Source organism: Falsiroseomonas sp., assembly GCF_051859025.1.
GTDB lineage: Bacteria > Pseudomonadota > Alphaproteobacteria > Acetobacterales > Acetobacteraceae > Falsiroseomonas.
This window is the reverse complement of record NZ_JBHYGL010000012.1, coordinates 390068-444136: the sequence shown is the minus strand read 5'-3', so window position 1 is coordinate 444136 and position 54069 is coordinate 390068. Positions and strand designations below refer to the sequence as shown.

The following is a 54069-nucleotide window of genomic DNA, read 5'->3' as shown; positions in this document are numbered from 1 at the left end:
AGAATCGGCGCCTTGCGGCCCTGGACCAGCGCCGTGCAGATGACGATGTCCTGCTTGGCGATGTGGGCGGCGACGACCTTGGCCTGCTCGGCGTAGAAATTCGCGGAAAGCTGCTTGGCGTAGCCGCCCGCGGTCTGGGCCGCCTTGCTCTCCTCATCCTCATAGCCGACGAAGCTGGCGCCGAGGGACTTGATCTCCTCCTTCGCCGCCGGGCGGACGTCGGTTGCGGAGACGCGGCCGCCGAGGCGCCGCGCGGTCGCGATGGCCTGGAGGCCCGCGACGCCGGCGCCCATGACGAAGACATTGGCGGCGCTGATCGTGCCGGCCGCCGTCATCAGCATCGGGAAGGCCTTGTCGAAGGCGCCCGCGGCTTCGACCACCGCGCGGTAGCCCGCCAGGTTCGCCTGGCTGGACAGCACGTCCATGGACTGGGCGCGGGTGATGCGGGGCGCGAGTTCCATTGAGCAGGCATCGATGCCGCCGGCCGCATAGGCCTCCGCCATCGCCTTGTCGGCCTGGAGCGTGCCGATCAGCACGGCGCCGCGCGGGATCAGGGCGAGTTCATCGACCTCACCCTCCCCAGCGCCGAGCGGGGCGCGGACCTTCAGCACCAGGCCCGCACCGGCCAGCGCGGTGGCGGCATCGGCCGCGACCTCCGCGCCCGCTTCGGCGTACTGGGCGTCCGGGATGCCGGAGGAGAGGCCGGCACCGGCCTCCACCGACACCGTGCATCCCATGGCGATGATTTTCTTAACCGTCTCCGGCGTGGCGGCCACCCGTGTCTCCGCCGCGCGCCGTTCGCGCAAAACCGCAACGCGCATCAATGCGACCCCCATGCTCGACCAAACGTGCTCAGCCAAAGCGGCGGGCCATATGAACGGCTGTTTCACCAATGGCAAGCGCGCCGGGCTTGGCGGCGCACAGGAATCCGCGCCATTCTCCGAACCTTTGCAAAAAAGGGGGCGCGGATGCTGTTCCGGGAAGCGGCGGATGGCAGCTGGCTGGCCGTGAGCCAGCCCATGCATGCCCTTGTTTCCGGCCAGATGCTGCGCGAATGGGGCGCGCCTGGCTTCGCCATGCCGGAGCCCTTCGAGGATGTGGCGACGGCCGCCGCCCATCACGATGTCGGCTGGATGGGGTGGGAGGCCGCGCCGACGCTCGACCCCTCCACCGGGCGGCCGCATGTGTTCCGGGCCGTGGGCGCGCGACTCCATGCGCCGATGTGGGCGGAGGGCGTGGCCCGCGCCACCGCAAGCTGGGGGCCCTGGGTCGGACTGCTGGTCAGCCGCCATGGCAGCCTGATCTATTCCCACTACGACGACCGCCACCAGGACCATCCGGAGGACGGCCCCGCCGCGCGCCACTACCGCGAAAGCCAGGCCGCGGTTCAGGCGGCGCTGATGGAGCAGGTCGGCGCGACCATGGCGCAGGTGGAAGCCGCTTCAGCCCTGGTGGCGGTGACGGATGCGCTGAGCCTGGCGGTCTGCGGCGGCATCGCCACCATGGGCGGCGTGGGCCGCGCGCCGATGGCGGATGGCAGCCTCGTGCCGCTGGCGCTGGAGGAAGGCGATGGCGTGCTGGCCATCGCCCCCTGGCCCTTCCGGGTGAAGGAGGTGCGGCTGTCCTGGCGCGGCCGGCGCTTCGGCCGCGGCCAGGTCTGGATGACCGAAGCCGCGATGCGCGCCAGCCTGGCCGCCGCGCCGGTCGAGGAAGTGACGGCGAGGCTGGTGCCGGGCTGAGGGTATTGGGTCGCGCGATTCAGACTTTTCGGCGATTCCGCCTCAGATCATCGCGCTCTACGCCGCCCGCAGCGCGCCCAGCGCCTGGCCGATGCCGCCGCGCAAATCCTGGCCCTGGCGCGCGACTTCCGTGCTGATGACCTGAAGGTCCCGCACGGCGCCGGAGGTCGCCTCCACGCCCTGGCGCAGATGCACCACCGCTTCGGAAACGCGGGTGGTGCCGCCGGCGCCGACGGTGGCACTGCGGGCGATCTCCTGCGTCGCGGCGCCCTGTTCCGTGACGGCGGCGGCGATGGACTGGGCGATCGAATCGACCTCCCCCACCACCGTGCCGATGCCGCGGATGGCGTCCACCGCGCCGGCGGCGGCGCCGCGGATGGCCTCGATCTGGCTGGCGATCTCCTCGGTGGCCTTGGCGGTCTGGCCGGCCAGGGTCTTCACCTCCTCCGCCACCACGGCGAAGCCCTTGCCGGCCTCACCGGCGCGGGCGGCCTCGATGGTGGCATTCAGGGCGAGGAGGTTGGTCTGGCCGGCGATCCCGCTGATCAGGCGGACGACGTCGCCGATCTTCGCCGCACTATCCGTCAGGCCGCCAACGGCGATGTCGGCGCGGCGCATCTCATCCACCGCGCGGCGGGCGACGGCGGCGGCATCGTCCACGCGGCGGGTGATCTCGTTCACCGACATGGAGAGTTCCTCGGCCGCGGCGGCCACGGTCTGGACATTGCCGCTGGCCTCGGCGGCGCCGGCGGCGACTTCCTGCACCTGGGCGGAGGCGGTTTCCGCCGTGCCGCGCAGCACGGTGGTGGCGCCGGCCAGGTCGGTGGCGGATCGGCCCAGCGCCTCCACGATGCCGCCGACCGCATGCTCGATCGAATCGGCGGCGCGGCGGGTGGTCGCGATGCGGTCGCGTTCCGCCTGTTCGCGCATGGAAGCGGCCTCGGCCTCCAGCCGCTTCGCGTCGAGCAGCTTCGCGTGCAGGACCGTGGCGGCGGCGGCGATGCGGCCGACCTCATCCACCCCGGCGGGGGGCAGCGTCACCTGGTCCAGCTTCCCCGCCGCCATGGTGTCGATGGCGGCGGTCAGGCGACGGAGCGGCTGGGCGACGGTGGCGCGGACGCGCCAGAGGATGAGAGAGAGGACGAGCACGACGGCGATGGCGGTGGTGACCAGCAGCAGCATGGCGGTACGCTGGCCGGCGGCGATGGAGGCGGCCGTTTCCCGTTCGAGCACGGCGGTCAGGGCATCGTTCAGCTGGTCCAGGCCACGGTTGAAGGCTTCCCGGGCGCTCCGGTTCTGGTCGTTGTTGCCGGCGCGGTCGGCGGCTTCCCGCCCCTGCTCCACCCCGATCGTGGCCAGTTCCGCGCGGAAGCGGATGAAGTTGCGCACCGCGGGCTCCACGCTGGCGGCCATGGGCTGCAATTCGGCCGGCAGCACGCCGCGCAGCGCCTGCCATTCGGTTTCGGTGTCGCGCAGATGGGCGCGGAGGTTGGTGGCGAAGCGTTCGGCCTGGGCGCGATTGGCGGCCATGTAGAGGCCGCGGCTTTCCATCACCACCGCGTAGATCGCGCCGCGCATGCGTTCGATCATCGGTCGCGCGCTGGCCTGGGCGCGCAGAACCTCCGCGCTTTCGCCCTGCCGGCGATCGGCCTCGAAGGCCACGAAGGCCCCGCCCAGGGCCACCAGCCCGAGGATGGAGGCAAGGATGGCGAAGCGGGCGCCAATGGTGCGGAACGCGGTCAACGACATGGAACACTCCTGGCTCCGCACAAGTATGCGCGAGGAGTGTTGGCCAAGGCTTAACGGCGCCAAAGCATCGCCTGGAAGCTATGCAACAGGCGGGATTCGTCTATCCCGCCCTCCCGCATCAGCCGGGCGGTACCCCCGCCGCCGCGACCGCCGCCGCCTGGCGTTGCGCCACGGCCTGTTCGGAGAAATCCTCGACCAGTTCCATGAACAGGCGGTGCCAGTTCGCCTGGGCGCGGAGCCGGAAGAAGACGCTGCCGAGGCCGATGGCCGCGCGGTCCATCAGCGGGAATTCGGCGGGAATCTTCACGCCGCCGGTGCGCTTCAGCCCCTCATGCACCTTCTGCGCCACGCTGCGCCCGTAGCCGGGGTCTTCCGACGGGGTGATGGAGCGGACGCGGTCCTCGACCAGCGGTTCGTAGAGGAAGCGCGCCCAGAGGTTCAGCACCTCCATCGTTTCCTTCGACAGGTTGCGGAAACCCCAGATGCCATAGGCATGGGCCGCCTTCTCGATGTCATGGTCGCGCACGGCCTCGTACAGCATGACCACGCCGGTGACGAAGCTGGCGGGGAAGATGCGGATGACGCCGAAATCGAACAGGTTCACGCCATGGCCGACTTCCGCATCCGGCCGCACCGCGTAGTTGCCGAGGTGCGGATCACCATGGATGACGCCGTAGCGGTAGAAGGGCACGTACCACGCCTTGAACAACGCGCGGGCATAGGCGTTGCGCTCCTCCTCCGGCGGGTCTTCCTCCAGCCGGCGCAGGATGGGGCGGCCCTGCAGCCAGGTCATGGTCAGCAGGCGCTTGGTCGTCAGTTCCGGGATGGCTTCCGGCACGGCGACGCCGGGCGTGTCCCGCAGCATCGCGCCGTAGAGGCGCATGTGCGAGGCCTCGCGCTCATAATCCAGCTCCTCCCGCAGCCGGGCGGCGAGTTCGCTGTAGGCATCGGCGTTGTCGAGGGTGTTGTCCATGCGGCGGAAGACGCCGAGCGCCATCTTGAGCTGGCGGAGATCGGCTTCCACCACGGAAGGCATGTCCGGGTATTGCAGCTTGCAGGCGACCTCGCGGCCATCCGGCAGGGTCGCGCGATGCACCTGGCCGAGGCTGGCGGCGGCCGCGGCTTCCTGGCCGAAGCTCTTGAAGCGGGACTGCCAGGCGGGACCGAGTTCGCCCTGCATGCGACGGCGCACGAAGGCCCAGCCCATGGCGGGCGCGTTGGATTGCAGCGTCGCCAGTTCCTGGGCGTATTCTTCCGGCAGGGCATCCGGCACCGTGGACAGGAACTGCGCAACCTTCATCAGCGGACCCTTCAGCCCGCCCAGGATCTGCTTCAGGTCTTCCGCATGCGCGGCCTTGTCGGTCTTGATGCCGAGGTAGCGTTCCCCGACCGCGCGCGCCGCGATGCCACCCACGGCGCCGGAGGTGCGGACCATGCGCCGCATCTCTCCGAACAGGGTCGAACCCTTGTCGTTATCGGCCATCGCGATCAGCCCGCCTGTTCGAGTTCGTCGATGAAGCCGGAGATCACATCGAGCCCCTTGCGCCAGAAGGCGGGGTCGGAGGCATCGAGGCCGAAGGGCGCGAGCAATTCCTTGTGCCGTTTCGTGCCGCCGGCCTTCAGCATCTCCAGGTACTTTTCCTGGAACCGCGGATGCCCTTCGCGGAACACGCCGTAGAGCGCATTCACCAGGCAATCCCCGAAGGCGTAGGCGTAGACGTAGAAGGGCGTGTGCACGAAGTGCGGGATGTAGGCCCAGTAGACGCTGTAGTCCGGCGTGAAGTCGAAGGCGGGGCCGAGGCTTTCGGTCTGCACCTGCATCCAGATCTCGCCGATCCGCTCATGCGCGACCTCGCCCTTGCGGCGTTCCTCGTGCAGCAGCGTCTCGAACCGGTAGAAGGCGATCTGGCGGACCACCGTGTTCAGCATGTCCTCCACCTTGCCGGCGAGCAGCGCGCGGCGCTTCCGCGGGTCGGTCTCCGCGTCCAGCACGGCGCGGAAGGTCAGCATCTCCCCGAACACGCTGGCCGTCTCCGCCAGCGTGAGGGGCGTGGAGGACATCAGGTAGCCCTGCTGGGCGGCGAGCACCTGGTGGACGCCATGGCCGAGTTCATGGGCCAGCGTCATCACGTCCCGCGCCTTGCCGTGGTAGTTCAGCAGCAGGTAAGGGTGCGCGCTCGGCACCGTCGGGTGTGCGAAGGCGCCAGATGCCTTGCCGGGGCGGAGTGCGGCGTCGATCCAGGGCTTCTCGAAGAACGGCGCGGCGATGCGCTCCAGCTCCGGGCTGAAGGCGCCATAGGCGGCGCGGACGCGCGCCACGGCTTCCGGCCAGGGGATGGTGGTGTCCGCATCATCCGGCAGCGGCGCGTTGCGGTCCCAATGCATCAGCTTCGGCAGGCCGAGCCACTTGGCCTTCATCCCGTAGTAGCGGTGGGACAGGCGGGGGAAGCTTTCCCGCACGGCGGCGACGAGGGCGTCCACCACCTCATCCTCCACCATGTTGGCGCGGTTGCGGGATGAGGTGGCGCGGGGATAGCGGCGCCAGCCATCGATGATCTCCTTGTCCTTGGCGAGGACATTGGTGATCAGGCTGAACAGCCGCACGCGGTCGCCGAAGGCCGCCGAGACGCCCTTGGCGGCGGCGGCGCGCACCGTGCGGTCATTGTCGGAGAGCTTGTTGAGGGCGGCGGAGACGGTCTGCTCCTCACCGCCCACCTCGACGCGCATGGAGGCGACGGTCTCATCGAACAGGCGGTTCCAGGCGGAACGGCCCGTCACCTCCTTCTCATGCAGCAGCTTCTCCAGATCGTCCGACAGCTGGTGGGCGCGGAAGACGCGGAGGTCCCGCAGCCAGGGGCGCCAGCGGGCCAGGGCCGGGGAGGAGAGCATCTTCTGCTCCAGCGCCGAATCCTCCAGCCGGTTCAGTTCGAGGGTGAGGAACAGCAGGTGGCTGCTGATCGTCGTCACCCGTTCCTGGATGGTCTGGTAGAAGCGGCCATTCTCCGCCGACTGGGCATCGCCGGAGAAGACGAGCTGGGCGAAGGACATGGCCCGGCCGAGGATCTCCTCGATCCCCTCATAGGTGGTGATGGCGGCGGCCAGGGCATCGCCGGACAGGGCGGCAAGACGGCCGGCATGGGCGGCCTCGAAGCTGCGGGACTCGGCTTCCGCCCGGTCGAGGTCGGCGGTCAGGCGCGGATCATCCGGCGCGGCGTAGAGGTCGGACAGGTCCCAGGCCGGCAAAGCCTGTGCGGCGGCCGGCGGGGATGCCATGGAGGCGGCGGAATCGGGGGCGTCGGTGCGGGTCTGGGTCACGTCCTGCATATAGCCCGCCATGGCGCGAGGCCAACGGGTGCGGGCGCGATCCTTTCAGGCCCGCGGCGCAAAAGCCGGGCAGGCCCAAGCCGGGCAGGATCAGGGCGGGGCCGGCCCAAGGCGGGACAGGCCCAAGGCGGGCCAAACACCGACGAACCGCCCATCGCCGAAGCCGCCATCAACGAAGCGGCAAACTGTTTCGGCGATGGTCGTTTCGACTCCATGGAAGATCTGCCCATGCGCATCCGGCTTCTGTTCATCATCGGCTTCTGCCTCGTCGCCATTCCGGGCCTGCTGGCCAGCCTCTGGGTGGCCGGGGAGGCGGTGCGGGACCAGCGGCGGGTCGGCAGCGCCATGGCCCAGTTGCAGGCGGTGGCGGATTCGCAGCGCGCCGTCAGCGCCATCGCGGTGGAAGTGGGCGCCTTCGGCACGGTGCTGCGCCAGGCGGCCCCGGACCGGGCACAGCTGAACGGCGATGCGGAGGCGACGCGCCGGCTGATGCAGGCCGCCGCCGGCAGCGCGACGGCGGCGGGGCTGGATGGCGGCGCCATCGCCCGCCTGGCCGCGGAGCTGGACGCGGTGCGCGGCCGCGTGAACCAGGCGCTGGACCAGCCGCTGGACAGGCGGGATGCCGGGCTGGCGGCCGCGGCCGTCGCGGCGCGCAACCGGGCGGTGGAAGGGCTGCTGGCGATCGCGACCCAGGGGGCGCAGGGCGTCGCGCGGGCGGAGCCGGAACTGGCGCTGCTGGTGGAGGTCTCCTCCGCCGTCATGGACCTGCGTGACGTGGTCGGGCGCCGCAACGCGCAGATCCTGGCCTGGCTGAGCGGCACGCCGGTGCAGATGGACGCCTTGCTGGGCGCCCAGGCCGCGACGGGCCGGGCGGAGCAGGCCTGGCTGGCGGCGCAGCGGTTGATCGAATCCGTCCCCGCCAATGCGGCGCTGTCCGACGCGCTGGCCCGGCAGCGGCAGAGCTATGCCGGGCGGGATGAGGGCGAGTGGCGCCGCTACATCGGCATCGCGCAGCGCCGCATGGCAGCGCCGGAGACGGAGTTCGGCATCACGGTGCAGACCTACCGCGACTGGTCGCGCGGGGCGCAGGCCTCCATCCTGGAATTGCGCGACGCCGCGCTGGCGGCGGCGCTGCGGGGCGGGGAGGCGGCGGGCGCCGCGGCGGCGCGGGCGCTGTGGCTGGCGCTGGGGCTGGCGGCGCTGTGCTTCGCCCTGGCGCTGGGCGGCGCGCTGCTGCTGCTGCGCCGCCTGGTGGCCCCGATCCGGGACCTGACCGTGACGGTCGGCCGGATCGCCGGCGGCGACCTGGCGGTGGCGGTACCTGGCCAGGGGCGGACCGACGAGTTGGGCGAGATGGCGGTGGCGGTGGAGACGCTGCGCGCCGGCAGCGCCGAACGGGTGGCGGAGGCCGAGGCGCGCGCGGCGGAACAGGCGCAGCGCCTGGCGCGCGCGGAACGCGTGGACGCCCTGCTGCGGCAGTTCGAGGAGAAGGCGGGATCGATGCTGGAAGGCGTCGCCGCCGCATCGACCGAGCTGAACGCGACGGCGGAAGGCATGGCCGGCATCGCCGCCGATGGCAGCCGCCACGCCGCCGCGGTGGCCTCCGCCGCCGACCAGGCGAATGGCGGGGTGCAGACGGTGGCCGCGGCGGCGGAAGAACTGGCTGCCTCCTTCGGCGAGGTGACGCGCCAGATCCGCCATGGCTCCGACCAGGCGCAGGCGGCGACCGGTGCCGCGGAACAGGCGGGCCATACCGTGCGCGGCCTGGCGGAGGCGGCGGAGCGGATCGGCGACGTGGTGCGCCTGATCAGCGACATCGCGGGGCAGACCAACCTCCTCGCCCTGAATGCGACGATCGAGGCCGCGCGGGCAGGAGAGGCCGGCAAGGGCTTCGCCGTGGTGGCCGGGGAGGTGAAGGCGCTGGCCGCCCAGACCGCCAAGGCGACGGAGGAGATCGGCAGCCAGATCGCCGCCATGCAGGCGGAGACGGGGCGCACCGTCAGCGCCATCGCCGAGATCTCCCGCATCATCGCGGTGGTGGGGGAAGCGACCAGCCAGGTCGCGGCCACGGCATCCGAACAGGCGGAAGCGACGCGGGAGATCACGCGGGCGGTGGCGGAAGCGGCGCGCGGCACGGCCGATGTCTCCGGCCATGCCAGCGGGGTGAACGCGGATGCGGACCGCACCGGCCAGGCGGCGGCGGAGGTGCGGACGGCATCCGCCGACCTGTCGCACCAGGCGGAAAAGCTGCGGGCGGAGGTCGGCCGCTTCATGGTGGAATTGCGGGCGGCCTGACGCTTCGTTGCGGCGACGATCCTTGGCCCCTTTCGCCGGGCCGGGGTCGTCGCCATCTGCCGCGCCGGGGGGGCGCATGGCCTGCCGCGCCGCCGCGGCGCATGGCATGGTGCCCCGGATAACGGGGGAGCGTCTTCAGGGCATGAGCAGCGCCAAGGCTGATGGCTGGACCAGCCTGCCGCAGATGATGCTGGACCTGTCGCGGGGCTGGCATGGGCGGCCGATGCTGCGCGCCTGGCAGGACAAGGACTGGCGGCAGGTGACATGGGGCGAATTCGCCGCCCGCACCGCTTCCCTCGCCGCCTTCCTGCGGGCCGAAGGCGTGGCGCCGGGCGACCGGGTGCTGCTGGTGAGCGAGAACCGCCCGGAATTCCCCATCGCCGATACCGCCATCATGGCGATCGGCGGCGTGACCGTGCCGACCTACACGACCAACACCATCGACGACCACGCGCATATCCTGCGGGACAGCGGCGCGACGGCGGCCATCGTCTCCACCCGCAAGCTGGCGGCGACGGTGGCGGCGGCCTCCGCCCTCGCGGGGCGGCAGCTGGACCTGCTGCTGTGCATGGAGGGCGAGGCACTGGGCGCCGCGCTGGTGAGCCATGCCTGGGCGCGGGCGGAGGCGACGCCTTCCGACCCCGCATCCCTGCTGGCGGAGGCGGAGTTGATCCCGCCCGGCCGGCTGGCCTGCATCGTCTACACCAGCGGCACGGGCGGCCTGCCCAAGGGCGTGATGCTGCCCCACCGCGCCATGCTGTCCAACCGCGAAGGCGTGGCCAGCCTGGCGCGCAAGCTGCACCTGGATGGCACGCCCTACCTGTCCTTCCTGCCGCTGTCGCACAGCTACGAACACACGGTGGGTGGCTTCCTGCTGCCGTCGCTGGGCGTGGAGGTGGTGTATTCCCGCGGCGCGGACCGGCTGGCGGCGGAGTTCCAGGAAATCCGCCCCAGCATCATCACCGCCGTCCCCCGGCTGTTCGAGGTGCTGCGCGGCCGGATCGAGGCCGGGGTGGAGAAGGAGGGCGGCTACAAGGCCGCGCTGTTCCGCCGCGCCTTGGCACTCGGCCTGCGCAAGCTGGATGGGCCGCCGCTGGGGTTGCTGGAACGCGCGCAGGATTTCGTGCTGGACCGGCTGGTGCGGGCCAAGGTGCGGGACCGCTTCGGGGGCAAGCTGCAGGCCATGGTGTCGGGCGGCGCGCGGCTGGACCCCGACCTCTCCGGCTTCTTCCTCGCCATGGGGCTGCCGGTGATCCAGGGCTATGGGCAGACGGAGGCCGGGCCGGTCATCAGCGTGAACCCGCCCTGGGCCATCCGGCGCGAAACGGTGGGCCCGCCGCTGCCGGGGGTGGAGGCGCGGATTGCCGATGACGGCGAACTCTGCGTGCGCGGCGATCTGGTGATGGATGGCTACTGGAACGACCCGGAGGCCACCGCCAAGGCCCTGCGCGATGGCTGGCTGCACACCGGCGATGTGGGGGAGATCGGCACCGGCGGCTACATCCGCATCACCGACCGCAAGCGCGACTTCATCAAGACGCTGGGCGGGGACATGGTGAGCCCCGCCAAGCTGGAATCCCTGCTGATGGCGGAACCCGAGATCGCCCAGGCCGTGGTGGCGGGCGAAGGCCGGCCCGGCATCGTCGCGCTGCTGGTCCCGGCGGAGGGGATGGAGGAGAAGGCCAAGGCGGCGGTAGAGCGGGTGAACCGCAAGCTGTCCAGCATCGAGCGCATCCGCCACACGGCGGTGGTGCCCCCCTTCTCCGTCGAAAACGGGATGCTGACGCCGACGATGAAGGTGAAGCGCCGCGTGGTGCTGGAATTGCACGCGGCGGTGACGGAGGGGCTGTTCAAGCGGTGAGTTGACACGCCGGAGCCCTATCGACCACCGCTATCCGACCAGGCGCACGTTTCCTACCCTCCTTCGGGCCCTGTCTGGGCGAAACGAACGGAGGGAAACAGAATGATAGGGAATGGCGATACGGGCGGAGAGCGGACTCTGGTCGTGCGAAGCGACGGCGGGATCGGCTTTTTCGGCTCAATGGTTCTGATGGCCATCGGCATGGTCGCCGGCGCCTGGCTCATGCCGAGCTTCGGCAGTGTGGCGGACTTCGCCCAGGAGTTACTGCGGCGGACCAGCATGGCAGCGCCGTCCTCCCGCGGCCCTGCTTGTGACCAGGCCACCTTTGCCTGCCTCCAGGTCCGGCAACGCGACCTGACTGCAGCGGAAAACCGCGTGGAAGAGGCCATCGCGCAACTGCGCCCGGCGAGCGAAGCCGTGGCGGAGTTGATCCGCACCCATGAAACGCGGCACGCGCAGAATGAAGTGTTCCTTGCTGAGGGGCGTAACATCCTTAACCGCGTCGACGACCCAGCCATACCGGTGCGTTTCGTTGGCACCAGCTATCCGAATCGGGACATGCTGTTGCGCCAGTTGCATGTGCTGTGGAGGGAGCGTGAAGCAACGGAGCAGATCCTCGTGACGGCCAAGGCGCAGCGCGAGGCGATCCAGCGCCGCTATGACGCTCTGCTCGTCGCCCGCAGCGAAGTACGTTCTGCTGCTTCGATGTTGCCCGCGCAGCTTGAACTAGCGCGAGCCAACGACGCCATGGTGCTGGTAACGGGCACGCTGGGGGCGATCGACACGGCCATGCAAGGGATCGAGGCGCCAGCGCGCGGCGTCGAATCGCTGATCCGTACCACGGATGAACTGGTGCGTGCGGGGCGGGCGCGGCAGGCACCTCAGCCGGCAGCGCAGGATCTGCCGGTCAACGGCCTTGATGCCTTCTTGCAGCGGCGAAGCTGAGACCGGGTCGCGGCCCCTGGCCAGGGGCCGCGATATCCGGGCTAGACGTGTCGGGTCAGCCCGCCATCGACGCGCAGGCTCTGGCCGGTGACGTAGGAGGCGTCGTCGGACAGCAGATAGGCCACCGCCGCCGCGATCTCCGGCGCATGGGCGTAGCGGCCCAGCGGGATGCGGACGCGGCGCGCTTCCTTCTCCGGCAGGCTGTCCACGAAGCCGGGCAGCACGGCGTTCACGCGGATGCCCTGCGGCGCCAGCGTATCGGCGGCGAGCTTGGTCCAGGCCCCCAGCGCGGCGCGCAGCGTGGTGGCGGGGAAATCACCCTCCGGCTCCAGCGCCGCGTAGGAAGACAGGTTGACCACGGCACCGCCGCCCTGGGCCTGGAAGGTCGGCAGCACGCAGCGCAGCGCGCGGATGGCGCTCAGCATCACCATGTCGAAGCCGGCATGCCATTGCGCATCCGTCAGGTCGAAGAGCGGCGCCTTGGGCGGGTGGCCGGCATTGTTCACCAGCGCGTCGATGCGGCCGAATTTTTCCAGTGTCCCGGCGACGAGGCGCTCGATGTCGGCGACCTCGGTGACGGAACCCGTGACGCCGAGTGCCTCGGGCAGCGTGGCGGCGAGCTTTTCTGCGTTGCCCGAAGGGGACATGACGGCGACGCGCCAGCCATCCTTCGCCAGGCGCTGCGCGACGGCGGCGCCGATGCCGCGTCCTGCCGCCGTGACGATCGCGACCTTGCCGGCCATCAGTGGTCGCCGCCGCCGGGGCGATAGGCACCGTTGTCGGTCGGGCGGAGTGCCGCGAACATCTCGGTGACCTGCGAATAATCGCGGTAGCCGCAGCGGGCGACGGCTTGGGCCTTCACCGTGTCGAACAGCCCGTCCGTCAGGTAGTCTTCGTTGATGTGCACGCCGACGACCTGGCCGACGATCAGCCAGCCGCCGGTGCTGGTGCCGTCCACCGTGTGCAACTCCATCGAATGCACGACCTTGCATTCGAGCGCGGCGGGCGACGCCGCGACGCGGGGCGCGCGCACCATGTGGCAGGGCCCCTTCTCCAGCCCCGCGGCCTCGAACTCATCGACGCCCTGGCCGAGTGCGGCCGAGGTCGCGTTCATCGCGTCGAACAACGGGCGGGAGACCAGGTTGAAGACGAATTCGCCGGTGGCGATGGCGTTGGCGGCGGTGTGCTTCAGGCCATCGCTGCCGAACATGCAGAGCGGCGTGCGCGTCTGCACCATGTTGAAGAAGCTGTAGGGCGCGAGGTTCGGGCGCCCCTCGGCATCCAGCGTCGAGATCCAGCCGATCGGGCGTGGCGCGATGATGGCCTTGATGGGGTCGTGCGGCAGGCCGTGGCCGCTTCTGGGCTCGTAGAACATCGTTGTCGTCACATCCCCGGCATTGGTCGATCGAAGGCCTAGGGCCTGTGGACAGTTAACCTGCGGGCGCGTTCGGCGGTGCTTTTCCGCGCCTGCGGCGTCAGGCGGCTTGCCGATACCAAAGGGTATCGGCGGCGCCACCTTCCTGGCAGGCACGAAAAATCCCCCGCCGCCCGCATCCCGGGGCTAGCTGTCCACAGGCCCTGGCTGCCTGCTGCGGCTAGATACGCTTCGCCGGAACGGGAAAACAACCCCGGGCCGGCAGGCGCCGGGCGCCGCGCGGCGCTTCAGTGCATCGTCCTGCCGGCGGGAAAGGGGATGATCCGCCCGCTGGGGCGCAGGACCAGGCCGGCTTCCGCCATGGCGGCGGCGAAGCACCAGGCGGCGTGCAGCGCCAAGGGGACCGCCTCCTCCGGCAGCCAGTCGATCAGCACGGCGATGCCCGTGGCACGGTCCGCCGCCTGCAGCGCGGCGACCAGGCGCAGCATCGCTTCCTCATCCTCCCCCACGCCACAGCAGGTGCAGCAGCGCATGTCGATGAGCCGGATGGCCTGCGAGCCGATGATGACCATCAGCGCATCGAAGGCCGCCACGCCCGGCGCGCCGACACCCGCCATGGCGAAGAGGTCGCGGCAATCCGGGTGATCCTCCCCCGGGCGGATCAGGGGGGCGACCCAGCTTCGCAGCGTGGCGACGACGAAGAGCGCCGCGGCGTCGAGGTCCAGCGCGGCGCGCGCGGACTGACCATTCGCCGGGGGCACCGGATCGGATGCCGGGTCCAGGAGGAAGGGCGAGTAGGGGAATTTCGGCATCCGGGTTCTCCGATCGGCAGGCATCGTATTGCGAATGAGAGTCGTTCGCAAGTATGCTGCGCCACCCCTGCTGGAACCGCCGATGCCCGACACCCTTCCTCCCTTCGCGCCTCCTCCCTTAACGCCGGCCCTCGCTGCCCTGCTCGCCCGTGCCTCGGTGCCATCGCGGCTGTTGCGGGACCCGGGGCCCGATGATGCGGCGATCGGCGTCGCCGTCGCGGCCGCGCTGCGTGCCCCCGATCATGGCGGGCTGCGGCCCTGGCGCTTCGTGGTGGTCCGCGGCGCGGCGCGCGCGGCGCTGGGCGATGTGCTGGCCGCGTCGCTGGCGCGCAGGGCGCCCGATTCCTCGCCGGACCGGCTGGAGCTGGAACGCATGAAGCCGCTACGGGCACCCCTCGTCATCGTGGCGGGCGCGGTGCTGCGGCCCCATCATGCCGTGCCGGTCTGGGAGCAGGAGGCCTGCGCCGCGGCGGGCACCATGAACCTGATGAACGCGCTGGACGCGCAGGGCCATGGCGCGATCTGGCTGTCCTCCCCCGCGCTGCGCGATGACGCGGTCAAGGCCGCGCTGGGCTTCGCGGCGGGCGATGCGCTGCTGGGCTGGATCCATGCCGGCACGCCGGTGGCGGACCGCCCCCGCCCCGCGCGCCCCGGCGCCGACGCCTACTGGCGGGAATGGAAGGCTGAGGAAGGCCCGGCGTGATGTATCCGGGGCGCCATGCGGCGAACGCCGCGCGGGGCGCTACGCGGCGTTCGCCGCGCGGGGCGCTACGCGGCGTTCGCCGCGCGGGGCGTGCCGGGGCAAACCCCTTCGCGGCACAAGGAACCAGGCGTGAGGGCCCGGAAGGCACGCGCCTTCCGGGCAGGGCGCTACATGCCGAGCGCGCGGCGATAGAGGTCGAGCAGCGTCTCCTGCTCCTCCACCTCGGCGGGTTCCTTCTTGCGGATGGAGATGATCTGCTTGATCACCTTCACCTCGAAGCCCGCCGATTTCGCTTCCGCGAAGATGTCCTTGATGTCCCCGGCCAGGGCCTTGCGTTCCTCCTCCAGGCGCTCGACGCGCTCGATGATGGAGCGCAGGCGATCGACGGCAATGCCGCCCACCTCGGGGTCCGGGTCCTTCTCCTGGCGGTCACGGCTGGCGGCCGCTTCCTGCAGGTCAACGTCGCTCATCAAGGGTGCTCCGGGCAGTGCGGCCGCGCGCTTGAGGGGACGCGAGGCGGGGGTAGGAAGGGGCGCGATATACCCGGGGGCGAGGGGGGGCGCAAACCAGCGCCCACCCCTTCGGCACCCGCCGTCAGTGCCCCGGGTTGGTGGCGGCGAAGGCGGCCTTCTGCTCGGCCGTCGCCTCCTTCTGGTGCTTTGCCTGCCATTCCTTGTAGGGCATGCCGTAGATGATCTCCCGCGCATCCGGGTCGGTCAGGGGGATGCCCTTTTCCTCGGCCGCGGCGCGGTACCACTTGGACAGGCAGTTGCGGCAGAAGCCGGCCATGGTCATCAGGTCGATGTTCTGCACGTCCGGCCGGTCGCGAAGATGCTGCACCAGGCGGCGGAAGGCGGCGGCTTCCAACTCGGTCTGGGTCTGCTGGTCGATAGCGGGCATGGCTGGTCCTCCTCGGGCCACCCGATTTGGGCGCGGAGGACCAGCGGCGCCAGGGGTGCTACAGGTTGGCCCCCTTGATCGCGGCGATGACGGCGTCCGTGACCTCCGCCGTGGTGGCGGTGCCGCCGACGTCGCGGGTGCGGATGCCCGCCGCGCAGACGCGCTCCACCGCCTCCATCAGCAGCCGGCCGGCGACGGGCTCGCCGAGATGTTCCAGCATCATCGTCGCGGTCCAGAAGGTGGCGACGGGGTTGGCGACGCCCTTGCCGGCGATATCGAAGGCCGATCCGTGGATGGGCTCGAACATCGAGGGGAAGCGGCGGCTGGGGTCGAGGTTGGCGGTGGGCGCCACGCCGAGCGATCCGGCGACGGCACCGGCCAGGTCGGACAGGATGTCGGCGTGCAGGTTGGTGGCGACGACGGTGTCGATGCTGCCGGGGCGCTGGATCATCCGCGCGGCCATCGCATCGACGAGTTCCTTCTCCCACGTCACCTGGGGAAAATCCTTCGCGACCTCGGCAGCGATCTCATCCCAGAAGACCATGCCGTGCTTCTGGGCGTTGGACTTCGTCACCACCGTCAGCAGGCGGCGGGGGCGGGACTTCGCGATCTCGAAGGCCGTGCGCATGATCCTTGTGACGCCGGCGCGGGTGAAGATCGCCGTCTCGGTCGCGATCTCCTCCGGGTGCCCGCGATGGGCGCGGCCGCCATGGCCGGCATATTCGCCCTCGCTGTTCTCCCGCACGATCACCCAGTCGATGTCACCGGGCTCCACGGCGCGGAGCGGGCTGGTGAGGCCGGGCAGCACGCGCGTCGGGCGGATATTGGCGTATTGATCGAAGCCCTGGCAGATCTTCAGGCGCAGGCCCCAGAGGGTGATGTCGTCCGGCAGGTCCTTGTCGCCGACCGCGCCGAAATAGATGGCGTCGAAGCGCTTCAGCGTCTCCAGCCCATCCTCCGGCATCATGCGGCCATTGGCGCGGTAGTAGTCGCTGCCCCAGTCGAAATGCTCGACATCCAGGGCGAAGTCGCCGCAGCGCTCGGCGAGTGCGCGCAGCACGGCGAGGCCAGCGGGGATGACTTCCTGGCCGATGCCATCGGCGGGGATGGCGGCGATCCGGTGGGTGCGCATGGGTGCGGGGCCTTATCGGTTGGTGGTATGGGTGGTGGGATGGAACGCGTCATGAGACAGGACCGGGTGCGTCCCGCCGAGCCCTCCCCTGCCCGGCCGAGCCTGGCGGAAGCCGCCTATGCCGCGCTGAAGGCCAGCATCCTGGAAGGGCTGCTGCCACCGGGGCATGAGGCGGTTGAACAGGCGATCGCCGACCAGCTCGGCATGAGCCGGACGCCGGTGCATGAGGCGGTTCTGCGCCTGCAGCATGAAGGCATGGTCCGCATCCTGCCGCGGCGCGGCGTGATGGTGCTGCCGATCGACCCGGAAGACCTCCGCCAGACCTACCAGGTGCTGATCGCGCTGGAGGGCGAGGCGGCTGCACTGCTGGCCGCGCGGGGCGCGGGGGCCCAGGGCACCCTGGCGGCAATGCGGGAGGCGACCGTTGCGATGGTGGCCGCGCTGGAGGCCGGCGACCGCGCCGGCTGGGCGGCGGCGGATGACCGCTTCCACCGCGCCCTGCTGGCGGGCTGCGGCAATCCCAAGCTGGCGCGGCTGGCGGAAAACGCGGCGGACCAGGCGCAACGCGCCCGCGCCGCCACGGCGGCCAGGCGGCCGGAGCCCGAGACATCCGGCATCGAGCACGACGCCATCATGGCCGCGCTGGCGGCCGGCGACCCGGAAGCCGCGCGGACGGCGCTGGCTCGGCACCGCGCCAGGGCAAGCGCGGATATCCTGCGGGCGCTGGGGCGTTAGGGCGTGCAGCCTGAACATCTTGCATGCGTTCTTCCATACCACGAAGAATTCCACAAGCGCGCCGGGCGCCGCCGCGGTTGATCGGCGCGGCCACGCCGTCATGATGCGCGCGACGCCGGGAGGGGCATGAATGGCCTGGGATGACGCCACCGCACGGGCGGCACTGGAGAAGCTTTTCGCCGCGGCGGTGGCCAGCGCCGATCCCCGCGTGGTGCTCGCCCGCCATCTGCCGGAGCCGCCCCGGGATGGGCGCGTGGTGGTGGTGGGCGCGGGCAAGTCGGCCGCCGTGATGGCGGCGGCGGTGGAGGCGGCCTGGCCGGAGGTTCCGCTCTCCGGCGTCGGCGTGACGCGCTACGCCCATGGCTCCCCGAAACAGCGGATCGAGGTGCTGGAGGCGTCGCACCCCGTGCCGGATGCCGCCGGGGCGGCGGGGGCGCGGCGGGTGCTGGATGCGGTGGCCGGGCTGACATCGCGCGATTTGGTGCTGTTCCTGGTCTCCGGCGGCGGATCGTCGCTGACGACCTTGCCGGCGGAAGGACTGACGCTGGATGATCTGATGGCGGTGAACCGGGCGCTGCTGGCCTCTGGCGCCACGATCAACGAGATGAACTGCATCCGCCGGCACCTGTCGGCTTTTTCCGGCGGTCGGCTCGCCGTCGCCGCGCATCCCGCCCGCGTCGTCACGCTGGCCATCAGCGACGTGCCGGGGGACGACCCGACCGTGATCGCGAGCGGGCCGACGGTGCCCGATCCCTCGACCTTCGAGGACGCCCGCGCCCTGGTGGCGCATTACGGCATGGTGCTGCCGCAGGCCGTGGTGGCGCATCTGGCGCTTGGCGCGGAGGAAAGCCCGAAGCCGGGCGATCCCCGGCTGGGCCAGGTCGATTACCGCTTCATCGCCACGCCGCGCATGGCGCTGGAAGCCGCGGCGGCCAAGGCCCGGGAACTGGGCCTGGCGCCGCTGATCCTGGGCGATGCGCTGGAGGGAGAGGCGCGGGAACTCGGCAAGGCGATCGCGGGCATCGCGCTCTCCGCCCACGCCCATGGCCACCCCCTGCCCGGCCCCTGCGTGCTGCTCTCGGGCGGGGAGACCACAGTGACGATCGGGAAGGAAGGCCACGGCCGCGGCGGGCGGAACGGGGAGGCGCTGCTGGGCTGCGCCGTGACCCTGGCCGGCACGCCGGGCATCTGGACGCTGATGGGCGACACCGACGGGATCGACGGGTCCGAGGGCAATGCGGGCGCGATCGCGACGCCCGACACCCTGGCCCGTGCCCGGGCGAAGGGCCTGGACCCGCGATCGATTCTCGGGCGACATGACAGCTATTCGCTGTTCAGCGCGCTCGGCGACCTGCTGGAACCCGGGCCCACGCTGACCAACGTCAATGATTTCAGGGCGGTGCTGGTGGCATGAGCTTCGAGACGCGGGCGCTGCCCGAAGCGCCGGACGTGCTGGCCCCCGATGGGGCGGAGGTGCGGCTGCTGGTCCGCGCCGCGGGCGGCACCATGGCGCATTTCAAGCTGAACCCCGGGGAGGTCTCCATGGCGGTGACGCACCGCACGGTGGAGGAGCTTTGGTATGTGGTCGCCGGGCGCGGCGAGATGTGGCGGCGGGATGCGACGCGGGAGGAGGTGACGCCCCTGGTGCCGGGCATCAGCATCAGCATCCCGCTGGGCACGGAATTCCAGTTCCGCGCGGCGGCGGACCAGGCCTTCGAGGCGGTGGCGATCACCATGCCGCCCTGGCCCGGGCCGGATGAGGCGGTGCATGTCGAAGGGCGCTGGACGGCTGTCCTGAAATAGGAACGGCCGGGGGATCGCTCCCCCGGCCGCTTTCGTTCAGCCCGGGACGCGGGAGATCAGCGCAGCACGATCTCGACGCGGCGGTTCTGCGGCTCCCGCACACCGTCGGCCGTCGCGACCAGCGGACGGCTCTCGCCGAAGGCCTGGACGCTGATGTTGCCGCGGGCGACGCCCTGGCGCTCCAGCTCGCTGGCGACCGCCGCGGCGCGGCGTTCGGACAGGCGCTGGTTGTACTGCGGCGTGCCGGCGCGGTCGGCGTGGCCGGCCACCTCGATCCGCGTGGTCTGCACCCGGCCGGAATTCTGCGCGGCGTCCGCGATGATCTGGCGGGCACGGTCCGTCAAATCGGCGCGGTCGAAGTCGAAGAACACCAGGTAGGTGCGCGCGGGCGCCGGGGCGGCGGCGACGGGCGCGGCCGGGGCCACGACCGGCGGCGGCGGCGGCGTCTGGCCGAAGGCGTAGCGGATGCCGAGCAGGATGGAGTGGTTGTAGTTCTCGCTGCGGGTATCGCCGCGGGAGACCGTGAAGGAACCACCGCCGCTGCTGGTATCGAGCTTGTGCTCCAGCGTGCCCATGAAGCGGTATTCCGCCGTGAAGGCGAGCCCCGGGGCCCAGGCGGTCAGCGGCACGGAGGCGCCGGCGATGGCCTGGTAGGCGAAGCGGCCATCGGTGCCGTCGGTGCGGACCTGGCCGCCGAGCACATTGGCGCGGACATTGTCGAATTCGCGCCAGACATAGCCGGCACCGACGCCGACATAGGGCTGGAAGGAGAAGCCGCCGAAGTTCAGGCCGAGGTCGAAATCATACAGCGCATTCGCCATCACACCGTAGCTGCGGGCCTTGCCGGTGGCGTTGGTGGTGCCGCCGAAGCCGGAGATGCTGTCGACCTCGTTCTCGCGGAAGCTGCCTTCGAGTTCCGCGCGGACACCGTTGCCGAAGCCGTAGCCCAGGCTGACGACGCCGACATAGCCCATGTCGAAGGAGATATCGCCGCGGGTGCTGCGGCCGCCGGCGGCGAGTGACTGGCCGAGCTGGCCGGTCGCCGAAAGGTCGGCATCCATCAGCCAGTTCACGCCGGCGCCGGCACCGATGTAGAGGCCGTTGACCTGCTGCGCCTGGGCCGCCGTCACGGGCAGCGCCAGCAGCGTGGTGGCGAGGAGGGTATTTCTGAGGCTCATGAGCGTGTCTCCGTGGGAAGGCCGGACGGGCTGCCCAGCGGCCGTGCTGGCCACCGTGTCCGCAGGTCCCAACGCGGTTCCCCGGAAAAGTCGCCAAGGCGAAAAATGATTCGGGGGGCCTGTGGCGGATGGGCCACACCCCCTGGTGGCCGGCGTGTAACACCCGGGCCGCGGCGCCACCGACACTTACGTAAATTAAGCTACAATCCGAAACTGGCATCCTTGGCTTATTTCACTTAAGGTAAGGCCATGCGCGACCCAGCCCTCGAAGCCCTGCTGACCCAGCGGGGCGCCGTCACCCGTATCGCAACCGCCCTCGGCATCTCCACCGCCGCCGTTTCCCAATGGAAGCGCGTGCCGGATGACCGCGTTGCCGAAGTGGCGCGTGCCCTTGGCGTGCCGCCCACCACCATCCGGTCCGACGTGCCGGAGGTGCTGCCCGATACCCCACGCCGCGAAGGATTTTCCCGAGTCATGGCCCAACGGATCCCGCTGCGACGCCGGCGCCGGACGAAGATCATCGCGACGCTGGGGCCGGCATCGTCCTCCGCCGAGGTGATCGAGCGCCTGTTCCGCGCCGGCGCCGATGTGTTCCGGCTGAACTTCTCCCACGGCTCCCACGCCGACCATGCGGAGCGGATCGCCATCATCCGGGCGCTGGAGCAGAAGGTGGACCGGCCGATCGGCATCCTGGCCGACGTCCAGGGCCCGAAGCTCCGGGTGGGCAAGTTCCAGGGCGGGCGGGTGCAGTTGCAGACGGGGCAGAAATTCCGCCTCGACCTCAGTCCCAATCCCGGCGACGTGCGCCGCGTGCAGCTGCCCCATCCCGAGATCATCGAGGCCGCCGGCATCGGCACCACGCTGCTGCTGGATGACGGCAAGCTGCGGCTGCGCGTGCTGCACAAGCGGGAGGATCACCTGGAGACGGAGGTCCTGGTCGGCGGCGCGCTGTCCGACCGCAAGGGCGTGAACGTGCCCGATGTGGTGCTGCCGATCCCCGCGCTGACGGAGAAGGACCGCGCGGACCTCGACTTCGTGCTGGAACAGGGCGTCGAATACATCGGTCTGAGTTTCGTGCAGCGGCCGGAGGATGTGATCGAGGCCAAGGAGATCGCCGCCGGGCGCGCCTGGATCATGGTCAAGATGGAGAAGCCGCAGGCGGTCGAGAACCTGGACGCCATCCTGGCGCTGGCGGATTGCGTGATGGTGGCGCGCGGCGACCTCGGCGTGGAATGCCCGCCGGAGGAAGTGCCGCTGATCCAGAAGCGCATCGTCCGCGCCGCCCGGTCGCTGGGCAAGCCGGTGGTGGTGGCGACCCAGATGCTGGAAAGCATGATCACCGCGCCGTCGCCGACCCGCGCCGAAGCCTCGGACGTGGCGACGGCGGTGTTCGATGGCGCGGACGCTGTGATGCTGTCGGCCGAGACCGCGGCCGGACAGTTCCCCTTCGAGGCCGTCAACATCATGGACCGCATCATCGCCCGCGTCGAAGGCGATCCGGGTTGGCGGACGCTGACGGATGCGGAGCGGCCGGCACCGGAGAAGACCAGCGCCGGCGCCATCGCCGCCGCCGCCCGCCAGGTGGCGCAGACGATCGAGGCGGAGGTCATCGCGACCTTCACCTCCACCGGTTCCACCACGCTCCGCGTGGCGCGGGAAAGGCCGAGCTGCCCGATCATCGGCCTGACCGCGTCCCAGCAGACATCGCGCCGCATGGCGGTGGTGTGGGGCGTGCATCCGCTGATGTCGGTGGAGCCGCATTCGATGACGGACATGGTCGCCAAGGCCATCCGCGCCGCCAGCCAGGAAGGCTTCGCGAAACACGGCGACGAGGTGGTGGTGACGGCGGGCGTGCCCTTCGGCACGCCAGGCACGACGAACGCGCTGCGCGTCGCCGTCGTTAAATAGGAGGATGGTTGACGAAGGCGGGCGGTGCGTCTTCCCTGCGCCCCGCCTGCCAGGAGCCGCGACGATGAACGCCCGACGCCTTGCCCTCGCCCTGCCGCTGCTTGCCGCGCTGTCCTCCCCGGCGCTGGCGCAGCGGGAGGGGACCTATGACGTGACGGGGGTCAACCTCGACGGCACGCCCTATACCGGCCAGGCGCAGATCCGGGCCGCGGGCCTGTCCTCCTTCCTCATCGCCTGGCGCATCGGCGGCGGGGTGGTGGAAGGCGTGGGCTTTGCCTCCGGCCGCACGATCTCCGTCGCCTATGGCCTGGCATCCCGCCCGGGGATGGGGATCTACACCTTGAACCCCGATGGCAGCATGGACGGGGAATGGACCATCATCGGTTCCCCCGCCAATGGGCGGGAAAGGCTGGTGCCGCGGGCCGCAGCACCCGCCGCACCGCCCGCACCCGCACCCGCACCGGCGGCCACGCCACCCGCACCGGCAGCCACGCCGGCGCCGAACTGAGCTACCGCCCCCGAGTTACCTTCCCCTGGCGCGCCTCTCGCCCGCCAGCAGCGCGGCCTTGCGGGGCACGCCCCAGCGATAGCCTGTCAGGTCGCCGCTGGCGCCGATGACGCGGTGGCAGGGCACGGCGAGGGCCACCGGGTTCTGCGCGCAGGCCCGCGCCACGGCGCGCGTCGCGGCGGGTTGGCCCATCGATGCCGCCAGGCCGGAATAGGTACGCGTCTCCCCCAGGGGGATGGCCACCAGCGCCTCCCACACCCGCCGCTGGAAGGCGGTCCCGCGCAGGTCGAGCGGCAAGGCGAGGGCGGCTTCCGGTTCCGCGATGAAGGCCGTGACCTGGCGTATGGTCTCCGCCAGGGCTTCCGGCGCTTCCTCGATCCGGGCCTTCGGGAAGCGCGCGCGGAGGTCGCCTTCGAGGGCGTCCGGCGTCTCGTTGAAGCCGATGAAGCAGATGCCGGCCCCGGTCGCGCCGACCAGCAGCGGGCCCATGGCGCTGTCGGCGCGGGCGATGCGGATCACCTCCCCCTGCCCGCCGCGCCGCGCGGCGCCGGGGGTCATGCCGAGGTGGCGGGCGGTATCCTCATAGACCCGCGATTCGCTGCCGAAGCCGGCGCCCGCCACGGCATCCGCCACGCGGTCCCCGGCGGCGAGGGCGGCCTGCAGGCGGCGGGCGCGGACGCCCTCGGCATAGGAACGGGGCGTGACGCCTGTGATGTCGCGGAACAGGCGGAGGAAATGGTGGCGGGCATAGCCGGCGCGGGCGGCCAGCGCCTCCAGGCTCGGGATGGTTTCGGCGGATTCGATCAGGGCGCAGGCGGCGGCGACGGCATCGGCGTGCAGGCGCGCGCGGTCGCCCCGGGGGTCGCAGCGCTTGCAGGCGCGGAAGCCGGCGGCCTCAGCCGCCGGGACATCGGCGTAGAAGCGGGCATTGCGGCGGAGCGGCGGGCGGGACGGGCAGCCTGGCTTGCAGAAGACGCCCTGCGTCGTGACGGCATAGAGGAAGGGCGCGCCGGCCAGCGCGGGGTCACGCGCCAGGACGGCCTGCCAGCGGAGCGCGTCGGGGTCCAGGGCAGCGTCGGGCATGGCGTCAGGCATGAGGAGGGGGCCTCCGGCGTTCGGTGGCGGGATGTGACGCAATCCGGCGGGCGGGGGCCATCCGGGGGTTGCGGCGGCGCGCGGTGTGGCTTTTTAGCAACTAAGCGCTTTTAGCCCTTTTAGCCCATTTAGACGCGATTCCGGGGTGCATCCGGCAAGCCCGCCCTCACCCCAACCCTCCCCCCCAAACAGGGGGAGAGGGAGCAGGGTCGGCTACAGGGAGGGGTCAGGCCATCGCGCGCGGGGGAACGGGCGATGGTGGAATGGAACATAACAGGAACTATCAGCCTGGCGCCAGCGTTTTCTACAGCGCGTCGCCTTCCGCGCGCCGGGCCAGTTCGCGGCGCCGCTCGGTGCCGCCCGGCATCCTCGGATGCAGCGCCAGCGCCGCATCCAGGCTGCGCAGCGCGCCGGGCAAATCCCCGGCTTCCTCCTGCAACTCCGACAATTGCAGCAGGGCGCCGAAATGGCGGGGCTCCAGGCGAAGCGCCTCCCGCAGGTCGCCCGCCGCGGCCACGCGGTCGCCAAGCCTGGCCTGGGCGCGGGCGCGCAGCAGCCAGGCATCGGCGGCGGCGGGGTCCAGCACCAGGGCGGCGTCGAAATCCTCCAACGCCTCCGCGGCCTCATCCCCCTGCAGGTTGCGCAGGCCGCGGCGGAGCAGCAGGCCCGTGGCCGGCGAAACCGACTGGCTCCAGAGGGCGCGGATGCGGGTTTCCACCAGCTGGCCGCCCTGGGCGTCCGGGGCGGATTTCAGGGCCTCGAACAGCCGGTCCAGTTCCGCGCGGCGCGCCTCCGCCGGGTTGGCGCGGGTGGGCGGCGCGGCGGGCTGCGCCCAAAGGGGGTGCAACGCGGCTGGCGCGGCGAGGAGGAGCAGCAGGGGAAGCGCCAGGCGATGGACCATGGGGGAAGAATTCGGCATCCCCTGCCCCAGACGCAAGCCTTGGGTTGTCGGTTCGGCCCCCGCTGCGTAAAGCGCATCGACCGGCGGAGGAAATCCCACATGACGACAAGACGCGGCATTCTCGGTGCGGCCCTGACGCTGCCCGCCAGCGGCCTCCCCACCGGCACCGCCCTGGCGCAGCCGGCCTGGCCGGAACGGCCGGTGCGCTTCGTCGTCGCCTTCGCCCCTGGCGGATTCGCGGACCTGATCGGGCGGATGCTGGGCGAATACCTGGCCGAGACCTGGCGCCACCCCGTCATCGTCGAGAATCGCGGCGGCGCCGGCGGCAATGTCGCCGCGCAGCAGATCGCGCGCGCCAATGCCGATGGCTACACGGCCCTCGTCACCACCGGCGCCTTCGCCATCAACCCGAGCCTGTCCCGCGCCCCCGGCTACCGGCCGGAGGAATTCGCCGTGGCGGCGGTGGTGGCCGGCACGCCGAACCTCTTCGTGGTGCGGGCCGACAGCCCCGTCCGCACGATGCGGGATTTGGTGGAACTCGGCCGGCGGCGGCCGATCAACTACGGCACCGCGGGCGTCGGCGTCGCCGCCCACCTCTCCGCCGAACTCCTGTTCAAGCGGGAAGGCGGCGTCGATGCGCAGCACATCCCCTTCACCGGCGCGGGCCCCGCGATGCTGGCGCTGCTGGCCGGCACGGTGGACATGGTCGCGACCTCCCTCCCCTCCGCCGTCTCCCAGGTTCAGGGGCGGCAGGCGCGCGGCCTGGCCGTGACCAGCGCCACGCGGAACTCCACGATGATGGACGTGCCGACGGTGGCGGAAGCCGGCTTCCCGCCCATCATCGATGTCGCCTGGGTCGCGGTGCTCTACCCCGCCGCCGTGCCGCCCGCCGTGCTGGCGAAGGTCAACGCCGACGTCCAGCGCGCCATGGCCCTGCCCGCCTTCCAGCAGCGCCTGGCCGCCGCGGGCTTCGACCCGATCGGCGGCAACGTCCAGCAGGCGCAAGCCTATGTGGCGGAGGAAGTGCGCAGCTGGCGGGAAGTGGTGCGCACCATCAACATCCAGATCGACTGACGCCATGCTGATCCGGACGCCGGACGGCGTGACCCTTTTCGCCGATCTGCTGGGCGCGCCAGGCGCCCGGACGGTCTGCCTGGTTCACTCGCTCGGCGCCGATGGCGGCATGTGGGCGGAACAGGTGCCCGTGCTGCTTGCCGCCGGCTATCGCGTGCTGCGGATCGACCTGCGCGGGCATGGTGGCAGCACCGCCTCGCCCGGCGCCTATTCCATGGCGATGCTCGGCAACGACCTGGCCTTCGTGCTGAAGCGCCTCGCCCTCGGCCCGGTCGACTATGTCGGGCTGTCGCTCGGCGGCATGAGCGGCCAGGCGCTGGCGCTGGACCACCCCGGGCTGCTGCGCAGCATCGTCATCTGCGACGCACTGCCGGAATCGCTGCCCAACGCCGACGCCATCTGGGGACCACGCCTGGCCGCGGTGCGGGCGGCGGGATCGGTGCAGCCGGTGGCCCAGGCCACCATCGAACGCTGGCTGACCCCCGCCTTCGCCGCCGCGAACCCCGCCCGCTGGGCGGAGATCCTCGGCACCATCGAAGCCACCACGCCCGATGGCTATTGCGGCTGCGTCGAAGCCATCATGCGGTTCAGCCACGTCGTCCGCCTGCCCAGCCTGGCCCTCCCGACCCTGGTGCTGTGCGGGGAGGACGACCACGCCGTGCCCCCCGCCGAAGGCCAGCGCATCGCCAAGCTGGTGCCGAACGGCCGCTTCACCGCCATCGCCGGCGCCCGCCACCTGCCGAATGTCGAGAAGCCCGGGGACTTCAACCGGGTGTTGCTGGAATGGCTTGGGGGGTGATGGGCTGACGTTGCGCTGGTGAGTTGCGAGGGGCGCTGCCCCTCGCGCTCCCCGCCGAGGGGCAGCGGCCCCTCGGAACCCCCTTCATGGGTGGTGGGATGAGGGGCCCGAACGCGTTCCTGACCCGCGCGCGCGCCGGCCCCTCATCCCACCACCCATCAATATGAGGTCCAGGAGCCCGCTGGCTTCTGGTGGGGGGTGCCGGGGGGCAAAGCCCCCTGGCAAGGCAACCAGCGCAACACCGCCATCACCGCCCCAACGCGATCCCCGCCACCCGGACGATGTCCCGGAACTTCGCGAGTTCGGCCGCCAGGAAGGCGCGGGCATCGGCGGGGGTGTTGGGGGCGGCGGCGTCCACGCCGGCGTTGGCCATGCGTTCGCGCACCTGGGGTTCGGCGAGGGTGGCGTTGACGGCTTCGTTGAGGCGGGTCGTCAGCGCGGCTGGCAGGTTCTTCGGGCCGAGCAGCATGTTCCAGGTGGTGACGTCGAAATCGGCGAGGCCCGATTCCGCGAGGGTGGGGAGGTCCGGCATCAGCGGGTGGCGGGTGCGGCCGGAGATGGCCAGGCCGCGGGAGGTGCCGTCGCGCAGGTGGGGCGCCGCGGAGGCGAGGACTTCGCAGGACCAGTCCACTTCCCCCGCCGCCATGGCGGCGAGGACCTGGGCGCCGCCGCGGTAGGGGATGTGTTCGGAACGCAGCGGGCCGCCAGCCCCGCCGGCTTGGACCCCATTGGCGCGTCCCGCGCGGGCCATGAAGTATTCGCCCGTGAGGTGCCCGATGCCGCCGGCGCCGGAGGTGGCGAAGGACAGGCGCCCGGGTTCGGCGCGCATGGCGGCGATCAGGTCCTGGATGGTGCGGAAGCGCGACCGGCCGGGAACCACGATCACCATCGGACCTCCGCCGAGGATGGCGATCGAGGAAAAATCCTCCAGCGCGTCGTAGGGGGTGGTCTGCGGCAGGGCGGCGGGGTTGGTGCCGTGGGAGGAGGCGGTGGCGACCAGCAGGGTGTGGCCATCGGGGTTGGCGCGCTTGACGACATCGGCGCCGAGGGAGCCGCCGGCGCCGGCGCGGTTCTCGATCACCAGGCGGGCGTTGGGGCCGAGCCGGGGGGCCAGGCGTTCGGCGATGATGCGGGCGGCGATGTCGGTGGAGCCGCCGGGGGTGAAGGGCACGACGAGGGAGATGGGGCGTTCGGGCCAGTTGCCCTGGGCGATTGCCAGGCGGGGCGCGGCCAGCAGGGTGGTGGCGGCGATCAGGGCGCGACGGCGCATGGGCTTCCTCTCGGCTGGTTTTGCGCCGCAGGAAGCCGGGGGGCGCCGGGCTGTCAAGCTTATGCCAGGGGGCGGGACTTCCGGCGGGCCCTGGTGACGGCTGGGGGTTCCGCGCCGCCGGCCATCCAGTCCAGCAGTTCCACCGTGTGCACGGTGGGCATGGTGCCGCCGCTGAGCTGGGTGAGGCAGCCGATATTGCCGGCGGCGATCAGGTCCGCGCGGGTGCGGTCGAGGTTCGACAGCTTCCGGTCGCGGAGCTGTCCGGCGATCTCGGGCTGGAGGATGTTGTAGGTGCCGGCGCTGCCGCAGCAGAGATGGCCTTCCGCCGGTTCCTTCACGGTGAAGCCGGCACGCTTCAGCAAATCCTTGGGCGCGGCCGTGATCTTCTGACCGTGCTGGAGGGAGCAGGCAGAGTGATAGGCGACCGTCAGGCCGGGGGCGGGGCGGGTGGGCGCGTAGCCGAACTTCATGAGCGCCTCGGAGATGTCCATGGCGAGGGTGCTGACGCGCTCCGCCTTGGCGGGCCAGTCGCCGGGCTCCGCGCGGAACATGAAGCCGTAATCCTTGACGGTGGTGCCGCAGCCCGAGGCGTTCACCACGATGCCGTCGAGGTCGCCGGCTTCGGTCCAGGCGGCGATGTTGGCGCGGGCCAGCGCCATGGCGGGGTCGTGGTGGCCCATATGGTGGTCGAGCGCGCCGCAGCAGCCCTGTTCGCGCGTCACCACCACCTCGATCCCCATGCGGGTCAGCAGGCGGATGGTGGCGTCGTTGATGGAGGGGGCGAGGACCTGCTGCGCGCAGCCCGTCAGCAGCGCGACGCGGCCGCGCCGATTCCCCAGTGCCTTGTGGATGCCGGGGCGCTCGAGCGCGCTGGGGGATGGCACGCTGGCAGGCGCCAGTTTCAGCATGGCGCGGAGCCGCTGCGAGGTCATCGACGCGCCCGGGACGAAGCGGGCCAGCGGGCGGGCGAGGGAGGCGCCGAGGAGGGCCAGGCGGAACCGCGCGGGATGGGGCAGCAAAAAGGAGAGCAGGCGGCGCAGCGCGCGCTCCGTCTTCGGGCGTTCGTAGGTTTCCTGGATGTGCCGGCGGGCGTGGTCGACCAGGTGCATGTAGTTCACGCCGGACGGGCAGGTGGTCATGCACGACAGGCAGGAGAGGCAGCGATCGACATGCTTGACCACTTCCGCGGTGGCGGGGCGGTCATTCTCCAGCATGTCCTTGATCAGATAGATGCGGCCGCGGGGGCTATCGAGTTCGTCGCCCAGCAGGGCGAAGGTCGGGCAGGTGGCCGTGCAGAAGCCGCAATGCACGCAGGTGCGGAGGATGCGGTTGCTCTCCGCCATGTCCGGGTCGCGCAACTGTTCGGCGGTGAAATTGGTCTGCATTCCGGCTGTCCCCTGCCCCGTCCCCCTGGGGGGTGGAAGATGGGGCCTCGGGCGCCGCCGGGGAAGCGGGTGGCATGCGGGTTGCGAAGATCACCCGCCCAGGACGGGCGACTTGCAACTTGCGACGCAGGATGCCGTTTTCATGACACTTCTCCATCGACGAAACCAACGCCGGTCCCATATCATTATCGGATCGGAGGAACGCAGAATGCGGAACGACCAAGGCCGGCACAGCCCGGTGACCGCCCAATCCCTGACGGAGTCGCGTATTGCGTGGCTCGGGCCGGTGGAGGCTGCGCGGCAGCAGGCACTGCTCCGGGTGAATGGCGGGGTGAAGGCGGACCGGCGTGATGGCGACCGCCGCCGGGGCGACCGGCGGGACCAGGCAGGACGCTAAGCCCTACGGCCAGCTTGCCCCATCATCCAGCGGGAAGACGGGGCGCGGCAGGCCGGTGAAGGCGAAGCGGGAGAGGACGGGGCTGACCAGGCCGGGGGCATCGACCTCCCAGGTGCGGTCGGGGCCTGCGTAGATATCGAAGCCCGCGCGGAAATGGCCGCGGGACTTCACGACGATGGTGCGGGCGGCGTCCACATCGACGCCCAGCAATTCCAGCATGGCGGGGTCCTGCAATTGCCGGCGGAGCGATCCGACGGCGAGCAGAAGGCCGCTGCCTTCCAGTTCCAGCAGGGCCGAGGGGCCGAGGGTGAAGGCGCGGCCGGCAAGCCCGCCGCGGTGGCCGACGCCATGGCCATCGGACAGGGCGCGGATGCGCGCGGTGGCGCGGAAGGTTTCCGCAAACGGGGACGGGGTGGCATTGGCCACGGCCTCGATCCGCGCGCCCTGCCCGGCGGCATGGGCCACCGCGGCCAGAACCGGATCCACCAGCACGCCGAAGACAACGCCCTTCGCGCCGGATGCGTGGAGCGCAGCCAGCAGCGCGGTGGTGTTGCCGCCGCCACCACCACCGGGGTTGTCCGCGACATCGGCCAGGATCAGGCGCGGGCGGGCGGGGTCGGCGCCGGTCGCGACCGCTTCGGCCACCGCGGCCTCGATGCTGGTCAGGGTGCGGGAGAGGGCGGCGCGGTTGGTCCAGATGGCGGTGGCGAGGCTCTCCGCCGCCGCGCGGGCCTTGGCCCCCTGCCCTGCCCGCGCGGTCGCCCAGACGCAGAGGCCGCATTTCGGGATGTCGGTATAGGCGAAGCCGCCGGTGACGGAGATGCCCATCAGGTCTGGGTCAGCCTGCCGCATCGCGACGCCTTCGCGGATGGCATCGGCGTAGGGGGAACGCTCCGCGGTCAGCAGCGTGACCGTGGGCGGCGTCAGCGGCAGGCGGATGAAATGCGTCTCGGTCTTCTCGCGCGTCGCCAGAAGATGGCGGATGGCGTCGGCGGCCTCCGCGGCGCGTTCGCGCATGTCCACATGCGGGTTGGTGCGGTAGCCGATGAGAAGGTCGGCCAGCGCCACCTGGCGGTCGCTGACATTGCAGTGCAGGTCGAGCGTGCCGACGATCGGTACGTCCGGGCCGAGGCGTTCGCGCAGCAGGGCGAGGATGGCGCCGTCGGTGTCCGGCTCCTCCACCGACCGGCTGGCGCCGTGGCTGCCGACATAGACCGCGTCGATGGGCCCCGCGGCGTCGAGGTGGCGCGCCAGGCGGGCCATGAAGTCGGGAAACAGGCCCGGCTCCATCATGCCGCCGGGGGGCGCGCTGATCATGATGAGGGGCACGGGCTGCCATGGCCCGGTCTCATCCATGCGGCGGTAGAAGCCGGGAACCTCGGCCGGCGTCGCGGAGACGGCGGCGCGGCCGGCCTCGGTGATTGCCGCGCCCTCCACCCAGGACAGCGCCTCGAAATCCTGGCGGGTGGTGAGGGGGGAGAAGGCGTTGACCTCCAGGTGGAGGCCGCAGATGGCGACCCGCGGGCCGGTCACGTCCCGGCCCTCATCCGGCCGGGGTTGAACAGGCCGGCCGGGTCCAGCGCGGCCTTCACGCGGGCGGCGATGGCGGCCAGGGCCGGTGCCTCCGCCGGGATGACGGCGACGGCGGCGCGCAGCGGTTCGGGGCCGCGGAACAGGGTGTGGCTGCCGCGGGCGGCCTGCGTCGCGGCCACCACCGCCTGGTGCGCAGCCTCGGTCGCGGGGCCGGCGACCCAGACCAGGCCGCCGCCCCAATCCAGCAGGGTGCGCGCGCCGAAGGCTTTCGTCAGTGCCGCGACCAGGGCGGGCGCGGCGGAGGGGCGGACGGACAGGCGCCAGATGGCGTCATCGGCCGCGGCGGCCAGCGGTTCGGCATCCCGGACCTGGCGCCAGAGGGCACGGGATTCATCGCCCTCCACCAGCGTGACATCGCCCAGCTTCTCAAGGTCGGCGCGCAGGCGGCCGGACCGGTAGGTGACGGATTCGGAAAAATCCTCGAGGCGCAGGAGGGCGCTCAGGCTGTCCGGCAGCAGGGCGGCGCCGGTGATGCCATAGGGGCTGGTGAGGCCGGCGCTCAGCGCGCGGATGCCGGCGGCCAGGTCGGGGACCGAGACCTTGAGGGTGGCGGTGGCCTCGGTCGCGGGCAGGACCTTCATCGTGATCTCGGTCAGCACGCCCAGCGTGCCGTGGCTGCCGGCCAGCAGCTTGCAGAGGTCGAGGCCCGTGACGTTCTTCAGCACGCGGCCGCCGCTGCGCACCACCTCCCCGCGCCCGTTCACGAAGCGGATGCCGAGCAGATGGTCCCGCACCGATCCCGCATTGATGCGGCGGGGGCCGGAGAGGTTGGTGGCGACGGTGCCGCCGAGGGTCGCGGGCTGCGTGCCGCCGAAGATGGCGCGCACATCGATGGGCTCCGGCGCCAGCATCTGGCCACGCTCCGCCAGCACCGCCTCGATCTCCGGCAGGGGCGTGCCGGCGCGGGCGGAGAGCACCATCTCCGTCGGCTTGTAGAGGGTGATGCCGGAGAGGTTGCGGGTGGAGAGCGTCTGCGCGGCCTGGACGGGGCGGAGCAGGCCGCGCTTCGATCCATTGCCCTCGATCGCCAGCGGCGCGCGCGCCGCCAGCACGGCGGCGACGATGCCGGCCTCGGTATCCGGCGCGTTCACTGGGGAAGGGCTTCCAGCGGGAAGACCTTGTGCGGGTTCAGCAGCCAGGCGGGGTCGAAGGCCGTCTTGATGGCGCGCTGCTGGTCCAGTTCATGCGGCTGGAACTGGACATGCATGAGGTCCCGCTTCTCCACGCCCACACCGTGCTCGCCCGTCAGGCAGCCGCCGACCTCGACGCAGAGCTTGAGGATATCGGCACCGAAATCCTCCGCGCGCCGGAAGCTGTCGGGGTTGTTGGCGTCGAACATGATGAGCGGATGGAGGTTGCCGTCGCCGGCGTGGAAGACGTTCGCGACCTGCAACCCGTATTGCACGCTCATCTCCCCGATCCGCTTGAGCACGAAGGGGAGTTCGCCGGTCGGGATGGTGCCGTCCATGCAAAGATAGTCGGGCGAGATGCGGCCGACCGCGCCGAAGGCGCCCTTGCGGCCCTTCCAGATCGCCATGGATTCCTCGGCGCTGGTGGCGACCTTCAGGCTGATCGGGTCGAAGCGGGCGCAGATCTCCTTGATTCGGTTCAGAAGGAAATCCTGTTCGGCGACGCTGCCCTCGACCTCGATGATCAGCATCGCTTCCGCGTCCAGCGGGTAGCCGGCATGGGCGAAGGCCTCGCAGGCATGGATGCAGGGCTTGTCCATGAACTCCAGCGCCACGGGGATGATGCCGCTGCCGATGATGGCGTCCACCGCGGCGCCGGCGATTTGCGTGCCCTTGAAGGCGGCGAGCATGGCCCGCGCGCCTTCCGGCCCGCGCAGGATGCGGACGGTGACTTCGGTGACGATGCCGAGCATGCCCTCGCTGCCCGTCATCAGGCCGAGCCAGTCATAGCCGGCGGTATCCAGGTGATCGCCGCCGACCTCGACGATCTCGCCCTCCGGCGTCACCAGCTTGAGGCCCAGCAGGTTGTTGGCGGTGACGCCATACTTCAGGCAATGCGCGCCGCCGGAGTTCATGTTGACGTTGCCGCCGATCATGCAGGCCAGCTGGCTCGACGGATCGGGCGCGTAGAAGAAGCCCTCATGCTCCACCGCCTTGGTGATGCCGAGGTTGGTGACGCCGGCTTCCACCACCGCCAGGCGGTCGTCGAAATCGATCTCCAGGATGCGGTTCATGCGCATCAGGCCGATGACCACCGCATCCTCCAGCGGGAGCGCACCGCCCGACAGGGACGTGCCGGCGCCGCGGGGGACCACGCGGATGCCCTGCTGGTGGCAGTAGCGCATCACGGCCGCCACCTGCTCCGTCGTCGTCGGCAGCACCACCGCCAGCGGCGGCTGGCGATAGGCGGAAAGGCCATCGGTCTCGTAGGGCTTGAGGCGGGTTTCGTCGCCGATCACACCCTCACCGGGGATGAAGGCGCGGAGTGCGGCGATGATCTCTTCGCGCCGGGCGAGGATACCGGGCTTCGGCGGCGGCAGCGCGATCATGGCGACCTCTGTTTCCCGTGGAGCAGCTTCTGGGGGGCGTTCTGGTTGCCCCGAAGATGGCGGCGCGGCGCGCTTGCGGCAAGCGGGCGGGCATGCCTCCCTTGACCGTTGCGTAACCGGGCCATGGCAGGACAGGTGCGCCAATGGAACGAGGAGGCACCATGCGACGAGTGATCTTTGCGGCCGCGGCCCTGGCGCTGCCGATGCTGGCAAGCCCCACCGCGGCGCAGCGCGCGGGCTTCTATGCGGTCGAAGGCGTGGGCGGGGATGGCACACGCTACACTGGCGCGGTGCAGTTCACACCCACGGGCCCGCAGACCTGGCGGCTGTCCTGGCGCGTGGGCGGGGAGACGATCAACGGCATCGGCGTGTCCAACGGCAAGGTGCTGGCCGTGGCCTACACGCAGGGCGGCACGCTCGGCGCCGTGCTGTACGAAATCGGGCCGGACGGGACGATGCTGGGCAGTTGGACCGCGGGGCGGGAGGGTGGCCTCGGCACCGAACGGCTGATCCCGCGCTGAGGCGGGCCAGCCCGGACGACGGAAAACCGCGCCGGGTTGCCCCGGCGCGGCTTTCAGAACCCCACGAAAGCATCCCCGGGCTTGTAGCCCGAGGCGCGCAGCCTCAGCCCTGGCGGGCCTTCAGGCGCGGGTTCTTCTTGTTCAGCACGTAGACGCGGCCCTTGCGGCGAACCAGGAAGCAGTTCTTGTCGCGGGTCTTGGCGGTCTTGAGGCTGTTGCGGATCTTCATGGTCGTGGTCCTGGTGGGGTGCGGCGGGATAGGCGGCGAGGGCGGGACTGTCAACCTTGCGGCCTCCGCCGGGCGCCCCCGCGCGGGGCACGAAGTGCCATGAAATGGTTTCGGGCATCGAAAGAGCTACGATCCCTGGCAGCGGTTCGATCGGCCGCTCGGCCGGGGGAAGAGCGAATGGGCGGAACGGGATCAACCGGGCTGGATGGCGTGTTGCCGGCCGGCTTCAACGCCTCGCTGGAGACGCCGAAGGACCCCGCCGCGCTGGCCAAGCTGAAGGAGGCCTGCGGTAAGGCCTTCAAGGATCACAACGGCTCCTGCTCCCACGCCGTCAACGCCATCGTGCGGACGATGCTGGGGCTGACCGAGGCGGCCTGGCCGCAGCGCCAGGCCAATGGCCTGGTGGCCTTCCTGGTGACGAGCACGGATTGGGCGGCGGTGACGCTGGACCGGGCCTATGAACTGGCCTTGCAGGGCGTGCCGGTGGTGGGCGGCAAGGCGGAGACGGGCAACAGGAGCGGCCACGTCAGCATCGTCTATCCCGGGATTCGCAAGGCGCGGGGCGGCTACAGCTTCACGGACAAGACGGGCGTGGTGAAAAGCGTGGCGGTGAAGGGGTCCTACCCGCTGGCGCTGTCCACCTCGCTCGGGGATTGGCCGGGGGCGAAGAGCAACGGGGACAAGACGGTGTGGGACCCCTGGGGGAATGATGACGCCTTCGCGCTGGTGACGTTCTGGGCGCCGGCGAAGGCGGCGGCCGGGAAGCCGGATATCAGCGGGATGCTGCGGAAGGGCGGGCCGCGCTACGGGTGACGGCGTGATGGGGAAGGCGCTGCCTTCCCCATACCCATACCCATCCGTCAGGAGGCAGAGCCTCCTGGACCGTCTTCAATTGCCGACGGTCCAGGGGCGGTTCGCCCCTGGCCGGGGGTGCAGGGGGGCGGCGCCCCCCCCTGCTTGAACCCACTGGTGCAGGGGGGCGGCGCCCCCTGCTTGAACCCACTGGTGCAGGGGGGCGGCTCCCCCCGGGCCACCCTCAATCCGCCGCCAGCTTCCCCGCCGATTGTTCCTGCGCAATCAGCTTCAGCCAGCCATCCCGCGTCTGCGGCAGCTTCCGCCCCAGGATCTGCTCCGCCACCTGGTTCCGCAGCACCTGCGCCGTGCCGCCGGCAATGGCGAACATGCGCGCATCCCGCAGGTAGCGCTCCATCGGGTTGTCCTTCGAATACCCGGCAGCGCCCCAGACCTGCAGCGCCGAGTTGGTGACGCGGATGGCCATCTCGCTCGCAAAAACCTTGGCCTGGGCGGCGGCGAGCCGGTCCGGGAAGCCGGCCGGGCCGGCGCTGCGGGCGGCGCGGTGGATAAGGGCGCGAGCGGCCTCCAGCTCGATCGACATGTCGGCCAGCAACCAGCCGAGTCCCTGGAATTCCGCGATGGGTCGGCCGAATTGCCGGCGGTCCCCGGCCCGGGCCAAAGCGTGGTCATGCGCGCCGGCGGCCAGGCCGAGCGCCACGGTCGCGGCGCCGACGCGCTGGCCGTTATAGGCATCGATCAGCCGGCCGAAGCCGCGCTGCCAGCCGCCAGGCGCGCGCAGCACCATGTCATCCGCCACGGGCAGGTCGTGGAATTCCAGTTCCGCCTCCGGCATCCCGCAGAGGCCCAGCGACGGGATGCGGCGCTTCACCACCAGGCCGGCGGGGTCCCCTTCCCCGTTGCGGACGACGATGAAGCCGCCGATTCCCTTGAACTCCCCATCCTCGACGACCCGCGCGAAGATGAGGTGGAGGCGGGAGACGCCGCCGCCGGTGATCCAGGTCTTGGACCCGTTGATGATCCAGCGGTCGCCGCGCTTCACGGCGGTGGTGGCCATTTCCGTCGCGGCGGAGCCGGCCTCGGGTTCCGTGATGCAGATGGCGGGCTTGTCGCCGGCCAGGACGATGCCGGCCGCGAGCTTCTTCTGCGCCTCCGTCCCATAGGCCATGATGGCGCCGACCGCGCCCATATTGGCCTCCACCGCGATGCGGCCGGAGACGGCGCAGGCCTTGGAGAATTCCTCCACCACCAGCACCGCATCCATCACGGACCCGCCCGGCCCGCCCCATTCGCGCGGGATGGTCAGACCCATGAAGCCGGCCTCGGTCATGCGGCGGACCATGGGCCAGGGGTATTGGCCGGAACGGTCGGTCTCGGCGGCCTGGGCGGCGGCTTCGCGCGCCACTTCACGGGCGCGGTCGCGCAGCGCGGCCTGTTCCTTCGTCAGACCGTCCGTCGATCCGTGGGGGGCGTTCATCCCTGCAACCTTTCCTCGATGGCCGCGGCGGCGGCGCGGTCCAGCTTCATGGCCTTGGCCAGGCGGTCGAGCCAATCGCGCTCCGGCGGCGTGATCTCCCCCATCGCGGCGACGGCGGCGGCGTAGAGGCGGGCGCGCAGCATCGGGTCCGTCGCCTGCTTTGCCAGGGCTTCCGGCGCCAGGGGCTTGTCGAAATCGGCCAGGACGAAGTCGCGTTCATCGGCCTCCAGCCCGGCGGCGTCCAGCTGTTCGGCGATGGCGCGGCGCTCCGTCGCATCCACGGCGCCATCGGCCTTGGCGGCGGCGATCATGGCGCGGATGAGGAGGAGGGATTCGGCATCCTCGGCGCCCAGCGGCTCGGGCTCCGGCGCCGCGGCCTCGGCCGGGCGGTTCCAGGGGGAGGCGCCGGTGGTGGGCATGCGGCGCGGCTCGGCTTGCTGCGACCAGGGGCCGGACTGCACGTCCCGCACCGGGCGGGGCGCGGGGCGGGCGGCCTCCCGGGGGGCGGGTTCGGGGGCGCGCTGGCTGTTGCGCATCATCGATTCGATCGCCGTCGCGGCCGCGGCGCCGAGGATGCGGCCCAGCTGGTTGGAGGTGCCGCGGCCACCCAGGATGGAAGGCGCGGCGCGGCGGCGACGCCGGGGCGGCGCGGCGGCACCGCCGAGCAGGGCACCGAGGACTCGGCCGAGGTCCATCGCGTTCGTCTCCCGTTTCAGCTTGGCTCCGATATCCCCCACCCCCACCCTCCCCCGCAAGCGCGGGGGAGGGAGTTTTCGTCAGCGGCCGAACAACCCGCGCAGCAGGTCGGCGGGCTGGGGGATGCCGGGGCGGCGTTCGGGTGCGGCCTGGGGGGCTGCCTGTGGGGCGGCTTCCGGGGCGGGGCGCGGGGCGGGGACGGCGCCTTCGCGGCCCCCGCGCGCGGCGGTCAGGGCCGGGCCGCAATCCGGCAGGGGCGCCGGGCGGGCGGCGTTGTTGCCGCGCGGGGCGAGCGCGCCGAGCACGGCGCCGAGGTCGCCGCCCACCTGCCCGGCGAGGTTGCCCAGCACCGCCGCCACATTCTCCGCCCGCACGCCGCGATAGGCGGGGTTGGCCAGCGTGCCGCCGAGCTCGGCGGAAACCCGCACCTCCGCCCCGGCGGCGCGGACATCGTGCAGCATGCGCAGCGCGAGGGCTTCGTCGGCCAGGTTTATGGTGCCGGTGCCCGCGACCTTGGCGGCGGGGCTGTCCAGCAGCAGGGTGGAAAGCCGCGCGACACCGCCTTCGGCATCGGCGCGGATGGCGATGCATTCAATGGGCAGGCGGTTGGGCAGCGGCGGCAGAACCGGCACCCTTTCGCGCAGCGCGGCCTGGATGGGCTGGACCAGCGCGGGCTCCGCATGGCCACCCAGCATGGCCATGCCGAGATGGCCGGTGAGCGTGGCGGCGACCTGGCGCAGCCCGTTGCCCTGGCCACGCAGGTCGACGTCCAGCTCCGCCCGGCCGGACAGGCGGTTGGGCTGGCCGGCCATGGCCTGGAGCGCCACGAGGTCGAGGCCCGGCGAACGGGCGGCAAGGCGGAGCGTCGGCGTGGCGGCGCGCGCATCGGCGGAGAGGTCGAGGCGAATCGGGCCGGCGGGTGTTTCCGCGCTGGCCCCGGCGATGCCGCCGCGCCCGGCATCGATCTTCAGCGGCAGCACCACCTGGCGCCAGGCCTGGCCGTTCAGCGTCAGCGCCGCGACCTCGACCCGCAGATCGGCATCCATCACGCGCAGCGCCGCCATGGGCAGCGCGATATCGGGGATGACGCGGCCCGGCGCCGCGGCGGGCGCGGGTGCGGCGCCGGGGGCGGCGCTCGCACCGCTGGCGGGCGCCGCGACGGCGCGGAGCGCGTCGAGGTCGAGGCGCGGGGAGGACAGGCGGCCGGTGATCCCCGGGCGCTCCCCCACCACCAGCGCCAGTTCGCCCGAAGCCTCGCCAGCGGAGGAGGAGAGGCGCAGCGCGCGCAGATGCGCCCCGCCCGCGAATCCCGCGGTGCGTTCGGCCAGTTGTGTCGCGACCTTCAGCTCCCGGATCGGCGGCAGCGCCGTGCCGGCCAAGGGCGACAGGCTGGCGAGGTCCGCGACCTCCGCCCCCAAGGCGAGGTCCACGCCCGCCAGCGCGCGCGGATCGGCGATGCGGCCCGCGACGGTGGCGAAGGCGCCGGTGGTTTCGACGCGCAGATCGACGGGCAGCGGGCCCGGCGCCTGGCCGGTGATCTGGGCGGGGGTGCCGAGGCGGCCCGACAGGCGCAGCGGCCGCTCGGCCAGGCGCGCTTCCGCCTGGATCGCTATCGGGGCGTCGGGACGGTCCGCCGCCAGAGTCGCGCTGGCCAGGCGAAGGCCGGGTCGCAGGGTGGAAAGGTCGGAATCGCCGATGCGCAGGCTGAGGCCGGTGAGGCTGGCGAGCGTGCCGCCCGTGCCGGTCGCGGCGCCGGCGGCCGCCACGTCGCGCAGCGGCGGCAGGGGCACATCCGGCATCAGGGGGGCGAGGCGCGTGAGGTCCGCGCTGCGGGCTTCCACCTGGGCCGTCCAGGCCTGGCCGGCGGCGATGGTGCCGCGCAGGCGGGCCTCCGCGCCCGCCGCGCCGACGGTCGCATCGATCGGCCAGGGCTCCGCCGCGCCGAAGGCGGCAAGGGCGCCGCCCTGGAAGACGAGGGTCACGGCCTGGCCGCGAACCGCCAGCTGGCCATTGGCGCGGAGCGGCCCGGCCAGGGGGGCGGCGGCCTCGATGGCCGGGATGCCGATGGTCTCCGTCCGGCCGGAAGGGCGGGCATCCCGCCAGGTGATGGTGCCGCGTTCCACCCGGAGCGAATCGACGGCGAGTTGCAGGGGCTGGCGGGGCGTGGCGGGGCTGGCGGGTGCGCCGGGGGTGGGGGTCGCGGCGCGTTCGAACTCCCAGTTGGCGCGGCCATCGGCCCGGGTTTCGAGGAGGAGGTCCGGCTCCTCCACCACCAGGCGGGCGATCTCGACCCGGCGGGACAGCAGGGGGAGGAGCGCGGCCTGCACCTCCATCCGCTTCGCCGTCAGCATGGCGGGGCGGCTGAAGCCCTCGCCATTCGCCAGCGTGATGTCGCGCAGTTCGACGGTCGGGCGGAGCGAGAGGGCGAGGCGCATCGCGCCGACCTCGAACTGCCGTCCGGTCGCCTGTTCGACGGCGGCGACCAGGCGGGGGCGAAGCGTCTCCGCGTCCAACAGCACATAGGCGGCGCCGGCGGCGGCGACGGGCAGCGCGACGACGACGGCGAGCGCCACCCAGGGCCAACGGCGCTTTTGGGGGATCGTTGGAGATGGCGTGTCGGACACTGAAGAAAGCTCCCGGTTTGCCGGCTTCAACGCCCCAGTGGGAAATCGTTCAGGCGGTGCGCCGTGCCTTCGGCGTGCGCGGCACCTCGAACCCCAGGAAGCCGAAGCTTTCCTTCATATGGGGCGGAAGCGGCGCCGCCACCTCCAGCATCCCGCCCGCGGGATGGGGCAGGCGCAGCGCGCGGGCGTGGAGGTGGAGTTGGTTGGGCAGCCCGTCCAGATGCGCGGCGGTGCCTCCATACTTGCCATCGCCCAGGATGGGGCAGCCCAGGGCCTCCGCGGCGTGGACGCGAAGCTGGTGAGTGCGGCCGGTATGGGGCTTCATCTCCAGCCAGGCGGCGCGGCGGCGCACCGCGTCCAGGATGCGGAAATCGGTGCTGGCGCGGGCGGCGTTGCGGTCCCCGGGTTCCGCCGGGACGGTGCGTTCGCCGCGCGGGCCGCCGGTGCGGGTCAGCGCCATCTCGATCAGCCCGGCGGGGGGCGTGGGTTCGCCGATGACGATGGCCCAGTAGGTCTTCTCCACGTCGCGGCCGCGGAAGGCGGCGGCCAGCTTCGCGGCGCTGCCCACGGTGCGGGCCAGGACCATCACGCCCGATGTGTCGCGGTCCAGCCGATGGACCAGGCGGGGGCGGTCCTCGGCCTCGAACTTCAGGGCATCGAGCATGCCGTCGAGGTGCTTGGTAATGTTGGGGCCGCCCTGGACGGGCAGGCCATGCGGCTTGTCGATCACCAGGACCTCATGGTCCTTGTAGATGACCATGCGCTCCAGCGCCTTGGCGTCCCGTTCATCCACCGGCTTCGGCGCGCGGGGCAGCTTGGCCAGCGGGTTTTCCGCGATGGGCGGGATGCGGACTTCCTGGCCGGCGAGGAGGCGGGTGTTGGCTTCCGCGCGCTTGCCCTCCACCCGGATCTGGCCGGTGCGCAGCATCTTCTGCAGCGCGCCCTGGGTCAGCGTCGGGACGTGGCGCTTCAGCCAGCGGTCGAGGCGGGTGTCGTTCTCGTCGGTCGAGACGGTCTTGAGCTGAACGGTCATGATGGCGGGGTGTAGCACGAAGCCAGCGCGCCGCACGCGTGGCGGCTATTCCGCCGCGCCGCCTGGTCCTGCAAAGGCCCGCGCGGCGGCCAGCAGCGCGGCGAGGCCCGCTTCCGGCAGCGCGTCGGAGGCACGGACCAGGTCCAGCAGCATCCGCGGGCGGGTCGGCAGCATCGGGCGATAGGGGCCCGCGCGCTGTTCCGTGTGCAGGCCTTCGAAGAAGAAGCCGAGATCGACGCCCAGCGTGGCGGCCAGCGCGGGCAGGCGCGTGGCGGGGATAGCGTTGCGCCCGGCCTCGTATTTCCGCGCCTGGGGGGTGGAGACACCGAGCCCGGCTGCGAGTTCGGCGAGCGACAGGCCGCGCTGGACCCGCGCCTCCCGCAGCCGGCGGCCGACATGGAGGTCCGCGCCAGCGGCCTGGGCAGGGCTGGTGGGGGGCGAGCCGCCCCTCACCCAACCCTCTCCCCCCGTCGGGGGGAGAGGGCATTGCGTACCGCGGGTCAGATCCACCATTGGCCGGTGGCTGCGTGGTTGGCGGTCACATGCGCGGCGGCGGCGGCCCAATCGACCGCGCCGTCGACCCAGAAGGCGGACCAGGGGTCGTCGAGGTCAGCCGCGGGGGCGGCGACGGCCTCCACGGGAGCGGCGACGAAGTCCACCACGGGGGCGGCGACAGGCGCCACGACCGGTGCTGCCACGACCGGTGCTGCCACTGGTGCCGGTGCGGGCGCCGCCGCCGGCGCGCTGGCGCCATCGCCTCGGCCGGGGGTGTATTCCGAGACGCGGACCCAATCGACCTCGATATTCACCTCGCTGGGTGTCGAGCCATCCGGGCCACCGCCGTACCACCATTCGCTGTCGGCCAGGACATGGCCCTGGATGCCGAAGGACATGGGCTGGTCCGGGACGTCATTCGTCATGCGGCCGGCCTGCTGGCCATCGACGAAGAGCGTGAGCTCACCCGGTGTCCAGTCCAGGCGATAGGTGTGCCATTCCGCGACATCGGTGCCGATGTACTGCGTCTCCCACGGGGTGCCGTGGTTGGTGAAGGCGAAGCCTTCGCGATCGCCGCGATGGCTTTCGACGATATCGACCTCATCCGTCCAGGTGTTGTTGCTGGGCCAGAGGAGGATGACGCCGGCCGTGCCCTGGCCTTCCTCGATCCGCGCTCGGAATTCGTAGGAGCCATAGGTCTGGCCGTCGGGGATGGTGGACAGGCCGCCGGCAACCCAGCCGCCGCCCTGGCGTTCGATGGAGACGTCAAGGACGCCGTTGTGCACGCTCACCTGGTCCGGAGTCCAGGAAAAGGCGCCGTTGCCATAGTCACCGGAATAAAGGGTGCGCCAATTGCCGCGGTCCACGGAACCGCCATTGAAGTCGTCGAAAAACACGGTGGAGAAGTCGGCCATAATGCTGGTCCCTTCCAACAAATTGGGACCCCCAGGGGTGGGATGGTTCTACTCACCGACCCGTGTGCAGGACAATGCCGCTTGTGCCCGGACGGCGGTTCAAAGAACCGGGGTGCCGGCTTCTACTTGCAGTTGATCCATTACTTCTTCAGCGCTGCGTAACAGACCGCAAACGCAGCGAGCCCGAGGCCGACCGATGCCAGTACGTAGAGCGCGCCCAGCCACCAGGCGCGTTCGAACAGCGCACCGGTTTCCAGGCTGAAGGCGGAAAAGGTGGTGAAGCCGCCGAGCAGCCCGGTGACGAGCAGCAGCCTCGCCTCCCCCTGCAGACCCAGCCCCGCCGCGATGCCGATGGCGGCGCTGCCGGCAATGTTCACGCCCAGCGTGCCCCAGGGAAACGCCGTGCCGAGATGGGTCATGGCCAAGGTCGAGAGCCAGTAGCGCAGCACGGAGCCCGTGGCGCCGCCGATGGCGACGAGCAGCACGTCCAGCAGCCTCATCCGCGGCGCTTCCGCGCGCGCAGGCGCTGCCATTCGGCCATCCGCGCGGCGACGGCCGCTTCCGCGCCGCGTTCCGTCGGCTGGTAGAAGCGCGCGGGCTTCATCCCGGGTGGCCAGTAATCGGCACCGGAGAAGCCATCCTCCGCGTCATGGTCGTATTCGTAGCCGTCGCCGTAGCCGAGTTCCTTCATCAGCTTCGTCGGCGCGTTGAGGATGTTGGGCGGCGGCATCAGGCTTCCCGTCTCCTTCGCCGCGCGCATCGCATCCTTGAAGCCGGTGTAGAGCGCGTTGGATTTCGGCGCCGTCGCCAGGTGGACCACGACCTGCGCGAGGTTGAGTTCGCCCTCCGGGCTGCCGAGCCGTTCATAGGCTTCCCACCCCGCCAACGCGATCTGGATCGCGCGCGGATCGGCCATGCCGACATCCTCGCTGGCGAAGCGCAGCAGGCGGCGGGCGATGTAGCGGGGGTCCTCGCCGCCGGTCAGCATGCGGGCGAACCAGTAGAGGGCGGCGTCGGGGTCGGAACCGCGCAGGGATTTGTGGAGCGCGGAGATGAGGTTGTAGTGCTCCTCTCGATCCTTGTCATAGAGCGCGGCACGCTTGGCCAGCAGGGCGGCGAGCGCGGCGGGGTCGAGCGGCTCTCCTCCGGGTGGCAGCGCCAGCAACTGTTCCACCATGTTGAGGAGGTAGCGGCCATCGCCATCGGCCATGCCGGCAAGGGATGCGCGGGCCTCGGGCGTGAGCGGGAGCGGCCGATCCTCCTCCGCCTCCGCGCGGTCCATCAGGAGCAGGAGCGCGGCGTCGTCCAGGCGCTTGAGGACGAGGACCTGGCAGCGCGAGAGCAGCGCGCCGTTGAGGGCGAAGGAGGGGTTTTCCGTGGTGGCGCCGACCAGGGTGACGGTGCCGTCCTCCACGACGGGCAGGAAGCCGTCCTGCTGGGCGCGGTTGAAGCGGTGGATCTCATCCACGAACAGCAAGGTGCCGCGGCCGTTGGAGCGGCGGGCGCGGGCTTCGTCGAAGGCGCGCTTGAGGTCGGCGACGCCCGAAAACACCGCGGAGAGGGCGACGAAGGACAGGCCGGCGCGCTGGGCGATCAGCCGCGCAATGGTGGTCTTCCCCACCCCGGGCGGCCCCCAGAGGATGACGGAGGAGAAGCTGCCGCGGGCGAGCATGCCGGAGAGCGTGCCCTCCGCCCCGACGAGGTGATCCTGGCCCGCCACCTCGCCGAGTTCCTTCGGGCGCAGCCGGTCGGCGAGCGGGCGCGGGCCGGGGGGCGCGCCGGGGCGCGCCGTGTCGGCGTCAGGGTCGGGAGAGCCGAAGAGGTCGGGGGGGCGGGCGGCCATGCGCGGAGCCTAGCGCCGGCGGGGCCGAGCGGCCACCGGCCGGGCGACACGGCTGCGTGGCTGGACGCGCGCGGCGGCGCGGTCGATCATCCCATCACGGGGCGGCTTCACGACCCCTGGCGGAGGAGACGGTGGCATGGGCGCGACCCTGTCGGCACTGCGCGTGACGCGGCTGCATCCCCTGTTCGCGGCGGAGGTCGAGGGGATCGATCTGCGCCAGCCCCTCTCGCCCGACGACGCGCGGGCGATCGAGGCGGCGATGGACGAGCACGCCGTGCTGGTCTTCCGCGGCCAGGACATCGATGACGACCAGCAGATCCGCTTCATCGAGGCCTTCGGCGAGATGGAGCAGAACACCGGCACCATCGACCTGCACAAGCAGCGCCTGAAGCACGCCCGGATGAACGATATCTCCAATTTGGATGAACAGGGGCGGCTGCTGGCAGCGGATGACCGGCGGCGGATGTTCAACCTCGGCAACCGGCTGTGGCACAGCGACAGCAGCTTCAAGCCGACACCGGCCAAGTATTCGGCGCTGCATGCCCGCGTGATCCCGCCGGAGGGTGGCGACACGGAATTCGCCGATATGCGCGCGGCCTGGGATGCGCTGCCCGCCGCGCAGCAGGCGGAACTGCGGGACCTGGTCGCCGATCACAGCCTGATCTTCTCCCGCGGCACGCTGGGCTTCGATGCCTTCACGGAGGCCGAGCGCCACAACTTCGCGCCGGTGCCGCAGCGGCTGGTGCGGCGGCATCCGGGATCGGGGCGGCTGTCCCTGTATTTGTCGGCCCATATCGGGCGGCTGCAGGGATGGCCGGTGCCGGAGGCGATGTGCCTGGTGCGGGACCTCGCGGAGCACGCGACGCAGCGGGAATTCGTCTATCGCCACCAGTGGCGGCGCCTTGACCTGTTGATGTGGGACAACCGCTGCACCATGCACCGCGCCCGCCCCTTCGCGGATACGCGCCATCCAAGGGACATGCGGCGGGTGACGGTGAAGGACGTTGCGCCGACGCTCGACCAGCCCCTGTGAAGGGCGATTGAGGGACGGTATCCTCCGCGCCACGTCGATGGAGGATGCCATGTCGGTTCAGCTGGGGCGCCGGGCGGCGCTGGGGATGATGGCCGCGCCGCTGCTGGCCGGAACGGCGCGCGCGCAATGGGCGCCGAGCCGCGGCATCCGGATGATCGCGCCCTATCCGCCGGGCGGCGGCGTCGATACCACGTCCCGCCTGCTGGCCCAGCCGATGGGGCAGTTCCTCGGCCAGAGCATCGTGGTGGAGAACCGGGCCGGCGCGGGCGGTTCGATCGGCGCGGCGGAAGTGGCGCGGAGCGCGCCCGATGGCCACACCATCATGATCGACGCCATGGCGCATACGGTGAACCCCGCGCTGCTGCGCGGCCTGACCTTCGACTACGCCACGGCCTTCACGCCGATCAGCCAGGTGGTGGTGCTGCCGCAGCTGCTGGTGGTGAATGCGTCGCTGCCGGTGCGGAATCTCCAGGAATTCGTGGCCTATGTGAAGGCGCGGCCGGGGCAGCTCTCCTACGGCTCCTCCGGCAACGCCACGGCGGCGCATCTGGCGGCCGCGCTGTTCGCGGCGCGGGCGGAGCTGGATATCCAGCACGTGCCCTATCGCGGCGGCACGCCGGCGCTGGCGGATTTGATGGGCGGCGCGATCGCCTTCGTCTTCGGCACCGTCTCCTCCTCCGTGCAGTTGGCAAGGGATGGGCGGATCCGGGCGATCGCGGTCAGCACGGCGGCCCGCATCTCCTCCCTGCCCGATGTCCCGACCGTCGCGGAACAGGGTTTTCCTGGGTATGAGCTGAACGAGTGGAACGGGCTTTATGCGCCGGCCGGGCTGCCGGGCGCCGTGACCGAGCGTTTGCACGCGGCCGCCCTGCATGCGCTGGCCGATGCGGGCGTGAAGCAGCGGCTGGAGGCGCTGGGCGCCTTTCCCGTGGGGTCCTCGCCCGCCGATTTCGCCCGGTATGTGGCCGCGCAGCGGGAGGCGATGGCGCGGCTGGTGCGGGAGACGCGGATCGAGATCGGCTGACGCTTGACCCGGGCCGCATGCGGGCCGATTTCCCGCGCAACGAAAGCCCGGAGAACGCCGCCATGACCCTTCCCCGCCGCGCCCTGTTGGGCACCGCCGGCCTTGCGCTGGCCTCCCCGCCCCTGCTCAACCCCGCCTGGGCGCAGGCCGCCTGGCCCAGCCGCTCCATCCGGCTGATCGTGCCCTTCGCCGCCGGTGGCGCGGCGGACAGCGCAGCGCGGGTGATCACGCCGCGGATGGGCGAACGGCTCGGCCAGGGCTTCGTGGTGGAGAACCGGACCGGGGCGAGCGGCAGCCTGGGCGGGGGGGAGGTCGCGCGGTCCTCGGACGGGCACACCTTCCTCTGGGATGCGTCGAGCCACATCGTGAACCCGTCCCTGCTGCGGGGGCTGCCCTTCGACTACGCGACGGCCTTCGCGCCCATCTCCCTGGTGGTGTCCTTCCCCTCCGCCGTCGCGGTGAAGAACGACTTCCCGGCGCGGAACCTGGCGGAGTTCGTGGCGGCGGCAAAGGCACGGCCAGGGGCGGTCACGGTCGGCACGCAGGGGAACGCGACGGCGGGGCATCTCGGCCTGGTGGCGTTTGCCCGCCGCGCGGGGATCGAGGTGGTGCATGTGCCCTATCGCGGCGGTGCGGCGGCGGCGCAGGACCTCGCCAGCGGGGCGATCGATGCGGTGTTCACGACGCTCGTCTCCGCCGGGCCGGTGGTGGATGCGGGGCGGGCGCGGTTCATGGCGGTGGGGACGCTGACGCGCGTCGAAAGCCGGCCGGATGTGCCGACGATCCATGAAAGCGGCTATGCCGGCTTCGACAGCAATGAGTGGGCGGGCTTCTTCGGCCCCGCCGCGACGCCGCCCGCCGTGGTGCGGCAGATGTCGGCGGCGCTGACGGAGGCGGTGGCGGACCCCACCATCCGGCAGCGCCTGGTGCAGATCGGCTGCGTGCCGATGGCGACCAGCCCCGAGGATTTCACACGCTTCGTCCGCGAGGGGCGCGAGGCGATGGCGACCCTGGTGCGCGAGGCGAATATCCGCGCCGAGTAATGGCCGCACGGGACAATCTGGCCGGCATCGCGCTGATGTCGGCCGCCGTGCTCGGCTTCTCGCTGAACGACGTGCTCGGCAAATGGCTGATGGCGACCTACTCGGTCAGCCAGGTGCTGGTGCTGCGCTCCATCGCGGCGCTGCTGATCCTGGCGCCGCTGCTGGTGCGGGAAGGCGCGGCGCCGCTGCTGCGGCCGAAGCGGCCAGGGCTGCAGGTGATGCGCGTGGTCTTCGGCACGGTGGAGGTCGCCTGCTTCTACTGGGCGGTCTCCATGATGCCGCTGGCGGACACGATGGCCTTCTGGATGGCGACGCCGATCTTCGTGGCCGTCGCCTCCGCCCTGTTCCTCGGCGAGCATCTGGACCGCTGGCGCTTCGGCGCGGTGGTGCTGGGCTTCGTCGGCGTGATGCTGACGCTGGGCGCGGGGCTGGATGCGGGCTGGAAGCCGATGGCGATCGCGGTGTTCGGGGTAGTGGTCTATTCCGGCTACCTGATGTCCACGCGGGCACTGCGGGGCACATCCGCCCGGGTGCTGGCGACCTACCAGATGCTGGGCGCGCTGGTCTTCGGCCTGGTCATGGCGCCCTTCACCTGGGTGCCGGTGGTCTGGGTGGATGTCGCGCTGCTGATGGTGCTCGGCGTGGTGGGGGTGGCAGCGCATCTGGCAGTGACGCGCTCGCTCGCCCTGGCACCCGCGCCGGTCGTGGTGCCGTGGCAGTATGCGATGATCCTCTGGGGCATCCTGTTCGGCTGGATCTTCTTCAATGAGGTACCGGAGCCACTGATGCTGGCCGGCGCGACCGTCATCATCGCCGCGGGATTCTGGCTGACGCGGATGGAGTTGCGCGACGCGCGGAAGGAGGCGTGATGGGCGATCGCTGGGCGCCGAAGCGCGTGCAAGGCATCCCGGACGGGACGGTGCTGTATGACGGGGTCTGCGTGATCTGCTCCGCCGCCTTCCGCTTCGTCGCGGCGCGCGATCCGGAGGCCCGCTTCAAGTTCACGGCGGTGCAGGACAGGCTGGGCCAGCGCATGGCGGGGCTGCTCGGCATCGATGCGGTGATGCCGGAGAGCAATGCGGTGGTGGTCGACGGCATCGCCTACATGAAGTCAGACGCCGCCATCCAGGTGCTGACCCGCCTGCCCCGCTACGGCTGGGCGCGCCACCTGCGGCATGTGCCGCGCGGGCTGCGGAACTGGGTCTATGACCGCGTGGCGCGCAACCGCTACCGGCTGTTCGGCAAGACGGAGACCTGCATGGTGCCGGGGCCGGAACTCCGCCGCCACGTCGCGCGGGACGAGTGAGGCCGCTCCTCGCCCGGGTGCTGGGGGAGGATGCCTTCGCGCTTCTGCCCGCCGCCGTGCGGCGGCTGCATGAGGGCGGCAGCTTCGAAGGCGAGGCGCCGGTGCAGGGGCCGGAGGGCGTCCTGGCCCGCTTCGCAGCCTGGGTGGTTGGCTTCCCAGCCGGGAGCGCGCGAGTGCCGGTGCGCGTCGTGATCACGCCCGATGGCGAAGGCGAGACCTGGGAGCGCGATTTCGGCGGCCGGCGATTCCGCAGCCGCATGGTCCCCGTGGCCGCGGGGCTGGAGGAGCGCTTCGGCCCCATCGGCTTCGTCGTCGCCGTGCCCGCCGAAGGCACCGGGCTGCGCGTTATGGTGCGGGGCTGGAAATGCCTCGGCATACCGGTCCCGCTGTTCCTGGCCCCGCTCGGCGACGCCGTCGAAAGCGAAGACGAGGCCGGGCGCTTCCGCTTCGACGTAGCGGTGCGGCTGCCCCTCGGCCTGGGGCGCGTCGTGCACTATCGGGGATGGCTGGTGCCCAACTGAGCGCGCACGAAAAAGGGCGCCTCGCGGCGCCCTTTCCGTCTTCCGACGATGCAAACCCGGCTTACGCCGCGTCCGCCTCGCTCTCCATCTTCTCCGCCACCGGGCCGCTGTCGAGGCCCTTCGCGGCGGGGTCGCGGTCGATCAGCTCGATGATCGCCATGTCGGCGGCATCGCCATAGCGCATGCCGGCCTTCAGGACGCGGGTGTAACCACCGGCGCGGCCCTTGTAGCGTTCCGCGATGGCGGTGAAGAGCTTGTCCACCACCTTCTCGTCCCGCACCTGGGCATAGGCCTGGCGGCGGGCATGCAGGTCGCCGCGCTTGCCGAGCGTGATGATGCGCTCGACATACGGGCGCAGCTCCTTCGCCTTGGGCAGCGTGGTGCTGATCTGTTCGTGCTTCAGCAGCGCCGTCGCCATGCTGCGGAGCATGGCGAGGCGGTGGCTGGTGGTAACGCCGAGCTTACGGCCGGCAACGCCGTGACGCATGGTCCTGTTTCCTTACTTCCCGGGGCGCCCTTAGAAGGGCTCCTCGAGCTTCTTCGCGAGGTCCTCGATGTTCTCGGGCGGCCAGCCCGGGACGGTGAGCCCCAGGCCGAGACCCATGGAGGCGAGGACCTCCTTGATCTCGTTCAACGACTTGCGGCCGAAATTCGGAGTCCGGAGCATTTCCTGCTCCGTCTTCTGCACCAGGTCGCCGATATAGACGATGTTGTCGTTCTTCAGGCAGTTCGCCGAACGGACCGACAGTTCGAGCTCGTCCACCTTGCGCAGCAGGTTGCGATTGAAGGGGAGATCGTCGCGGATCTCCTCCACCACGCGCTGGCGCGGCTCCTCGAAGTTGATGAAGAGCTGCAGCTGCTCCTGCAGGATGCGGGCGGCGATGCCGACCGCGTCCTCGGGGGAGACGGTGCCATCGGTTTCGACCGTCAGGACCAGCTTGTCGTAGTCGGTCTTCTGGCCGACGCGGGTGGGCTGAACCTGGTAGGCCACGCGACGCACCGGGGAATAGATGGCATCGATCGGGATGAGGCCGATCGGCGCATCCTCGGGCCGGTTCTCGCTGGCCGGAACGTAGCCCTTGCCGGTGTCCACGGTCAGTTCCATGGACAGGCGGGCGCCGTCATCGAGCGAGCAGATCACCAGGTCCGGGTTCGAGATCTCGATGTCGCCGGTCGTCTGGATCTGGCCGGCGGTGACTTCGCCGGGGCCGGTCGCGGTGAGCTGCAGGCGCTTCGGGCCGTCGCCCTGCATGCGCACCGCCAGCTGCTTCACGTTCAGGACGATGTCCGTCACGTCCTCACGCACACCCTGGAGGCTGCTGAATTCATGCAGCGCGCCGTCGATGCGGATGGCCGTCACGGCCGCGCCCTGGAGGGACGACAGCAGGATGCGGCGCAGCGCGTTGCCAAGCGTCATGCCGAAGCCGCGCTCCAGCGGCTCCGCCACGATGGTCGCCAAGCGGGTCGGATCGGACCCGAGCTCGACGTCCTTCTTGGTCTCGATCAGCGAACGCCAGTTCTTCTCGATCACGGTCTTTTCCCTTGCCCGGCCCGAAGGGGCGCGCCTGCGATCAGGCGCGCCGCGGCAACTGCTGCGTCCTCAGACGCGGCGGCGCTTCCGGGGACGGCAGCCATTGTGCGGGATGGGCGTCACGTCCCGGATCGCGGTGACGTAGAAGCCCACGGCCTGCAGCGCACGGAGCGCGGACTCACGGCCCGAACCAGGGCCGGAGACCTGGATCTCCAGGGTCTCCATGCCATGCTCGCGGGCCTTCTTGCCGGCGTCCTCGGCGGCAACCTGGGCGGCGTAGGGCGTGCTCTTGCGGCTGCCCTTGAAACCCTGGCTACCCGAGGACGACCAGGCAATCGCATTGCCCTGCGCGTCGGTGATGGTCACGACGGTGTTGTTGAAGGACGCCAGAACGTGGGCGACGCCGGAAGAGATATTCTTCCGTTCCTTCTTGCGCGGCCGCTGGCCGGCGCCGGCGCGGGGTTCGCGAGCCATCTTACTTCGTCACCTTCTTCTTGCCGGCGATCGCGACCGCCTTGCCCTTGCGGGTGCGCGCATTGGTGTGCGTGCGCTGGCCGCGGACCGGAAGCCCCTTGCGATGGCGCAGGCCGCGGTAGCAGGCCATGTCCATCAGGCGCTTCTTGTTCATCGCCTCTTCACGCCGCAGGTCGCCCTCGACGCGGTATTCCCGGTCGATCAGCTCGCGGATGCGGAGGATCTCATCATCCGTCAGCTGGTTCACCCGGCGGTCTTCCGGGATGTTCAGCTGCGTGCAGATGACCTTGGCGTTGGAAGGGCCAATGCCAAAGATATAGCGAAGCGAGATGAGCACCCGCTTGTTGGTTGGGATGTTCACGCCGGCGATGCGCGCCACGGTGCCTCTCTCCTCATCGGGCCGATGGCCCGCTTCTCAAAACGCCGGGCGCGAGGCCCGTTGGAACCAAAATCCCCACCCTGCGATGGGGGACGATCACACCGGGCCGGCGGGCCCGTAAAACTCAGCCGGGCCAATGGGCCCGAAGAACAATCAAACCGGACCGCCGGGGCGGTGGAGCGCGCCTGCCTGGGCTGGCGCGACCGTCTTGGTCCAAGTTTGCAACGGCAAAGAGCGGCCGGGGTGAACCCCGGACCGCAGGCGCGGGGGGTTACACCAGCGCCGCCGGGGGAGTCAAGCGCACCCCCTCACCCCGCCCCCAGCACCGCGGCAATCTGCCGCGTCACGTCGTCCATCTCCGCCATGCCATCGACCTGGCGGAGCTTCCCCTGCGCCGCGTAGTGCGGGAGCAGCGGCGAAGTCTGGCGGTGATAGGCATCGAGTCGCGCCGCGACCGTCTCCGCCTTGTCATCCGCCCGGCGGCTGAATTCGGTGCCCCCGCAGGCATCGCACACACCCGCCTTGGCGGGCTGCTTGAAGCTGTCGTGGTAGCCCTCCCCGCACTTGGCACAGGTGAAGCGGCCGGCGATGCGCTCGACCAGCGCGGCGTCGTCCACCTTCAGCTCGATCACATGGTCCAGCGGCATCGCCTTGTCGGCCAGCATGCGGTCCAGCGCCTGGGCCTGCGGCACAGTCCGCGGGAAGCCATCCAGGATGAAGCCCTTGGCGCTGCCGGGGGCCGAGACGCGGGCCGCCAGCATGGCCGTGATGATGGCATCGGGGACCAGGTCACCCCGCTCCATGATCGCCTTGGCCTCAAGCCCGATGGGCGATCCTGCCTTCACCTCGGCCCGCAGCATGTCGCCGGTCGAGATCTGGGATATCCCGTACCGGTCCTCAAGCCGCTTGGCCTGGGTGCCCTTCCCGGCGCCGGGAGGCCCCAGCAGGATAAGCCTCATCGTCCACGTCCCCCCGGTTGCGTGCCTCGGCCACCCAGCCGGGCCTTCTTGATCAGCCCCTCATACTGGTGCGCGAAGAGGTGCGACTGCACTTGCGCCACCGTGTCCATGGTGACGGACACGATGATCAGCAGAGAGGTTCCGCCGAAGTAGAAGGGGACGCCGTAATTCGCAATGAGAAGTTCGGGCAGCAGGCAGACGATGGAGAGGTAGACCGCGCCCACCGCCGTCAGCCTGGTCAACACGCGGTCGAAATACTGCGCAGTCGGCTGCCCGGGCCGGATGCCCGGCACGAAGCCGCCATACTTGCGCAGATTATCTGCCGTCTCCTGCGGATTGAAGACGACCGCCGTGTAGAAGAAGGCAAAGAAGACGATCAGCCCCAGATACATCGCCATATAGAGCGGCTGGCCATGCGCCAGCAGGTTGGTGATGTCCGTCAGCCAGGAGTCGCTCGACCGGTCCGTCTGGAAGGCCGCGAAGGTCGCGGGCAGCAGCAGGAGGGAGGAGGCGAAGATCGGCGGCATCACGCCGGCCGTGTTCAGCTTCAGCGGCAGGTGCGTGTTCTCACCGCCGAACATGCGGTTGCCCACCTGGCGCTTCGGGTACTGCACGGGGATGCGCCGCTGCGCACGCTCGACGAACACCACGAAGGCGATGACGCCGAGCGCCACCAGCAGAAAGAAGATGATGAAGAAGGTGGAGAGCGCGCCCGTGCGGCCGAGTTCCAGCGTGCTGGCCAGGGCGGAGGGCAGGTTCGCCACGATGCCGGCGAAGATGATCAAGCTGATGCCGTTGCCGACGCCGCGCGCCGTGATCTGCTCACCCAGCCACATCAGGAACATGGTGCCGCCGACCAGCGTGATGACGCAGGCCACGCGGAAGAACCAGCCCGGATCATGCACGGCCGCACCGAAGCTGCCACGCAGCGACTCGAGCCCCACCGCGATGCCATAGGCCTGGAAGATGGCGATCACCAGCGTGAGGTAGCGGGTGTACTGGTTGAGCTTCTTCCGCCCCGACTCGCCTTCCTTCTTCAGCGCTTCCCACGAGGGAATCGCCGCCGTCATCAGCTGAACAATGATGGAGGCCGAGATGTAGGGCATGATGTTGAGGGCGAAGATCGTCATGCGCCCCAGCGAACCGCCGGTGAAC

54 protein-coding genes (2 of these 54 only partly in view) are annotated in these 54069 nt (G+C 71.1%); 21 read left to right on the top strand and 33 right to left on the bottom strand.

Annotated features, from left to right (window positions below):
- Positions 1-821: the 5' portion of a Re/Si-specific NAD(P)(+) transhydrogenase subunit alpha gene (locus tag ACTIE5_RS14385; RefSeq protein ID WP_439550375.1), read on the bottom strand. Its footprint begins 328 nt before the window's first position; the window shows 821 of its 1149 coding nt (coding positions 1-821); the start codon lies at positions 819-821; its stop codon lies beyond the left edge, outside the window.
- Between the two features lie 147 nt (positions 822-968).
- On the opposite strand from ACTIE5_RS14385, the gene ACTIE5_RS14380 reads away from it, so the two are divergent.
- Complete coding sequence (locus ACTIE5_RS14380; RefSeq protein WP_439550374.1) at positions 969-1739, top strand: DUF3891 family protein; 771 nt, start codon at positions 969-971, stop codon at positions 1737-1739.
- Positions 1740-1796: 57 nt separating this feature from the next.
- On the opposite strand, the gene ACTIE5_RS14375 is transcribed toward ACTIE5_RS14380, so the two are convergent.
- The 3 genes from ACTIE5_RS14375 to ACTIE5_RS14365 form a co-directional block, all read right to left on the bottom strand.
- Positions 1797-3488, bottom strand: a complete 1692-nt coding sequence (locus ACTIE5_RS14375) for a methyl-accepting chemotaxis protein (RefSeq protein ID WP_439550373.1) — start codon at positions 3486-3488, stop codon at positions 1797-1799.
- 118 nt (positions 3489-3606) lie between these two features.
- A complete protein-coding gene (locus ACTIE5_RS14370) occupies positions 3607-4971 on the bottom strand; it encodes an ABC1 kinase family protein (RefSeq protein ID WP_439550372.1) in 1365 nt (454 codons plus the stop codon).
- Positions 4972-4976: 5 nt separating this feature from the next.
- On the bottom strand, positions 4977-6761 hold the full coding sequence (locus ACTIE5_RS14365) for a M3 family oligoendopeptidase (protein ID WP_439550397.1): 1785 nt from the start codon (positions 6759-6761) through the stop codon (positions 4977-4979).
- Positions 6762-7040: 279 nt separating this feature from the next.
- On the opposite strand from ACTIE5_RS14365, the gene ACTIE5_RS14360 reads away from it, so the two are divergent.
- From ACTIE5_RS14360 to ACTIE5_RS14350, 3 genes are all read left to right on the top strand, one after another.
- Positions 7041-9107, top strand: a complete 2067-nt coding sequence (locus tag ACTIE5_RS14360; protein WP_439550371.1) for a methyl-accepting chemotaxis protein — start codon at positions 7041-7043, stop codon at positions 9105-9107.
- A 142-nt stretch (positions 9108-9249) separates the two neighbouring features.
- On the top strand, positions 9250-10968 hold the full coding sequence (locus ACTIE5_RS14355; RefSeq protein ID WP_439550370.1) for an AMP-dependent synthetase/ligase: 1719 nt from the start codon (positions 9250-9252) through the stop codon (positions 10966-10968).
- Between the two features lie 144 nt (positions 10969-11112).
- Positions 11113-11913 carry a hypothetical protein gene (locus ACTIE5_RS14350; RefSeq protein WP_439550369.1) on the top strand — a complete coding sequence of 267 codons (801 nt, stop codon included), beginning with the start codon at positions 11113-11115 and terminating at the stop codon, positions 11911-11913.
- Positions 11914-11954: 41 nt separating this feature from the next.
- On the opposite strand, the gene ACTIE5_RS14345 is transcribed toward ACTIE5_RS14350, so the two are convergent.
- From ACTIE5_RS14345 to ACTIE5_RS14335, 3 genes are all read right to left on the bottom strand, one after another.
- Positions 11955-12656, bottom strand: coding sequence for an SDR family oxidoreductase (locus ACTIE5_RS14345; protein WP_439550368.1), 702 nt, complete (start codon positions 12654-12656; stop codon positions 11955-11957).
- Complete coding sequence (locus ACTIE5_RS14340; RefSeq protein WP_439550367.1) at positions 12656-13288, bottom strand: flavin reductase family protein; 633 nt, start codon at positions 13286-13288, stop codon at positions 12656-12658. The genes ACTIE5_RS14345 and ACTIE5_RS14340 overlap by 1 nt, the downstream gene beginning before the upstream one ends.
- Before the next feature lie 287 nt (positions 13289-13575).
- Positions 13576-14100 (bottom strand): hypothetical protein, encoded by a 525-nt coding sequence (locus ACTIE5_RS14335; RefSeq protein ID WP_439550366.1) that lies wholly within the window; start codon positions 14098-14100, stop codon positions 13576-13578.
- Between the two features lie 82 nt (positions 14101-14182).
- Between ACTIE5_RS14335 and ACTIE5_RS14330 the strand changes: the two genes are divergently transcribed.
- Positions 14183-14803, top strand: coding sequence for a nitroreductase family protein (locus ACTIE5_RS14330; protein ID WP_439550365.1), 621 nt, complete (start codon positions 14183-14185; stop codon positions 14801-14803).
- 167 nt (positions 14804-14970) lie between these two features.
- Here the strand turns inward: ACTIE5_RS14330 and ACTIE5_RS14325 are convergent, their stop codons facing one another.
- The 3 genes from ACTIE5_RS14325 to ACTIE5_RS14315 all read right to left on the bottom strand — a co-directional run bounded on the left by ACTIE5_RS14325 (position 14971) and on the right by ACTIE5_RS14315 (position 16835).
- Positions 14971-15273, bottom strand: coding sequence for a DUF2312 domain-containing protein (locus tag ACTIE5_RS14325; protein ID WP_235951542.1), 303 nt, complete (start codon positions 15271-15273; stop codon positions 14971-14973).
- 124 nt (positions 15274-15397) lie between these two features.
- On the bottom strand, positions 15398-15703 hold the full coding sequence (locus tag ACTIE5_RS14320) for a DUF1244 domain-containing protein (protein WP_439550364.1): 306 nt from the start codon (positions 15701-15703) through the stop codon (positions 15398-15400).
- Positions 15704-15761: 58 nt separating this feature from the next.
- Positions 15762-16835 carry a tartrate dehydrogenase gene (locus ACTIE5_RS14315; protein WP_439550363.1) on the bottom strand — a complete coding sequence of 358 codons (1074 nt, stop codon included), beginning with the start codon at positions 16833-16835 and terminating at the stop codon, positions 15762-15764.
- A 51-nt stretch (positions 16836-16886) separates the two neighbouring features.
- Here ACTIE5_RS14315 and ACTIE5_RS14310 point away from each other — a divergent pair, with 51 nt between their 5' ends.
- From ACTIE5_RS14310 to ACTIE5_RS14300, 3 genes are all read left to right on the top strand, one after another.
- A complete protein-coding gene (locus tag ACTIE5_RS14310) occupies positions 16887-17570 on the top strand; it encodes a GntR family transcriptional regulator (RefSeq protein WP_439550362.1) in 684 nt (227 codons plus the stop codon).
- Positions 17571-17700: 130 nt separating this feature from the next.
- Positions 17701-18984, top strand: coding sequence for a glycerate kinase type-2 family protein (locus ACTIE5_RS14305; RefSeq protein ID WP_439550361.1), 1284 nt, complete (start codon positions 17701-17703; stop codon positions 18982-18984).
- Positions 18981-19373 (top strand): cupin domain-containing protein, encoded by a 393-nt coding sequence (locus ACTIE5_RS14300; protein ID WP_439550360.1) that lies wholly within the window; start codon positions 18981-18983, stop codon positions 19371-19373. Before ACTIE5_RS14305 ends, ACTIE5_RS14300 begins: the two co-directional genes overlap by 4 nt.
- A gap of 56 nt (positions 19374-19429) precedes the next feature.
- On the opposite strand, the gene ACTIE5_RS14295 is transcribed toward ACTIE5_RS14300, so the two are convergent.
- On the bottom strand, positions 19430-20551 hold the full coding sequence (locus ACTIE5_RS14295; protein ID WP_439550359.1) for an OmpA family protein: 1122 nt from the start codon (positions 20549-20551) through the stop codon (positions 19430-19432).
- Between the two features lie 474 nt (positions 20552-21025).
- Here ACTIE5_RS14295 and pyk point away from each other — a divergent pair, with 474 nt between their 5' ends.
- Together pyk and ACTIE5_RS14285 are read left to right on the top strand one after the other, a co-directional pair.
- A complete protein-coding gene (gene pyk, locus ACTIE5_RS14290; protein WP_439550396.1) occupies positions 21026-22459 on the top strand; it encodes a pyruvate kinase in 1434 nt (477 codons plus the stop codon).
- Between the two features lie 64 nt (positions 22460-22523).
- The gene (locus ACTIE5_RS14285) at positions 22524-22967 is read left to right on the top strand and encodes a hypothetical protein (RefSeq protein WP_439550358.1); all 444 of its coding nucleotides are present in this window, start codon (positions 22524-22526) and stop codon (positions 22965-22967) included.
- 15 nt (positions 22968-22982) lie between these two features.
- Here the strand turns inward: ACTIE5_RS14285 and ada are convergent, their stop codons facing one another.
- Both ada and ACTIE5_RS14275 read right to left on the bottom strand, forming a co-directional pair.
- A complete protein-coding gene (ada, locus tag ACTIE5_RS14280) occupies positions 22983-24050 on the bottom strand; it encodes a bifunctional DNA-binding transcriptional regulator/O6-methylguanine-DNA methyltransferase Ada (RefSeq protein WP_439550357.1) in 1068 nt (355 codons plus the stop codon).
- Between the two features lie 316 nt (positions 24051-24366).
- Positions 24367-24963, bottom strand: a complete 597-nt coding sequence (locus tag ACTIE5_RS14275; protein ID WP_439550356.1) for a hypothetical protein — start codon at positions 24961-24963, stop codon at positions 24367-24369.
- 99 nt (positions 24964-25062) lie between these two features.
- Between ACTIE5_RS14275 and ACTIE5_RS14270 the strand changes: the two genes are divergently transcribed.
- Both ACTIE5_RS14270 and ACTIE5_RS14265 read left to right on the top strand, forming a co-directional pair.
- Positions 25063-26037, top strand: coding sequence for a Bug family tripartite tricarboxylate transporter substrate binding protein (locus ACTIE5_RS14270; protein ID WP_439550355.1), 975 nt, complete (start codon positions 25063-25065; stop codon positions 26035-26037).
- A 28-nt stretch (positions 26038-26065) separates the two neighbouring features.
- Positions 26066-26836, top strand: coding sequence for an alpha/beta fold hydrolase (locus ACTIE5_RS14265; protein ID WP_439550354.1), 771 nt, complete (start codon positions 26066-26068; stop codon positions 26834-26836).
- A 247-nt stretch (positions 26837-27083) separates the two neighbouring features.
- On the opposite strand, the gene ACTIE5_RS14260 is transcribed toward ACTIE5_RS14265, so the two are convergent.
- Positions 27084-28106: a Bug family tripartite tricarboxylate transporter substrate binding protein gene (locus ACTIE5_RS14260; RefSeq protein ID WP_439550353.1), complete on the bottom strand. Its 1023-nt coding sequence runs from the start codon at positions 28104-28106 to the stop codon at positions 27084-27086.
- Between the two features lie 59 nt (positions 28107-28165).
- Positions 28166-29491, bottom strand: coding sequence for a glycolate oxidase subunit GlcF (glcF, locus tag ACTIE5_RS14255; protein ID WP_439550352.1), 1326 nt, complete (start codon positions 29489-29491; stop codon positions 28166-28168).
- Positions 29492-29699: 208 nt separating this feature from the next.
- On the opposite strand from glcF, the gene ACTIE5_RS14250 reads away from it, so the two are divergent.
- Positions 29700-29888: a hypothetical protein gene (locus tag ACTIE5_RS14250; RefSeq protein ID WP_439550351.1), complete on the top strand. Its 189-nt coding sequence runs from the start codon at positions 29700-29702 to the stop codon at positions 29886-29888.
- Between the two features lie 3 nt (positions 29889-29891).
- On the opposite strand, the gene ACTIE5_RS14245 is transcribed toward ACTIE5_RS14250, so the two are convergent.
- Genes ACTIE5_RS14245 through ACTIE5_RS14235 form a run of 3 tightly spaced genes read right to left on the bottom strand, consistent with a single transcriptional unit; the run spans position 29892 to position 33999 of the window.
- On the bottom strand, positions 29892-31421 hold the full coding sequence (locus tag ACTIE5_RS14245; RefSeq protein ID WP_439550350.1) for a M81 family metallopeptidase: 1530 nt from the start codon (positions 31419-31421) through the stop codon (positions 29892-29894).
- Entirely contained in the window at positions 31418-32572 is a 1155-nt protein-coding gene (glcE, locus tag ACTIE5_RS14240; protein WP_439550349.1) for a glycolate oxidase subunit GlcE, read from the bottom strand. Before glcE ends, ACTIE5_RS14245 begins: the two co-directional genes overlap by 4 nt.
- Positions 32569-33999, bottom strand: a complete 1431-nt coding sequence (locus ACTIE5_RS14235; protein ID WP_439550348.1) for an FAD-linked oxidase C-terminal domain-containing protein — start codon at positions 33997-33999, stop codon at positions 32569-32571. Before ACTIE5_RS14235 ends, glcE begins: the two co-directional genes overlap by 4 nt.
- 161 nt (positions 34000-34160) lie before the next feature.
- On the opposite strand from ACTIE5_RS14235, the gene ACTIE5_RS14230 reads away from it, so the two are divergent.
- Positions 34161-34520 carry a hypothetical protein gene (locus ACTIE5_RS14230; RefSeq protein WP_439550347.1) on the top strand — a complete coding sequence of 120 codons (360 nt, stop codon included), beginning with the start codon at positions 34161-34163 and terminating at the stop codon, positions 34518-34520.
- 103 nt (positions 34521-34623) lie between these two features.
- Here the strand turns inward: ACTIE5_RS14230 and ykgO are convergent, their stop codons facing one another.
- On the bottom strand, positions 34624-34749 hold the full coding sequence (gene ykgO, locus ACTIE5_RS14225; protein ID WP_092961043.1) for a type B 50S ribosomal protein L36: 126 nt from the start codon (positions 34747-34749) through the stop codon (positions 34624-34626).
- 177 nt (positions 34750-34926) lie between these two features.
- Between ykgO and ACTIE5_RS14220 the strand changes: the two genes are divergently transcribed.
- Positions 34927-35562 (top strand): hypothetical protein, encoded by a 636-nt coding sequence (locus ACTIE5_RS14220; RefSeq protein ID WP_439550346.1) that lies wholly within the window; start codon positions 34927-34929, stop codon positions 35560-35562.
- 223 nt (positions 35563-35785) lie between these two features.
- Here ACTIE5_RS14220 and acdA read toward each other — a convergent pair whose 3' ends face one another.
- The 8 genes from acdA to ACTIE5_RS14180 form a co-directional block, all read right to left on the bottom strand.
- Complete coding sequence (acdA, locus tag ACTIE5_RS14215) at positions 35786-37039, bottom strand: 3-sulfinopropanoyl-CoA desulfinase (protein WP_439550345.1); 1254 nt, start codon at positions 37037-37039, stop codon at positions 35786-35788.
- On the bottom strand, positions 37036-37734 hold the full coding sequence (locus ACTIE5_RS14210; RefSeq protein WP_439550344.1) for a DUF533 domain-containing protein: 699 nt from the start codon (positions 37732-37734) through the stop codon (positions 37036-37038). Before ACTIE5_RS14210 ends, acdA begins: the two co-directional genes overlap by 4 nt.
- Positions 37735-37815: 81 nt before the next feature.
- Entirely contained in the window at positions 37816-40308 is a 2493-nt protein-coding gene (locus tag ACTIE5_RS14205) for an AsmA family protein (protein ID WP_439550343.1), read from the bottom strand.
- A 100-nt stretch (positions 40309-40408) separates the two neighbouring features.
- On the bottom strand, positions 40409-41392 hold the full coding sequence (locus ACTIE5_RS14200) for an RluA family pseudouridine synthase (RefSeq protein ID WP_439550395.1): 984 nt from the start codon (positions 41390-41392) through the stop codon (positions 40409-40411).
- 45 nt (positions 41393-41437) lie between these two features.
- Positions 41438-41845, bottom strand: a complete 408-nt coding sequence (locus ACTIE5_RS14195; RefSeq protein WP_439550342.1) for a helix-turn-helix domain-containing protein — start codon at positions 41843-41845, stop codon at positions 41438-41440.
- 47 nt (positions 41846-41892) lie between these two features.
- A complete protein-coding gene (locus tag ACTIE5_RS14190) occupies positions 41893-42801 on the bottom strand; it encodes a glycoside hydrolase family 16 protein (RefSeq protein ID WP_439550341.1) in 909 nt (302 codons plus the stop codon).
- Positions 42802-42941: 140 nt separating this feature from the next.
- On the bottom strand, positions 42942-43301 hold the full coding sequence (locus tag ACTIE5_RS14185) for a fluoride efflux transporter FluC (RefSeq protein ID WP_439550340.1): 360 nt from the start codon (positions 43299-43301) through the stop codon (positions 42942-42944).
- Complete coding sequence (locus ACTIE5_RS14180) at positions 43298-44644, bottom strand: replication-associated recombination protein A (protein WP_439550339.1); 1347 nt, start codon at positions 44642-44644, stop codon at positions 43298-43300. The genes ACTIE5_RS14185 and ACTIE5_RS14180 overlap by 4 nt, the downstream gene beginning before the upstream one ends.
- A 136-nt stretch (positions 44645-44780) precedes the next feature.
- Here ACTIE5_RS14180 and ACTIE5_RS14175 point away from each other — a divergent pair, with 136 nt between their 5' ends.
- The 6 genes from ACTIE5_RS14175 to ACTIE5_RS14150 all read left to right on the top strand — a co-directional run bounded on the left by ACTIE5_RS14175 (position 44781) and on the right by ACTIE5_RS14150 (position 49571).
- Positions 44781-45677, top strand: a complete 897-nt coding sequence (locus tag ACTIE5_RS14175; protein WP_439550338.1) for a TauD/TfdA dioxygenase family protein — start codon at positions 44781-44783, stop codon at positions 45675-45677.
- A gap of 7 nt (positions 45678-45684) precedes the next feature.
- A complete protein-coding gene (locus ACTIE5_RS14170) occupies positions 45685-46701 on the top strand; it encodes a Bug family tripartite tricarboxylate transporter substrate binding protein (RefSeq protein ID WP_439550337.1) in 1017 nt (338 codons plus the stop codon).
- A gap of 62 nt (positions 46702-46763) precedes the next feature.
- Positions 46764-47744 (top strand): Bug family tripartite tricarboxylate transporter substrate binding protein, encoded by a 981-nt coding sequence (locus ACTIE5_RS14165; protein WP_439550336.1) that lies wholly within the window; start codon positions 46764-46766, stop codon positions 47742-47744.
- On the top strand, positions 47744-48613 hold the full coding sequence (locus tag ACTIE5_RS14160) for a DMT family transporter (RefSeq protein WP_439550335.1): 870 nt from the start codon (positions 47744-47746) through the stop codon (positions 48611-48613). The genes ACTIE5_RS14165 and ACTIE5_RS14160 overlap by 1 nt, the downstream gene beginning before the upstream one ends.
- Positions 48613-49050 (top strand): thiol-disulfide oxidoreductase DCC family protein, encoded by a 438-nt coding sequence (locus ACTIE5_RS14155; RefSeq protein WP_439550334.1) that lies wholly within the window; start codon positions 48613-48615, stop codon positions 49048-49050. The genes ACTIE5_RS14160 and ACTIE5_RS14155 overlap by 1 nt, the downstream gene beginning before the upstream one ends.
- Entirely contained in the window at positions 49047-49571 is a 525-nt protein-coding gene (locus tag ACTIE5_RS14150; RefSeq protein WP_439550333.1) for a DUF4166 domain-containing protein, read from the top strand. The genes ACTIE5_RS14155 and ACTIE5_RS14150 overlap by 4 nt, the downstream gene beginning before the upstream one ends.
- Positions 49572-49632: 61 nt before the next feature.
- Here the strand turns inward: ACTIE5_RS14150 and rplQ are convergent, their stop codons facing one another.
- From rplQ to secY, 6 genes are all read right to left on the bottom strand, one after another.
- The gene (gene rplQ / locus ACTIE5_RS14145) at positions 49633-50058 is read right to left on the bottom strand and encodes a 50S ribosomal protein L17 (RefSeq protein ID WP_439550332.1); all 426 of its coding nucleotides are present in this window, start codon (positions 50056-50058) and stop codon (positions 49633-49635) included.
- A gap of 30 nt (positions 50059-50088) precedes the next feature.
- The gene (locus ACTIE5_RS14140) at positions 50089-51102 is read right to left on the bottom strand and encodes a DNA-directed RNA polymerase subunit alpha (RefSeq protein WP_439550331.1); all 1014 of its coding nucleotides are present in this window, start codon (positions 51100-51102) and stop codon (positions 50089-50091) included.
- Between the two features lie 69 nt (positions 51103-51171).
- Positions 51172-51576 (bottom strand): 30S ribosomal protein S11, encoded by a 405-nt coding sequence (gene rpsK / locus ACTIE5_RS14135; RefSeq protein WP_092961059.1) that lies wholly within the window; start codon positions 51574-51576, stop codon positions 51172-51174.
- A gap of 1 nt (position 51577) precedes the next feature.
- Positions 51578-51955 carry a 30S ribosomal protein S13 gene (gene rpsM, locus ACTIE5_RS14130; protein ID WP_092961060.1) on the bottom strand — a complete coding sequence of 126 codons (378 nt, stop codon included), beginning with the start codon at positions 51953-51955 and terminating at the stop codon, positions 51578-51580.
- Positions 51956-52263: 308 nt separating this feature from the next.
- Entirely contained in the window at positions 52264-52914 is a 651-nt protein-coding gene (locus ACTIE5_RS14125; protein ID WP_439550330.1) for an adenylate kinase, read from the bottom strand.
- A protein-coding gene (gene secY / locus ACTIE5_RS14120) for a preprotein translocase subunit SecY (RefSeq protein ID WP_439550329.1) crosses the window boundary here: on the bottom strand, positions 52911-54069 show its 3' portion. The gene runs 209 nt beyond the window's last position; the window shows 1159 of its 1368 coding nt (coding positions 210-1368); the start codon falls outside the window, past its right edge; it ends in the stop codon at positions 52911-52913. Before secY ends, ACTIE5_RS14125 begins: the two co-directional genes overlap by 4 nt.

Bases quoted from the DNA above. Each gene is read 5' to 3' on its own strand.
- ACTIE5_RS14270 (WP_439550355.1), top strand. From the start codon at position 25,063: ATGACGACAAGACGCGGCATTCTCGGTGCGGCCCTGACGCTGCCCGCC.
- ACTIE5_RS14260 (WP_439550353.1), bottom strand. From the start codon at position 28,106: ATGCGCCGTCGCGCCCTGATCGCCGCCACCACCCTGCTGGCCGCGCCC.
- ACTIE5_RS14365 (WP_439550397.1), bottom strand. From the start codon at position 6,761: ATGGCATCCCCGCCGGCCGCCGCACAGGCTTTGCCGGCCTGGGACCTG.
- ACTIE5_RS14190 (WP_439550341.1), bottom strand. From the start codon at position 42,801: ATGGCCGACTTCTCCACCGTGTTTTTCGACGACTTCAATGGCGGTTCC.
- ACTIE5_RS14360 (WP_439550371.1), top strand. From the start codon at position 7,041: ATGCGCATCCGGCTTCTGTTCATCATCGGCTTCTGCCTCGTCGCCATT.
- ACTIE5_RS14310 (WP_439550362.1), top strand. From the start codon at position 16,887: ATGAGACAGGACCGGGTGCGTCCCGCCGAGCCCTCCCCTGCCCGGCCG.
- ada (WP_439550357.1), bottom strand. From the start codon at position 24,050: ATGCCCGACGCTGCCCTGGACCCCGACGCGCTCCGCTGGCAGGCCGTC.
- ACTIE5_RS14305 (WP_439550361.1), top strand. From the start codon at position 17,701: ATGGCCTGGGATGACGCCACCGCACGGGCGGCACTGGAGAAGCTTTTC.
- ACTIE5_RS14230 (WP_439550347.1), top strand. From the start codon at position 34,161: ATGCGACGAGTGATCTTTGCGGCCGCGGCCCTGGCGCTGCCGATGCTG.
- ACTIE5_RS14200 (WP_439550395.1), bottom strand. From the start codon at position 41,392: ATGACCGTTCAGCTCAAGACCGTCTCGACCGACGAGAACGACACCCGC.
- rpsK (WP_092961059.1), bottom strand. From the start codon at position 51,576: ATGGCTCGCGAACCCCGCGCCGGCGCCGGCCAGCGGCCGCGCAAGAAG.
- ACTIE5_RS14315 (WP_439550363.1), bottom strand. From the start codon at position 16,835: ATGCGCACCCACCGGATCGCCGCCATCCCCGCCGATGGCATCGGCCAG.
- ACTIE5_RS14340 (WP_439550367.1), bottom strand. From the start codon at position 13,288: ATGTTCTACGAGCCCAGAAGCGGCCACGGCCTGCCGCACGACCCCATC.
- ACTIE5_RS14165 (WP_439550336.1), top strand. From the start codon at position 46,764: ATGACCCTTCCCCGCCGCGCCCTGTTGGGCACCGCCGGCCTTGCGCTG.
- ACTIE5_RS14285 (WP_439550358.1), top strand. From the start codon at position 22,524: ATGAACGCCCGACGCCTTGCCCTCGCCCTGCCGCTGCTTGCCGCGCTG.
- ACTIE5_RS14370 (WP_439550372.1), bottom strand. From the start codon at position 4,971: ATGGCCGATAACGACAAGGGTTCGACCCTGTTCGGAGAGATGCGGCGC.
- ACTIE5_RS14160 (WP_439550335.1), top strand. From the start codon at position 47,744: ATGGCCGCACGGGACAATCTGGCCGGCATCGCGCTGATGTCGGCCGCC.
- ACTIE5_RS14220 (WP_439550346.1), top strand. From the start codon at position 34,927: ATGGGCGGAACGGGATCAACCGGGCTGGATGGCGTGTTGCCGGCCGGC.
- glcF (WP_439550352.1), bottom strand. From the start codon at position 29,491: ATGCAGACCAATTTCACCGCCGAACAGTTGCGCGACCCGGACATGGCG.
- ACTIE5_RS14375 (WP_439550373.1), bottom strand. From the start codon at position 3,488: ATGTCGTTGACCGCGTTCCGCACCATTGGCGCCCGCTTCGCCATCCTT.
- rplQ (WP_439550332.1), bottom strand. From the start codon at position 50,058: ATGCGTCACGGCGTTGCCGGCCGTAAGCTCGGCGTTACCACCAGCCAC.
- ACTIE5_RS14325 (WP_235951542.1), bottom strand. From the start codon at position 15,273: ATGAGCGACGTTGACCTGCAGGAAGCGGCCGCCAGCCGTGACCGCCAG.
- ykgO (WP_092961043.1), bottom strand. From the start codon at position 34,749: ATGAAGATCCGCAACAGCCTCAAGACCGCCAAGACCCGCGACAAGAAC.
- ACTIE5_RS14320 (WP_439550364.1), bottom strand. From the start codon at position 15,703: ATGCCCGCTATCGACCAGCAGACCCAGACCGAGTTGGAAGCCGCCGCC.
- ACTIE5_RS14380 (WP_439550374.1), top strand. From the start codon at position 969: ATGCTGTTCCGGGAAGCGGCGGATGGCAGCTGGCTGGCCGTGAGCCAG.
- ACTIE5_RS14125 (WP_439550330.1), bottom strand. From the start codon at position 52,914: ATGAGGCTTATCCTGCTGGGGCCTCCCGGCGCCGGGAAGGGCACCCAG.
- ACTIE5_RS14250 (WP_439550351.1), top strand. From the start codon at position 29,700: ATGCGGAACGACCAAGGCCGGCACAGCCCGGTGACCGCCCAATCCCTG.
- ACTIE5_RS14345 (WP_439550368.1), bottom strand. From the start codon at position 12,656: ATGGCCGGCAAGGTCGCGATCGTCACGGCGGCAGGACGCGGCATCGGC.
- ACTIE5_RS14210 (WP_439550344.1), bottom strand. From the start codon at position 37,734: ATGGACCTCGGCCGAGTCCTCGGTGCCCTGCTCGGCGGTGCCGCCGCG.
- ACTIE5_RS14175 (WP_439550338.1), top strand. From the start codon at position 44,781: ATGGGCGCGACCCTGTCGGCACTGCGCGTGACGCGGCTGCATCCCCTG.
- ACTIE5_RS14335 (WP_439550366.1), bottom strand. From the start codon at position 14,100: ATGCCGAAATTCCCCTACTCGCCCTTCCTCCTGGACCCGGCATCCGAT.
- pyk (WP_439550396.1), top strand. From the start codon at position 21,026: ATGGCCCAACGGATCCCGCTGCGACGCCGGCGCCGGACGAAGATCATC.
- ACTIE5_RS14300 (WP_439550360.1), top strand. From the start codon at position 18,981: ATGAGCTTCGAGACGCGGGCGCTGCCCGAAGCGCCGGACGTGCTGGCC.
- ACTIE5_RS14295 (WP_439550359.1), bottom strand. From the start codon at position 20,551: ATGAGCCTCAGAAATACCCTCCTCGCCACCACGCTGCTGGCGCTGCCC.
- ACTIE5_RS14275 (WP_439550356.1), bottom strand. From the start codon at position 24,963: ATGGTCCATCGCCTGGCGCTTCCCCTGCTGCTCCTCCTCGCCGCGCCA.
- ACTIE5_RS14185 (WP_439550340.1), bottom strand. From the start codon at position 43,301: ATGAGGCTGCTGGACGTGCTGCTCGTCGCCATCGGCGGCGCCACGGGC.
- ACTIE5_RS14180 (WP_439550339.1), bottom strand. From the start codon at position 44,644: ATGGCCGCCCGCCCCCCCGACCTCTTCGGCTCTCCCGACCCTGACGCC.
- ACTIE5_RS14355 (WP_439550370.1), top strand. From the start codon at position 9,250: ATGAGCAGCGCCAAGGCTGATGGCTGGACCAGCCTGCCGCAGATGATG.
- ACTIE5_RS14155 (WP_439550334.1), top strand. From the start codon at position 48,613: ATGGGCGATCGCTGGGCGCCGAAGCGCGTGCAAGGCATCCCGGACGGG.
- ACTIE5_RS14330 (WP_439550365.1), top strand. From the start codon at position 14,183: ATGCCCGACACCCTTCCTCCCTTCGCGCCTCCTCCCTTAACGCCGGCC.
- ACTIE5_RS14235 (WP_439550348.1), bottom strand. From the start codon at position 33,999: ATGATCGCGCTGCCGCCGCCGAAGCCCGGTATCCTCGCCCGGCGCGAA.
- acdA (WP_439550345.1), bottom strand. From the start codon at position 37,039: ATGAACGCCCCCCACGGATCGACGGACGGTCTGACGAAGGAACAGGCC.